We start from the raw sequence: 53994 nt of genomic DNA on the forward strand, positions 1-53994 counted from the left end.
ACCCAAAGAATCCAGTTCCAACCGCTTCGCAACGCCCATCCGCCGCCATATGCGATTCCCCTACCTGGAGGGGGAGGGTCGCTGCGCATGTAGCGAAGCGGAATGCGTAGCGGGGTGGCGTGATCTCTCCCCACGAGCACTGTTCAGCGCGGAGAGACCTTCACCCCACCCCGTCACGCAATCTCGCTTCGCTCGATCGGGTGCCGACCCTCCCCCTCCAGGTCCCCTCCAGGGGAGGGTAGGGAAAAGATCAATCCAGCTTCGCGTCCATGCCCCGCTTCACCGCGGGGCGCGCCATAAGCGCCTCATACCAGCGCTTGACGTTGGGAAAATCGGCCAGCTCAACCTTGTGGCGAGGGTGGCGCCAGGCCCAGCCCAGGATGGCAAAATCGGCAACCGAGAGGTCTCCGGCGACGAAGTCACGGCCATCGAGCCGGCGGTCCAGCACGCCGTAGAGCCTGCGGGTTTCCGCCATGTAGCGCTTCAGGCCATAGGCGCGATCCTGCTCGTTCTCGAGCGCGATGAAATGGTGCACCTGACCGGGCATCGGGCCGAAGCCGCCCATCTGCCACATCAGCCATTCATAGACGGGGACGCGCGCCGCGAGCGATTTCGGCAGGAATTTGCCGGTCTTTTCGCCGAGATAGAGCAGGATCGCGCCGGATTCGAAGATGCTGACCGGCTTGCCGTCTGGGCCATCGGGGTCGAGGATCGCGGGGATCTTGTTGTTGGGGCTGAGCTTCAGGAACCCCGGCGCCATCTGCTCGCCCTTGGTGATGTTCACCGGGACCACCTTGTAAGGCAGCCCCATTTCCTCCAGCGCGACCGAGATCTTGCGGCCGTTCGGCGTATTCCAGGTGTGCAGCTCGATGGTCATTCAGGCATTTCCTTCCCCGAGATATCTGGCATCCAACTACCCCAGAAAGTTGCGACCCCACAACCGGCGGTCCGGGATGGCCGATCCCTGTTGACTCGACCGGTCCCCTCTGGAATGTCGCGGCCGTCGCGGATAGATTCCGCCACTTCCAAAAACGCTCCCGAGGGACCGCCGTGTCGAAATCTGCCTCCCGCGCCCGCCTGTTCGAAATCATCCGCCGGCGCTCCTTCGGCCGCGGTGACGTCACGCTCGCGTCGGGCCGCAAGAGCGATTTCTACTTCAACCTCAAGCCGACCATGCTCGATCCGGAGGGCGCGACCCTGCTCGCCGAGCTGACCTATGAGGCGCTGAAGGACGACAAGCTCGATTTCATCGGTGGGCTCGAGATGGGCGCGGTGCCGCTGGCCGGCGCGCTGGCGCAGATCTCCTGGATCAAGGGCCATCCGATTGCGGCCTTCTTCGTGCGCAAGAAGCCGAAGGAGCACGGCGCGAAGCTCGCGATCGAGGGGCTTCCCAAAGGCGAGACGCTCGAAGGCAAGCGCGTCGTGATCGTCGAGGACGTCACCACCACCGGCGGCTCGGCGATGAAGGCGGTGGAATCCGTGCGCGAGACCGGTGCCGAGGTGGTGCTGGTGCTGACCATGGTCGACCGCGAGGAAGGCGCCACCGACACGTTCGGCGCGGCTGGCCTGCCGTTCCGCTCGCTGTACAAGGCGTCGGAATTCTTGAAGGCTTGAAGCGGCGGAACATTCCTGGCCGTCATGCCCGGGCGTGGCCCGGAAGCAACCATCCGTCGGAAGCTGTGCCCGGCCTTAAAGAGGTCACCGCATCGACTTGAAACCGCCTCCGCGCAACTGCTCATTTACCATCCAGCACTATGGTGAATCATGTGCTGAGATCTCGGAAGGTCTTGGCCGGTTCAGTAGCGTTGGGTGGAGTTGAGCATGCGTACAGCCTTGTTCCATGCGCGGCGGCGTCGAGCGATGCTCGTGGCCGCCACCCTGGCAGCCCCGCTGCTTGCGGCTCCAGCTCCGGTTTCGGCTGAAGGCCTGTTCGACTTCTTCTTCGGCGGAATGCAGCAGCACCGGCCGCAGCGCGAGGTGCCGCAGCAGGCGAACTCCTATACCGATCCCTTCACCGGCCAGCAAAATCCCGCAACCCCGCAATATGTACCGCCGACGCGTTCGGCCGCAGCCGGCGGCTCGGGCCCGGCCTTCTGCGTGCGCAGCTGCGACGGCAAATATTTTCCGCTGATGCGCGGCCTTACCTCGCCCGCCCAGATGTGTCAGGCGTTCTGTCCTGCCACCACGACAAAGGTCTATTTCGGCTCTTCGATCGACGGCGCCGCTTCGCAGACCGGCGAGCGTTACGCCGACAGCGAGAACGCGTTCGCCTATCGCAAGGCGCTGCGCGCGGACTGCACCTGCAACGGCCGCGAGCCGGTCGGCCTCGCCCCGGTCGATCTCGCGCTGGATTCGTCGCTGAAAGCCGGCGACGTGATCGCGACCAGCGACGGCCTCGTCGCCTATACCGGCATCCGCGTCGGCAATGACCAGGCTGCAGACTTCACCCCGGTTGCCTCCTACCCCGGCCTCACGGCGCAGGTTCGCGCGCGGCTCGGCGAGATGAAGGTGGCACCGGTGCGCGCAGAGACGGTCGCGGCAGATGCGCCGGCCTCAGCCGAGATCGTGCGCGAGGCGCTGCCTGACGTGACGGTGCCTAAGACCCCTGCACAGAAGCCAGCAAAGCGGGCGGGGCTGGATTAAGCTCCAACTGAATCGCAGTCGTCATTGCGGGCGCAGCGAAGCAATCCAGTCTGTCGCCGCGAACAGATAATGGATTGCTTTGCTACGCTCGCAGTGACGGAGAGTGCTGCATCACCTCCCGATGATCACCCCGATCACGTTCGGTGCCGCCAGATATTTCTCCTCGATCGCCGCGCGCGCGGCGGCGCGGTTTTCTTGAGTCAGCAGACCGCGCTTCTCGGCCAGGATCATCCAGCAGAAGCCCCACCAGTCGGTGAGCATGCCGGCCTCGCCTATGAGGTCGTACCCCTGCTCGGCTGCGAAGATGCGCGCATGCGCTTCGTCCAGCGTGTCGAGGAACAAATGATCCTCGGCCGAGAACAGATCGTCGCTGACGTCGTCGATGGTGTAGCCCCAGATCGACTGGCACACCGCGTTGAACTCGCGGTCGAACTGGTCGTCGTCGACCGCGTGGCGCCGGGCAGCCTGGTGCAGCCGCGACAGCGAGCGCGCAAAATCGGCGATCCGGGTGAGGGCGAATTGATCGAAGGCGATGGTGGACATGTAGTCCTCGCGAAGTCTGACAAACGCTAGATATTGTGTCGGCAAGGCGCCGAATCACAATGATATATCAAAGACTTGCTAAAGTGTTCTTAATTTGTTCCGATGCAGGGCGACATGTTGCCCATGTTTGACCCGAAATGCGAAGGGCGGAATCGAAAGGGGCCGCCTCGCAGCGACCCCTTGCCGGTTGCAATCTTGTTCGGGATGCGAAATGCCAGCCCCGGCAATCCTCAAATTAGAGGTGCCAATGAACTTAAGCGATTCCGGATAAGTACTGGACGTAATCCTGTCCTATTTTCCGCTGATGCGCCCGATGGATCCGGTTCGCACGAGGCCGGGATCTCAATAACAGCGCGAGGCCGCAATGGCGTGGACGCGGCGGTCACCGAGCAGATGGGCGACAAAGCCATTCTTCGGAAAGATCTTCGCGAACGCGGCGTCGCGGATGCTGAGGCCGCCGGCATAGGCGCCGAAGGCCGGCATCACGGCGCGCATCCCGTCACTGGCGAAGCAGCGGCGCTCCATCGAACGGCCGCGAGCGGAGACGCGCGCCTTCGGATGCAGATGGCCGGCGATCTCGCCGCGCGCACCGGTCGGCTCGTGGCGGAAGGTGATCGGGCCGATCGCGACTTCGTCGGCGATGGTCCCGCCCAGATCGCGCGGCAGCAGCGGATCGTGATTGCCCGAGATCCAGATCCAGTCGCGGCCGGTCTGGAGCGCAGCCACGGCATCGCGATCGTCGGACGACAACCGCTCATGCGCGGTGCGGTCGTGAAAACTGTCGCCGAGCGCGATGATCACACGAGGGTTGTGATGCGTGACGACGGCGGCGAGACGGCTGAGCGTCGCGAGCGTATCATAAGGCGGCAGCAACACGCCGCGTGTGGCGAAGCTGGAGCCTTTTTCCAGATGCAGGTCGGAAACGACGAGCAGACGCTGCTCTTCCCAGAACAGGGCGCCGGAAAGATCGGCTGCGAAGGTCACATCGCTGATGGTGACTCTCGAAACGCGCATGTCCTCCACATCCCCTGAAACCAGCGCGCCTGTCGTCACGTCCAAACCTGCTCTTATCCCATCGCCTCTTTGACGAGCTCATCGGCGGCTTCCGCCAACAGCTCGTCGCCAGCTTCGCCATAGACTGACTCGCGGCCGATTTCCAGCATCACGGGGACGGCGAGCGGGGAGACACGGTCGAGTTCCCGATGCGTGATGCGGCCGCGGATGCGGGCGAGCATGTCGCCGAGGCGGCGCAGATCGAGCAGGCCGGTGGCGGCGTCGGCCCGGGCCGCGCGCAAGAGCACGTGGTCGGCCTGATGCCTGCGCAGGACGTCGTAGACGAGATCGGTCGAGAACAGCACCTGACGACGGCTCTTGTCCTCGCTGGTGAAGCGCCGCTCGATCAGGCCGGAGATCAGCGCACAATTGCGGAAGGTGCGCTTCATCAGCGCGGATTCCGCGAGCCAGGCTTCAAGATCGTCCCCGAGCATGTCCGGGTTGAACAGCACGTCGAGATCGAGCTGGCCGTTGCGGATCATGAAGGAGGCATCGCCGAGCCCCCAGATCGCCACCGCATATTCATTGGCGACGAAGCCGAGCGGCCGGGCGCGCATCCGCTCCAGCCGCCGCGTCAGCAGCATGCCCAGCGTCTGGTGCGCGAGCCTGCCCTCGAAGGGATAGCAAATGAGATAATGCTTGTTGCCGCGTGGAAAGGTCTCGACCAGCAGTTCGCGCACGCCCGGCACACGTGAGACGTCTTTCTGCAACGACAGCCAGTCGCGCACCTGCTCAGGCAGACCGTTCCATGCACGGCGGTCGTCGAGCAGGCGCCGCACGCGCTCGGCAAGATAGGTCGAGAGCGGAAATTTGCCGCCCATATAGGATGGCACTTTCGGGTCTTTGTCGTTGGCGCGGGAGACATAGACCTGATCCTCGGCCAACGCCTCATAGCGCACGACTTCGCCGCCGAACACAAAGGTGTCGCCGGCAGTCAGGCCCTCGATGAAATATTCCTCGATTTCGCCGAGCACGCGGCCGCCGCGCGCGATGGCGCCGGTCGAGCCGCTGCCGCTGGAGCGCCCACGAACGAGCCGCACCTTCAGCATCGGCTCCTCGACGATGGTGCCGACATTGAGACGATAGCTCTGCCGCACCTTGGGATTGGCGACGCGCCAGCGTCCCTGCTTGTCCTGCTTGATGCGGGCGAAGCGCTCATAGGTCTTCAGCGCGTAGCCGCCGGAGGCGACGAAATCGACGACGTCGTCGAAATCCCGGCGCGCAAGATCAGCGTAGGGCGCCGCGGTGCGGACCTCATCATAGAGCTCGTCAGTCAGGAACGGCTCGCCGCAGGCGCAGCCGAGTACGTGCTGGGCCAGCACGTCGAGTGCTCCGGTGCGCAGCGGTGGCGTGTCCTGCGCATTCTCGGCGATGGCATCGATGGCGACGCGACACTCCAGCACCTCGAAGCGGTTCGCCGGCACCAGCACGGCGCGCGAGGCTTCGTCGAGACGGTGATTGGCGCGGCCGATCCGCTGCATCAGGCGCGAGGAGCCCTTGGGCGCGCCGATATTGACGACGAGATCGACATCGCCCCAGTCGACGCCGAGGTCGAGCGAGGAGGTGCAGACGACGCCGCGCAGTCTGCCCGTCGACATCGCGTCCTCGACCTTGCGGCGCTGGGCGACGTCGAGCGAGCCGTGATGCAGCGCGATCGCGAGGTTGTCGTCGTTCATGCTCCAGAGATTCTGGAACAGCATCTCGGCCTGGCTGCGGGTGTTGACGAAGACGAGCGTGGTCTTGTTCGCCTTGATCAGCTCGTAGATTTCGGGAAGCGCGTGGCGCGCGCTATGGCCGGCCCAGGGCAGGCGTTCGCGCGTATCCAGCATCTCGACCAGCGGCGGCGCGGCACCGCCGGCGACGACGATGTCGGCGGCCGCCTCCTTCCCGCCGGGCTGCGGCACCAGGAAGCGCGCAAGCTGGTCCGGCTCGGCCACGGTCGCCGACAGGCCAATCGCGCGCAGCTGCGGCGCCAGCCGCCAGAGCCGCGCCAGACCCAGCGAAAGCAGATCGCCGCGTTTGGACGTCACCAGCGCGTGGAGCTCGTCGAGCACGATGCGTCGCAGCGAGGAGAACAGGAACGGCGCGTCATCGGAGGAGAGCAGCAGCGCGACCTGCTCAGGCGTCGTCAGCAGGATATCGGGCGGATAGCGCCGCTGGCGCTGCCGCCGCGACACCGGCGTGTCGCCGGTGCGGGTCTCGACCTTGATCGGCAGCTCCATCTCGGCAATCGGCCGCTCGAGGTTGCGCGCGATATCGACAGCGAGGGCCTTTAGCGGAGAAATGTAGAGGGTGTGGAGGCCGCCAGTGCGCTGCACGCCGCGGCCGGTGGAGACGAGGCTTTGCTTCGCGCCTGCGTCCCGTTCGCCCGGCTGCGCCGAGAGCTCCACCAGCGTCGGCAGAAATCCCGCCAGCGTCTTGCCGGCGCCGGTGGGGGCGATCAGCAGTGCGGAACGATCCTCGCGCGCCTTCTCCAAGAGCGCCAATTGATGCGTGCGCGGCGCCCATCCGCGGCCCGCGAACCACGCCTGGAAGCGGTCGGGCAGCTGCGCAGGCGTCTTGGCCGGGGATTTGAGGATGCGGGGCGGCACGGCATCACAGGTAAGCCGTGGGGGTGGGTTCGTCGAGGGGTGGGCCCCTTCAAGAGATCCCGTAGGGTGGGCAAAGGCGCATCGCGCCGTGCCCACCATCTAACCAAAATCGAGAAAGAGGTGGGCACGCTTCGCTTTGCCCACCCTACGACATCTCGATTACCGCGAGAGGGCCTACTCCGACATCGGCTTGTCGGAGATGTCCCAGTCCTTGCCGCTGAAGGTGGAGATGAAGAGCGTCTTCATCGGCGTGTAGTCCTCGGGCGTGTAGCTGTAGGTGACGCCGTCGAGGAAATAGGGCGAGTGGAATCCTGCGAGAGTCGAGGCCTTCTTCAGCACGTTGGCGCGGGTGAGATCGTCGCCGCAACGGCGCAGGATCTCGCCCATGGTCACGGCCTGGCCGTAGCCGGCAAACGCGATCGTGTTGTCCTGATCAATCGCCGGCGTGTACTTCTTGCGCAGCTCCTCGAACGCCATCACGTCGGGGTCCTTCTCCCATTTGGGCAGGCCGACTTCCTTGTTGTAGCGGATGGCGACGATGCCGGTGGCGTTCTCGAGGCCAGCCGCATTGAGGATCGAGCGGCCGGTCGAGCCGGCCGACAACAGCTGCAGCGGCTTCCATCCGAGCTCGGCGACTTTGCGAATGGACTGCGACGTCGCCTTGCCGGTGGTGATGTTGTAGAAGACGTCGGCGCCCGACTTCGACAGATTGATGAGCTGGGAATCGACCGTCGGATCGGTGAGATCGTAGGTCTGCTCCATGATCACCTGCGCGGTGCCGCCGGCGTCGGCCAGCACCTTCTTGAAGGGACCGAGGAAGTCGCGGCCAAAGTCGTCGTTCTGGTAGAGAATGCCGATCTTCGCGTTCGGCTTCACGTTGACGACATGCCGCGCCAGGATGCGCGCCTCGGTCGGATAGAGCGGCAGGCCCGCCATCGTCCATTTGAACTCCTTCGGGTTGTTCCACTTCGACGCGCCGGTGTTGAGCAGCAGCTGCGGCACGCCCTTGGAGTTCAGGTATTTGTGCACGGAGGTCTGCGGCGCGGTGCCGAGCGAACCATAAAGCGCAAGCACCTCCTCCTGCTCGACGAGGCGCCGCGTTGCCTCGACGCATTTCGGCGCGCTGTAGGCGTCGTCCATGGTGAGGAACTTGACCTTGCGGCCGTTGATGCCGCCCTTCTCGTTCAGCATCTGGAAATAGGCCTCGCCGATGCGGCCGAGCACGCCGTAGAGCGAGCCGGGACCGGAATGCGGCACGGTCTGCCCGATCTTGATTTCGGTGTCGCTGGCGCCCGCATCGTATTTCTTCTCCGCGGCCCAGACATACGGCGCAGGCAGAGTGGATGCAGCGATGGTGGCGAGTGCGCCGGCGCTGAAATCGCGCCGCGATGGATTCTTGGTCATTGTTGTTTTCTCCCTAATGCGCGCATTGTGCTGGCATCGCAGCGGCTCGCAAGTAGGAAGTCGTCGCTTTGCGACGCAATGACGCTTAAATCGCCCGGTGTTTAGCGCCTAGACTCAAGTTTTCTCGGCGACGACGACGAGGCCGCGCACCGGCTCGTTGTTCTCGTTGCGCGGCGAGGCCGGCTCCAATGTCAGCAGCCTGAGGCCGGCTTTCGCGATCGCGCCACGCGCATATTCCGCCGAGTGGGCATAGCGCAGACCACCGCCGAGCACGATGCCGCTGCCGTCATGCGTCTCCAGCGTGAAAGCGAGCACGCCGCCGGATACGAGCACGCGCTTTGCTTCGATGAACACCGGTGCGAGATCGGAGAGATAGACGAACGCATCCGCGGCGACGACGAGGTTCGCGCTCGCATCGCCCTTCGTGCGCAGGCCTTCGATCATGTCAGCGACCTCGAGCTCGGCATAGAGGTCGGTGGCACGCGCCTCCTTGATCATGCCGGGCGACAGATCGATGCCGATGAGATGATCGACCTGTCTTGCGAAGGCGGCCGCCGCAAGCCCGGTGCCGCAGCCGAGATCGATGGTGCGCTTGAAGAAGGCCGGCTTCTTCGCGGCGACGCGCGCGGCCAGCACCGCCTTGAAGATCAGGCTGGGGGCGCGATAGCCGAGATCGTTGATCAGCGCGTGCTCGAATCGCGGCGCGTATTGGTCGAACAGGGCCTGCACATAGGCCTTAGGCATCTCGGAGAGCTGAGCGTCGCCGAGCCGCATCAGATGCAGGCCGGCGCCGTGCTGATCCCCCGGATCGGAATCGCGCGCCTTGCGAAAGGCCGCGATCGCCTTGTCGCGCTCGCCGAGCTGCTGGCGGATTTCGCCCAGCGTGAACCAGGCCGAGGTGAAATTCGGCGCAAGCTCGATCGCCTGCTCCAGCAGGTCCGCGGCGGCGGGCAGATCGCCCTTGAGCTGGAGGTCGCGCGCGAACTCGAAACGGCGGTCGGCCATGAGATCGCCGGAGGTCAGGAACAGGCGGAGGGGCATAGAGGAACCAACGTTCGTCATTGCCGGGCGTGCCCCGGCAATCCATCAAAAACGGAACTCTTTAAGAGGATGGATGCGCGGGTCAAGCCCGGCAATGACGGGTGAATATCGGGACACCGGTGCCTATATGAGCACCATGCGTCCGCAAGACATCCTGTTGCCAGCTGCTGCCGGCCTGTGCTGCAAGCCCGGCGGCTTCCATATCGATCCTGTGCGCCCGGTCGAGCGGGCGGTCATTACCCACGGCCATTCCGACCACGCCCGCGCCGGCCATGGCAGGGTGCTGGCGACGCAGGAAACGCTCGATATGATGCGGCTTCGCTATGGCGAGAACTTTGCCGGCTCGACGCAAGCAATCTGCTATGGCGAGGAGATCCGGCTCGGCGATGTCCGCGTGAAGTTTCACCCGGCCGGCCATGTGCTGGGCTCGGCGCAGATCGCGGTGACCTGCAAGGACACCTGCATCGTCGCCTCCGGCGATTACAAGGATGCGCCCGATCCGACCTGCACGCCGTTCGAGCTGGTGCCCTGCGACGTCTTCATCACCGAAGCCACCTTTGGACTTCCGGTGTTCCGGCATGGCGATGCCGCCGGCGAGGTGAGGAAGCTGCTGGCCTCCGTTGCATTGTTTCCCGAGCGCGCGCATCTGGTCGGCGCCTATTCGCTCGGCAAGGCGCAGCGCGTGATCGCGCTGCTGCGGCAGGCCGGCTATGACGCGCCGATCTATCTTCATGGGGCGATGGAGAAGATCACCAAATACTATCAGAGCCGGGGGATCGATCTCGGCGAGCTCCGGCCGGTGATGGGCGTGAAGAAGGCGGCGCTGGCCGGCACCATCACGCTGGCGCCGCCTTCGGCGACATCCGATCTCTGGACGCGGCGCTTTCCCGACCCCGTCACCGCCTTTGCCTCGGGGTGGATGCGCGTCCGCGCCCGCGCACGGCAGCGCGGCATCGAATTGCCGCTGGTGATCTCCGACCACGCCGATTGGGACGGCCTGACCGCGACCATCGCGGCAACCGGCGCCGGCGAGATCTGGGTCACGCATGGCCAGGAAGACGCGCTGGTGCATTGGTGCCAAAGCAAGGGACTTCGCGCGCAGCCGCTCGATCTCGTCGGTTATGGCGACGAGGAGGAAAGCGAGACGCCACTTCAAGACGAGGCGGAAGCATGAACCGCTTCGCCGAACTGCTGGACCGCCTCGCCTACGAGCCCGGCCGCAACAACAAGCTGCGGCTGATCACCGGCTATTTCCGCGAAGTCGGCGATCCCGACCGCGGCTACGCGCTGGCCGCGCTGACCGGGGCGCTGAGCTTCAAGCACGCCAAGCCCGCGCTGATCCGCGATCTCATCGCATCGCGCACCGATCCGGTGCTGTTCGGGTTGAGTTACGATTATGTCGGCGATCTCTCGGAGACGGTGGCGCTGATGTGGCCGAAGCGCGTACCTGGCAATGGGGAATCTTTTCCGGGCCACCCCTCTCCCCCACCCTCCCCCGCAAGGGGGGAGGGAGCGCAGCTGGGCGCGGGGCAACAGACGAGCTCGACCACTGATCGTGATTCAGCGAGTGATGGACGCACGACTCCCACCGTTCCCTCCCCCCTTGCGGGGGAGGGTCAGGGAGGGGGGTACCGCGGGCGAGATGCCCGCGATGCGCTCCACCCAAGCAACCACAACAACCCACCTCCCCCAACCCTCACCGAGGTCGTCACCACGCTGCGCACGCTTGGCAAGACCGAGTTGCCAAAGCAGCTCGAACGCTGGCTCGATGAGCTCGACGAGACCGGCCGCTGGGCACTGCTGAAGCTCGTCACCGGCGCGCTTCGCATCGGCATCTCCGCGCGCCTGGCCAAGACCGCGGCCGCGGCGCTCGGCGACAAGGACCCGCATGAGGTCGAGCTGATCTGGCCGGGGCTCGCACCACCCTATCTCGACCTGTTCGCCTGGCTGGAAGGCCGCGGCGACAAGCCGGTCAATCGCGATCCCGCGCCGTTCCGGCCCGTGATGCTCGCGCACGCGATCGAAGACACGGATTTCGCCGCGCTCGATCCCGCCGATTACGTCGCCGAATGGAAATGGGACGGCATCCGCGTGCAGGCGGTCGCCGGCCGCGATGAGCGCGGGCACGTCACCGCGCGGCTCTACTCGCGCACCGGCGAGGACATCACGGGAAGCTTTCCGGACCTGGTGCCGTCGTTGCGGCTCGCGGGCGCCATCGACGGCGAGCTTCTGATCCTGCGCGAAGGCCGCGTGCAGAGTTTCAACGTTCTGCAACAGCGCCTCAACCGCAAGGTCGTCTCGCCGAAGCTGATCAAGGAATTTCCGATCCATTTGCGCGCCTACGATCTGCTCGGCGACGACGCGAACGATCTGCGCGAGCTGCCCTTCGCGGAGCGGCGCGAACGGCTGGAGACGTTCATCGGCAAGCTCGACGACCCTCGCATCGACCTGTCGCCCACCGTGCCCTTCGCAAGCTGGCAGGCGCTGACCGCAGCGCGCGCCGATCCCGCGAGTGCCGGCGCGGGCGAAGATGCCGATGCCGTCGAAGGCGTCATGCTGAAGCGGCGCGATGCGCCTTACCTACCGGGGCGGCCAAAGGGCCAGTGGTGGAAGTGGAAGCGCGATCCGCACATCATCGACGCCGTGCTGATGTATGCCCAGCGCGGCCACGGCAAGCGCTCGTCCTATTACTCCGATTACACCTTCGGCGTCTGGACCGCAGGCGAAGCCGGCGACGAGCTGGTGCCGGTCGGAAAAGCTTATTTCGGCTTCACCGATGAGGAGCTCTTGCAGATCGACCGTTTCGTGCGCCGCAACACCACCGAGAAATTCGGCCCCGTGCGCCACGTCGTGCACGAGCCCGACACGGGGCTGGTGCTGGAGGTGGCGTTCGAGGGGCTCCAGCGTTCCCAGCGGCACAAATCCGGCGTCGCCATGCGCTTTCCCCGCATCAGCCGGCTGCGCTGGGACAAGCCGCCGCGCGAGGCCGACCGGCTGGAAACGCTGGAAAACATGCTGAAGGCTGACGAATCCCTACCAACAATTAAGGTTGCGGCTTCCGCCGACAGCCGTTGACGAGGGAATGCGGGTTCCCCATGTGCCCCGCCGTGACCTATAATGGGGTCGAATCCCCGCGAGGAGTTTGAGATGGTCCAAGACGTCAGAGATTTGCCGGCCGGCCGCAGCGATGGGCTGAACCGCTTTCTCGGCGGCTCGCCGCTGGCGGTGGCGTTTCGCCTGGTCCTGCTCTCGATCCTGGTCGGCGTCGTGCTGGCGGCGATCGGCTTCGATCCCTGGAACATCATCTACAGCATCCGCCTCTTGTTCCAGCGGCTCTGGGATCTCGGCTTCGACGCGGTGAACTGGTTGTGGCGCTACTTCCTGCTCGGCGCAGTCATCGTGATCCCGATCTGGCTGCTCTCGCGCGTGTTTGGCGCGCCGCGCAACAGGTAAGGATTTGGGAGTCCGCAGCCGATGCAATTACGCTTTGTCGGCTGCGGCGACGCCTTCGGCTCGGGCGGCAGGCTCAACACCTGCTTCCACGTCTCGGGGCGCGCGGCCAACTTCCTGATCGATTGCGGCGCGTCGGCCCTGCCGGCGTTGAAGCGGCTCGAGATCGACCGCGATGAGATCGACCTCATCCTCATCACGCATTTCCACGGCGACCATTTTGCCGGGCTGCCGTTCTTCCTGCTCGATGCGCAATTCTCGCGGCGGACCCGGCCGCTGACGATCGCAGGCCCCGAGGGCATCGAGACTCGGTTGAAGCAGGTGATGGAGTCGCTGTTCGAGCACTCCTCAAAGACCCAGCAGCGCTTCGAGCTGAAGGTCGTCGAACTCGCAGCCGGACAAAGCCAAAGCTTCGGCGCGGTGAATGTGACCCCCTACCCGGTCGTGCACGGCGAATCCGGAGGCCCCTTCCTCGCCTATCGCGTCGAGACTGAGGGCCGCACGCTCGCCTACAGCGGCGACACCGAATGGACGGAGGCGCTCATTCCGCTGGCGCATGGCGCGGACCTTTTCATTGCGGAAGCCTACATGTACGAGAAGGTGGTCAAGAACCATCTCAGCCTGAAGACCTTGGAACAGCATCTGCCAGCGATCGGCGCCAAACGCATCGTTCTCACCCATATGAGCGACGACGTGCTGTCGCGCCTGGATGACATCGCGCATCTCGCCGCCGAAGACGGCATGGTGCTCGTGTTCTGACATGCACGCGCCCGTTCCCCTCAAGATCGGCTCCCGCCAGGTGTTCGCCATCGCAGGCCCGGCGATGGTCGCGAACCTGACCACGCCGCTGATCGGCGTGGTCTCGACCACCGCGATCGGACGGCTGGACGATGCCGCCCTGCTCGGCGGCGTCGCGATGGCCTCCGTGATCTTCGACTGCCTGTTCTGGCTGTTCGGTTTCCTGCGCATGAGCACGCTCGCCTTCACCGCGCAGGCGATGGGCGCGGGCGAGACGCGCGAGCAGACCGTGATCCTGGTGCGCGGCTTCATCGTCGCGGGCCTGATCGGCGCGGCGCTGATCGTGCTGCAATTGCCGCTGGCCGCCGGACTGTTCGACCTGATGGGCGGCAGCGAAGGCGTCACGCGCGCCGCAAAGACCTATTTCATGATCAGGATCTGGTCGTCGCCGTGCGCCTTCGCCAACTATGTCATTCTCGGCTGGCTGGTGGGGCAGGCGCGCGCCAATCCGGCGCTGCTGCTGCAGGTCGTCATCAATCTCATCAACATGGCGGCGACGATCTTGCTGGTGCTGGTCTACGACACCGGCATCGCGGGCGCGGCGGTTGCCGCGCTGCTGTCGGAGACTATCGGCTTCGTGCTCGGCGTCATCGTGTGCCGGCGCTATGCCGATGGCGGCTTCGCCGTTCCCCGCGCGCGCCTGTTCGACCGGAACAAGCTGATGCGGCTGCTGGCGGTGAACTCCGACATCATGATCCGCACCGCGGCGCTGATCACCGTGTTCCTGTTCTTCACGGCCAAGGGGGCGCGGGCCGGCGACGTCACGCTGGCGGCGAACTCCGTGCTCAACAATTTCCTGCTGGTCAGCGCCTTCTTCCTCGACGGCCTCGCCAATGCGGCCCAGCAGCTCTGCGGCCGCACCTTTGGCGCGCGTGACGCCAGGGGATTTGCGGATTCGACCCGGCTGGTGCTGCTGTGGGGCCTGGGCTTCGCAATGGTCGTCGCCGTGCTGTTCGCGCTGTTCGGCCCCGCGCTGATCGCTTTCATGACCGCGAGCGACGACGTTCGCCGCGCCGCGCGCGAATTTTTGCCGTTCATCGTGCTTGCGCCGATCCCCGGCGTGTTCGCGTTCGGCTTCGACGGCATCTATGTCGGCGCGACCTGGGCCCGCGAGATGCGCAATCTGATGCTGGCCTCGCTCGCGATCTTCTTCGGTGTCTGGCTGGCTCTGCAATCGCTGGGCAATGCCGGGTTGTGGTGCGCGCTGATCGCGTTCTACATCGCCCGCGGCGGCTTGCAGGGCGCGCGCTATCCGGCGCTGTACAGGACGACGTTCTCGAAGCCGTAGCTCTCTGTCCCCGACGCGCTGCAACGTAAAACGCTGCTGCGCAGGGCCAGGGCGCGAGACCTACATCCCCGGCCAGTCTTCCGCCGTCAGCGTCGCGGCATCGGCGCCGACGATCTCTGACAACGAATCCCGGCCCGTCCGCAGCAGTGTCGAGGTGAGGTCGCGCTTGATCTCGTCGACGAGGCCGAGGCCCTTGTAGACCAGCGACGAATAGAGCTGGATCAGGCTCGCACCGGCGCGGATCTTCGTCAGCGCGGCTCCGCCGGAGTCCACGCCGCCGACGCCGATCAAAGGGAACGCGCCTTCGACGCGCACATAGGTCTCCGCGACCATGCGCGTCGACAGGCGGAACAGCGGCCGGCCGGACAGGCCGCCCTGCTCCTTGGCACGCATTTCCTCGCGCAGCGTGCTCGGCCGCGCGATCGTCGTGTTCGACACGATCATGCCGTCGACCCGGCGCGAGCGCGCGACCTGCACGACATCGTCGAGCTGGGCAAGGCTGAGGTCTGGCGCGATCTTGAGCAGCACCGGGGTGTCGCCGGCCTCCTGGCGCACCCGCTCGCGCGCGTCGATCACCCTGGCGAGGAGATCGTCCAGCAGCGCGCCTTCCTGCAAGTTGCGCAGGCCCGGCGTGTTCGGCGAGGAGACGTTGACCGTGAAATAGCTCGCGACCGGCGCAAAGGTCTCGATCAGCTTGACGTAATCGCCAACGCGATCCGGCGAATCCTTGTTGGCACCGACATTGACGCCGACGATGCCGCCGTGCTGCGCACGCGCAGCGAGCCTGCGCAGCGCGACTTCCGCGCCGTCATTGTTGAAGCCCATGCGGTTGATGACGGCCTCGTCGCGCTCCAGACGAAACAGCCGCGGCCGCGGATTGCCGCTCTGCGGCTTGGGTGTCACCGAACCGATCTCGACGAAGCCGAAGCCGAGCCGCAGCAACGCATCCGGCACCTCGGCGCTCTTGTCGAAGCCCGCGGCCATGCCGATCGGATTGGGGAAGTTGAGCCCGAAGGCGCGCACTGCGAGCTTGGGATCGTCAGGCCGCGGCTTGACCGGCGGCAGGAAGCGCAGGCCTTGGATCGCGAGGCGATGCGCATCCTCCGGATCGAGCCAGCGCAGCACCGGCAGCGAAAATGCGTCGAAAGCGCGGATCACGGGACAAGCTCCGGAACGTCGTGGCCGCCATCGGAGCGCATGTTGAGGTTCATCACCGACAGCACCGCGCCGAGATCGAGCTCGCCATAGAGGTGCGGGAACAGCTCGTCATTGCGCGAGCGCTCCCAGCGCAATTCGCTGCCGAGCGCGCCGCCGTCGACCTCGACCAGGAACAGCGCGCGCTGCCCGAAATAGTGCTTGCGCAAGGTCTCGGGAACCTGGGGCGCGGTCGAGAAATGGATGAAACCGTCGCGCGAATCATCCGCGCTGCCCCGGTAGACACCCTGCCGTTCCGCCTCGCGCCAGGCCGAGGCCGGACAGATTTTGTAGATCTTGACCACCGCTTACGCAGCCCTGTTTGCTCTTTGAGTCTTTTGGGTTTTTTCGTCTCGTGCGGGTCCTCAAAACCCGGGCGCGACCGTAATGGCCGCCCCCTCCGAACTCAAGGCTTAGAGCCATTTCCGTTCCGATGAAATCGGAACGGGGCTCCAAATTCCTGGTTTTGACGCGTTTTCCATACGCGAACCGGTATCCACTTCGCTCGAAAACGCTTCCCCCGCCACCCCTTGCGCGAAAAACGGAAAACCGGTTGATTTGAGGATAGTTTTCCTGAGTTGCGACGGGCTGGACCTTCCATGGTCAGACAGGCCAAAGCGCCGAGGATACTGACTCACGACCAGATCTGGGTCGCGCTGGATCGGCTGGCGGCGCGTGCCGGCTTGTCGCCGTCCGGCCTCGCCAAGCGCGCCGGGCTCGATCCCACCACCTTCAACAAGTCCAAGCGCGTCACCCCCGACGGGCGCGAGCGCTGGCCATCCACCGAATCGATCGCGAAAGCGCTGGCGGCAGCCGGCTCCTCGATGGACATTTTTGCCGGGTTGATCGGTGACGACACGAGCGACGGCCGCTCGGTGCCGCTGCTCGGCCTCGCGCTGGCCGGCGCGAGCGGCGCTTTCGACGAGGCCGGCTTTCCATCCGGCAAGGGCTGGACCGAACTTGCGCTTCCCACCGCCGACGACAGTCGCACTTTTGCGCTGGAGATTTCCGGCGATGCGCTTGCTCCTGCCTATCGCGACGGCGACATCATCCTGATCTCACCCGGCGCGCCGATCCGCAAAGGCGATCGCGTGGTGGTGAAGACCAAGGCGGGCGGGGTGACGGTCGCGACGCTGAAGCGCCGCACGGCAAAGGCACTGGAATTGCAGCCGCTCGATGCATCGCAGGCCGAGCACACCATGGCGCCGAGCGACGTCGGCTGGATCGCGCGAATCGTGTGGGCGAGCCAGTGAGCATTCCGCTGTCATTCCCTGCGAAAGCGGGAAATCCAGTACGCCGCAGCGTTTCGGTTCAATCACGAACGCGTCCGGAATACTGGATCATCCGCCCCGAGCGCGCAATTGCGCACAAGGCGGACGATGACAGTGAGAGTACGGCTACGCGCTTCGCGCCAGCGCGCCGTCGATCATGTTGACCGCGTTCTGCACGCCGTAGACCGCAACGAAGGAGCCGAAGCGCGGGCCCTTCTCCTGGCCTAGCAGTACCTGGTAGAGCATGTTGAACCAGTCGAGCGTCACGCCCGGACGGCCGTCCTTGCCCTTCTTGACCTGGTCGAGGAACGGCTCGCGGCGGCCGATCTCGTAGACGACGTTCTGGATGTCCTCGGCCGAGGATTCCTGCGGAAGCTGCGACAGCGCATCGCGCAGATCCTGCAACGCGGCGCGCTCAACCTCGGTCGGCTCGCGGAACTGCTTCGTCGGCGCCACGAAGTCACGGTAGTAGTTGATGGCGTAGCCGACCATCGCGTCGAGCTTCGGATGCGTCTGCGGGCTGACGCCGGGACGATAGCGGCCGATGAACCCCCACAGCGTCTCGGCATTCTCCGCGTTCGACGACGACACCAGCGTCAGCAGGAGCTGGAAGGTGACGGGCATGTCGCCCTTCGGCGGATGGCCGTTGTGGACGTGCCACACGGGATTGCCGAGCTTCTGCTTGCCATCCTGCTTCGCAAAGCCGTCGATGAACTGCTGGTAGTCGTCGACGTTGCGCGGGATAACGTCGAAGTATAGCCGCTTGGCCGCCTTCGGCTCGCGATACATGAACAGCGACAGCGATTCCGGCGACGCGTAACGCAGCCATTCGTCGATGGTGAGACCGTTGCCCTTCGACTTCGAGATCTTCTGGCCCTTCTCGTCGAGGAAAAGCTCGTAATTGAAGCCTTCGGGCGGCGTGCCGCCGAGCGCCTTCGCGATCGCGCCGGAGAGCTTCACGGAGTCGATCAGGTCCTTGCCGGCCATCTCGTAGTCGACGCCGAGCGCGACCCAGCGCATCGCCCAGTCGGCCTTCCACTGGCACTTGACGTTGCCGCCCGTGACCGGCGTCTCGACTTCCTGGTTGGTATCAGGATCGACATAGGTCACCGTGCCGGCCGCGACGTCGCGGCGGATCATCGGGACCTGGAGCACGACACCGGTGGTCTTGCTGATCGGCAGGAACGGCGAATAGGTCGCGCGGCGATCGGGGCCGAGCGTCGGCAGGATGATCGCCATCACCTTGTCGTAGGCGGCGAGCATCTTGAGCAGCGTCGCGTCGAAGCGGCCCGACGTATAGTAATCGGTCGAGCTCGCGAACTCGTAGTCGAAGCCGAAATGATCGAGGAAGGCACGTAAGCGCGCGTTGTTGTGGTGCCCGAACGACGGGTGCTCATTGGAGAACGGATCCGGCACCCGTGTCAGCGGCTTGCCGAGATGCGCGGCCAGCATCTCCTTGTTGGGGACGTTGTCGGGCACCTTCCGAAACCCGTCCATGTCGTCGGAGAAGGCGAGCAGGCGCGTCTTGATCTTGTCCTCGGTCAGCACGCGGAAGGCATGCCGCACCATCGAGGTGCGCGCCACCTCGCCGAATGTGCCGATATGCGGCAGGCCGGACGGACCATAGCCGGTCTCGAACAGCACCTCGTCCTTCGGGCTTTTCTTCAGCCGCGCGACAATGGCCTTCGCCTGCTCGAACGGCCAGGCGTTGGATTGTTCGGCGAGCGCACGCAGGTCGCTCGGGTTCGCGGCAAGATCGATAACGGACATCTAAGAGGCCTCCGGGCCGCGGAAAATAGCGATTTTCCGGCAGAATGCAATTTTATGGGGCGAAGCAGCCGCCTCCGCCGTCATTGCGAGCGAAGCGAAGCAATCCAGAATCTTTCCGCGGAAACAGTCTGGATTGCTTCGTCGCTGCACTCCTCGCAATGACGATGGAGGTGGCAGCGGAAGCAGCTAAAACGGGCTCACCGAAAAATACCGCAGCCACAAATCTGTGTAGCGGCCCTTTTCCCAGACGCGGAACAGGGCCCAGTTCAGCGCCTGGCGCAGCACGTCGTTGCCCTTGCGGACGGCGATGCCGATGCCCTCGCCGAAGAAGCGGCTCTCGACGAAGGGGCCGCCGGAGAAGGCGCAGCAATCGCCGGAATCCGTGCCGTTGATCCAGAACGCCAGCGAGATGGCGTCGCCGAAGATGAAATCGACCTCGCCCTTGCGCAAGGCTGCGCGCATCGCGTCGTCGTTGGGATAGGGGTGCAACTCGGCGTCGGTGAACATCGCCTTGAGGTACGCTTCATGCGCGGAGCCGGCGATGACGCCGACCTTCTTGCCCTCGAGATATTCGGGCCGGATCTCCGGCATCACCGCGTCCTTGCGCGAGGCGAAGCGCGCCGGCACGCGGTAATAGGGATCGGTGAAATCGACGCGGGCGCGGAGCTGCGGGCTCACCGCCATCGAGGCGATGATGGCATCGCCCCGGTTGGAGGAGAGCGCGTCGACCAGCGTCTCGAAGCGGCGCATCTGCACGGTGCAGGTGACCTTGATCTCCTCGCACAGCGCGCGGGCGAGATCGACGTTGAAGCCGGCCGGATTGCCGTCGGCGCCGGTGTAGTTGAACGGCGGATAGTCGGTCTCGGTCAGGAAGCGGATCACAGTCAGGCGCGACAGGTCCGGCCGCTCCGGCCGCCGCCGCGGGTCCCAGAAGCCGGGCACGGCCTGCGGGGCCGCCTGGGGGACCGGCGTGGCTTGAGGCGCCGCCGGCGGCTGCTTGGGCGGGGCCTGGGCCTTTGCTCCGGGCAGGACCGCGAGCAGGCAAACGGCCGCCGCCAGCCCCGTCAGCAAGCCACGGGCAGATTTGGACGATTTCGCCTGTTGCGATGGAGCCATCGGCCGGAAATGAACGAATTTCATTGAGATCGGAGGGCCTTATAGACCATCCGGCCGGGAACGCGAGCGCCGATTGTGGGCTGGGTGAAGGTCTCTCAGCCGTCATGCCCGGGCTTGTCCCGCCTGCGGGGCCGAAACCCCTCCGGCGAGGCGAGAGCCCGGGCATCCACGAACTTTCTAGCCTGGCCCAAGAAAATAGATGGCCGGGACAAGCCCGGCCATGACGTTGTGGAAGTGCTGCACCCAAATCGGCCTTCAGAGATACCGCTTCAGATCCGCCGCGGCCTCTTCCGGCGTCCGCTTCAGGTTGAACGGCGAGACAAAGCGGCCGTCGCGGTCCATCAGATAGATCAGCGCGGTGTGGTCCATGGTGTAGTCACCGTCCTTGGTCGGGACCTTCTTGGCGTAGACCCGGTAGGAGGTGATCACCTTGGCGGTCTCCGCGGGATCGCCGCTGAGACCCTCGAGATGCGGGTCGAAGCTCGAGAGATAGTCCTTCATCGTCGCCGGCGTGTCGCGCTCGGGATCGACCGAGATGAAGATCGCATTGACCTTGTCGGCGTCCTTGCCCATGGCCCGCAGCACTTCCGAGATCTCGAACAGCGAGGTCGGGCAGACGTCGGGACAATGGGTGTAGCCGAAGAAGATCAGGGTCGGCTTGCCCTTCAGGTTCTTGTCGGTGACCGCCTTGCCGTGCTGGTCGGTGAGCTGGAACGGGCCGCCGATCGCGGCGGGCTGCGCCACCTTGCTGACCCCGCCCATGGCCCAGAACACGATCAGGAGGCCGATAACGAGGCTTGCGGCAAAGGCCGTTGCAATCACCAGCGGGCGGGCGGCGGCGCTCATGGGCGGAAGACTTCCTGTCGCGGATCAGAAGCAGGCGGCAAAGCCGCTCCGGATCATTTCGAAGAACATTTGGCTACCGTAGTGGAACCACAGCGCGAGCGTGCCGATCACTGCCAGAGCGCCAAGACCCGCGCCGGCGAACAGCAGCACGGACGGCGTCCGGGCGGCAGTGGGCGAATTGTCCGATACTGGATGGGCCGGGTGCAGTGGTTGAGCCATGACAACGATCGGGGCGAAGGCCCCGGTTCCCTTGCCATTCAAATAGGCGCTGGCCCGGGCCCGGGCAAGCGCCGCGGGTGTTCCAGGGAATACTTCCCGGAATCAGATCGCGCCGATGAGGTCAGCGAAGCAGCTGGCCCCGAGCGGACTCCAGCTCTTCCACTTGCGGGAGGACCCGGCGCAGGGGTCGGTTGGTCGAGGCCTGCACGTCGAGGTAGCAGGGCTTGTACATGGCCTGGAGCTGCTTGCCCCTCAGGAAGAGCATGTGCGGGGTGAGGCCGCCGCGCTGGTTGATCCAGCGCTTCACCCGCGAGGGATACATCGCATAGAGCATCTGGGTCGCTTCGGGATTGGTGACGGCGCGGCCGTTGGTGCCGAAATCCCAGGCGGCGTGGAAGCCGAGGGTCGCGTGCGAGGTCACACAGATGCGGTCGTGCGGGATGGCGCCGAGGACGATGGTGCAAGCCGAGGCGCAGAGGCCATCGATGATGACCGTGTCACCGGACTGGCGCAGGTCCTGATATTTGTCGACGTAAGTTCCGATCCGACCGCCGCGGTCATCCGCGATCCGAACCACCGCGTGAGAAGCCCCCATGCCCGCGATCAGAAGAACCACCGCGAGCAACCCCGTCAGAAACTTCATTGTCCCCCGCCCCAGTCGAATCTGCGTGTCCGGTGGTGATGCGTTGCTAGCGTCCGTCGTAACCGTGGTTTTGTCTAGGCACGCCGGCTGGCTCAAAACAAATTCAAATCCAGTGTTGCGCCCGGGCTGCACCCGGCAGGCCTTGGTCCCAAAGTCTCGGTCCCAAACTGGAACAAGTTAACGATGTCTTTCGCGCCAAGCCCTTGATCTCAGTTGCAACGGCTGGCTTCAATCCGGACAACTACAGGGGGGAACTCATGGCCGGACACTTGGCAGAGCAGGCGGACGTAATCGTCGTCGGTGCGGGACTATCGGGACTGGTGGCCGCAACCGAGATTGCCGACGCGGGCAAGCGCGTGATCGTGGTCGACCAGGAGGGTGAGCAATCGCTGGGCGGCCAGGCGTTCTGGTCGTTCGGCGGATTGTTCCTGGTCGATTCGCCGGAGCAGCGCCGGCTCGGCATCAAGGACTCCTTCGACCTCGCAATGCAGGACTGGATCGGCACCGCCGGCTTCGACCGCGACGAGGATTTCTGGCCGCGCCAATGGGCCGAGGCCTATGTGGCGTTTGCGGCGGGCGAGAAACGCGACTGGCTGCGCGCGATGGGGCATCGCATCTTCCCGGTGGTCGGCTGGGCCGAGCGCGGCGGCTACGACGCGATGGGCCACGGCAATTCGGTGCCGCGCTTCCATGTCACCTGGGGAACCGGCCCCGGCATCGTCGAGCCGTTCGAACGACGCGCGCGCGAGGCCATGAAGAGCGGCCGGCTGACCTTCAGGTTCCGCCATCGCGTCGATGCGCTCTCCATCACCAACGGCACGGTGGACGGCATCAGCGGCGCGATTCTCGCGCCTGATAATGTCGAGCGTGGCAAGAGCTCGTCGCGCAGCGTCGTCGGCGAGTTCGCACTGAAGGCGCAGGCCGTGATCGTGGCGTCTGGCGGCATCGGCGGCAATCACGAACTGGTGCGGCAGAACTGGCCGAAGCGGCTCGGCGAGCCGCCGAAGTTCATGATCTCCGGCGTGCCCGAGCATGTCGACGGTCGCATGATCGGCATCACCGAGAAATCAGGCGCGCGGCTGATCAACCGCGACCGCATGTGGCACTATGTGGAAGGCATCCAGAACTGGTCACCGATCTGGCCGCGCCACGGCATCCGCATCCTGCCAGGCCCGTCCTCGATGTGGTTCGACGCAACAGGCACGCGGCTGCCGGCGCCGTTGTTTCCCGGCTCCGACACGCTCGGCCAACTCCAATACATCATGTCCACGGGCTATGATTATTCCTGGTTCATCCTGACCCAGAGCATCATCAAGAAGGAATTTGCGCTGTCGGGCTCGGAACAGAATCCTGATCTGACAGGCAAGAGCTGGCGAATGACCCTGCGCCGCGCGACCAACAAGGGCGCGCCGGCGCCGGTGGAGGCGTTCAAAAGCCATGGTGTCGACTTCATCGTACGCGACAAGATCGAGGAACTCGTCGCGGCCATGAACAAGCTCGCCGGTAGCGACCTCCTCAAGCTCGAGCACATCAGGATGCAGATCGAGGCGCGCGACCGCGAGATCGCCAATCCCTACGTCAAGGATGCGCAGGTGATGAACATCCACAATGCGCGCCGCTATATCGGCGACAAGCTGATCCGCACCGCCTCGCCGCACAGGATCCTCGATCCTGCGCAGGGGCCGCTGATCGCGGTCAAGCTCAACATCCTCACCCGCAAGACGCTCGGCGGCTTCGAGACCGATCTCGACTCGCGCGTGTTCGGCAGCGAAGGCAGCGTCATTCCCGGCCTCTACGCGGTCGGCGAAGCTGCCGGCTTCGGCGGCGGCGGCGTGCACGGCTATCGTTCGCTGGAAGGCACTTTTCTGGGCGGCTGCCTGTTCTCGGGCCGCAATGCCGGCCGTGCCGCGGCAAAAGCCGTGGGCTAGATCATGCGGAGGTGGACGCAGATCGGGGCGTTTGTTGTGGCATTGGCCGCCGCCTCGGTCGCATCTGCCGATACGATCGACGTCGACGGCGCAAAGCGCTCCTACACCGCGCAACTGCCAGCGAAAAGACCGGCACCGCTCGTGGTCGTGCTGCATGGCAAGACCCAGCGCGGCGCCGACATGGTGACGCGGACGGCGTGGCCACAGGTCGCAAAGCGCGAGGGTTTTGCCGTGGTTTTTCCTGATGGCCTCAACCATGCCTGGGCCGACGCGAGAACCAAGGCCGGCCCCGCGCTCCGTGGCCCGCCCGAGGGCACCGACGACATCGCCTTCCTCGCAAAGCTCGTCGAGAAGCTGGTGGCGAACGGCACGGCCGATCCAAAACGCGTCTATGTCACCGGCATCTCCAATGGCGGCGCCATGGCGATGACGCTCGTTTGCGCGCGCGCCGATCTGTTTGCGGCGGGCGCGAGCGTGATCATGAATCTCACGGATGAGGCCGCAGTCACCTGCCATCCATCGCGGCCGCTGCCGATGCTGCTCATCAACGGCACGGCCGACCCGCTGGTCCCCTACGAGGGCGGACGCGGATCGAGCTATTATGCCGCAGACGGGTTCTGGTCCACCGACGAGACGCTTGCCTTCTGGCGCAAGCTCAATGGCTGCGAGACCGATGATGCCGAGGTGACTGAAATGCCCGACGGGGCGCCCGCAGACCAGTCCACGGCCACGCGGATCTCCTCGCGCTGCCCCAGGGGGCACGACGTCGTGCTCTACCGCATCAATCATGGCGGGCACCGCATGCCCGGCTTCGCTCCGGATGCCCGCTTCCCGAAGGTAGCGACCAGCCTGCTCGGGCCGCAGAACCGCGACATCGACGGCGCCGAGACGATCTGGTCGTTTTTCAGTCAGTTTCCGTGAACGACGCATGCATCGGCGGGCTACGCATGCGTGCCCGGCAACGCATGCGTGCCCGGGGTGGCAGAGCACGGGGCACTGGGCTAGACAGGGCCGCCATTCCCACCAGGAGATCCCCCAATGAGCATTCAGCGTTTCGAAACCGGCCCGCGCATGAGCCAGGTCGTCGTGCACGGCAACACCGTCTATCTCGCCGGTGTCGTCGCCAACAAGGCCGCCGGTGAAAGCGTCACGAAGCAGACCCAGGACATCCTGGCGACCATCGACAGCCATCTTGCCAAGGCCGGCACCGACAAGTCGAAGCTGCTCTCGGCCACGATCTACATCACCGACATGAAGACCTTTGGCGAGATGAACGCGGTGTGGGACGCCTGGGTCTCGCCCGGCAACACCCCGGCCCGCGCCACCGTCGAAGCCAAGCTCGCGGCTGCTCAGTACACCGTCGAGATCATGGTCACGGCGGCGAAGTAATTTTCACGGAAGGCCTGTAGCGAGTAACTGAAGCGCGATGAGCCCATCATCGCGCTTCAGTTGTTTTCAGGCGCATGACGTCCGAGGTAATCGATCTGCGCATGCGAACCTTCGATAGTCGGGACAGCCGAACACGGCGCCATCGAAGGAGAGCACCATGACCGACCCCGTCACCATCGCCCGCCGCTACATCGAACTCTGGAACGAGCGCGCCGCCGGCCGCCGTCGCGAACTGCTGAGCGAGAGCTGGACGGCGGATGCGAGCTATGTCGATCCCCTGATGAAGGGCGATGGCTGGGACGGCATCGACGCGCTGATATCAGGCGTGCAGCAGCGCTTTCCCGACTTCAGGTTCACGCTGATCGGCGAGCCCAACGGCTACGGCGAGCATGTCCGCTTTTCGTGGGGCCTTGGTCCCGACGGTGTCGACAGCCCGATCAAGGGCACCGACTTCGCCGTGCTGAAGGACGGCCGCATCCGGAGCATCACGGGATTTCTGGACCAGGTACCCGCGGGGGCGTGACGACACTGCCCGTTGCTGTGCCCTCTCCCCTTGCGGGAGAGGGCATCTCCGCTCGTAGACGCAGGCTCACTGGGGTGAGGGGTATCTCTCAGCGCGAGAATCTTGAGAGTTGAGTTCGCGGAGGCATACCCCTCATCCGGCGCCATAGCCGAAGCTTCGCTTCGGCGTTCCTAAGAACGGCGGCCGAAGGCCGCCTATCCCACCTTCTCCCAGGAGAGAAGGAAGAAAGAAGCGCGCATCGACTGCAATCAAGCCAACCGATACGCAGCCTTCGTATTCACCCCGAATGCCTTGTCGCGCACCTGCGGCCCAAGCTTCGCAAGGCATGCTTCCAGCGCCCCCTTGATCTCGCCATAGCTCCCGGCCAGCAGACACACCGGCCAGTCCGAACCGAAGATCAGGCGATCCTCGCCAAAACATGCTGCGGCGTGTTCGACGAACGGAAACATCCGCTCGGCATCCCAATCATTCCACACCGCTTCCGTCGCAAGGCCCGATATCTTGCACCAGACATTGCCGCAGGCCGCAAGAGCCGCGATGAGATCGGACCATTCGGCGCTTCCGCCATCGGCGATCGGCGGCTTTGCTGCGTGGTCGAGCACGAAGCGCGCTTGCGGAAAGGCCTGCGCGGTTGCAATCGCGGCGGGCAATTCGCGGGTGCGGACGAGCAAATCGTAGGCGAGATCGCCGGCGAAGACGGCGGTGAGGCCGCGCTGGACGTCCTCGCGCAACAGCCAATCCGGGTCGACCTCATCGTGGACCTGGTGGCGGATGCCGACCAGCTTGTCGCCGCCGGGCGAAGCGCGCAGCCGGTCGAGCGTCTCGCCAAGCGCACCGTCCGTCAGATCGGCCCAGCCGACGACGCCAATCACCGAGGGCGTCGCATGCGCGATCCCCAAGAATTCCTCGGTCTCTTCCAACGCGGAGCGGCACTGCACCACGATGCTCGCGTCGATGCCGTTTGCCTTCAACAGCGGCGCGAGATCGGCGGGGCCGAAGGCGCGGCGGATCGAGGCCAATTCAGGCGCCTCCATCCAGGGATAGTCGGCGCGCGACGGGTCCCAAAAATGCTGATGGCCGTCGATGATCATGCCTCAGGCTCCGCCCGGCAACGGCGCGCGTGCGTCGACGAGGTTTCGTGCACGCAGCTCCCGCCAGAAGGCTTGTGGCACCGCCTTCTCCGTCATCGCGATATTGTCGGCAACCTCGGCGGCGTTACGCGCGCCCAGCACGGCAATTGTGACCACCGGATGGGCCATGCAGAACTGGAGCGCGGCGGCCTTCAGCTCGGTGCCGTGCTTGCGGCAGAGCTCGTCGAGCTCGAGCGCACGCGCGATCAGCGCCGCGTCGGCGTCCTGATAGTTGAACTTCGCGCCTGAATGCGGATTGGCCAAAATGCCGCTGTTGTAGATGCCGCCGAGCAGGATGCCGATGTTCTTGGCCTGGCAGACCGGGAACAACGCATCCAGCGCGCCCTGGTCGAGCAGCGTGTAGCGCCCGGCGAGCAGGAAGCAGTCGACCGGAACGGCTTCCGCAAAACGGACCAACATTTCCGACTGATTCATGCCGGCACCGATCGCCTTGACCGTGCCGTCGGCGCGCAGCCGCTGGAGCGCGCGGAAGGCGCCGGCCACGGCGTCGTCATAGTGATCGTCGGGATCATGCACGAGCAGGACATCGACGCGGTCGAGCCCAAGGCGCGTCAGGCTCTCCTCCACCGAACGCATCACGCCGTCATAGGAGAAGTCGAACACCGGCCGCTCGTGCGACGTGCCCTTGTAGTGCGCGTCCTCGGCGGCGGCGCCATCAGGCGCGCGCAGCAGACGACCGACCTTGGTCGAGATGACGTAGGAGTCGCGTGGCTGCTGCCGCAGGAAAGCGCCGATCCGCCGTTCGGCGAGGCCAAAGCCGTAGAGCGGCGCGGTGTCGTAAAAGCGGATACCGGCCGACCAGGCGCGCTCGATCGTGGCGAGCGCATCGGCATCGCTGACGGCGGTGAACAATCCGCCGAGCGGGGCGGAACCGAGACCGATTGAGGTGACGTCGAGGGAGCCGAGCCGCGATCGTTTCATTCCAAATCCTTCCAACAGTCCAAATCATCTCTCCCGCTTGCGGAAACCGCAAGCGGGAGAGCACGCAGGAGCGCGGGGCTGGCTGCGCTCCTACTTCAACATCTGCGCAACATTGTCCTTGGTCACGAGATCGAGGCCGGTATAGACGATCTCCGGCACCTTCTCGCCCTTCTTGATGGCGAGCAGCGTGTCCATCGCCTTCTCGCCCATCTCGAACGGACGCTGGCCAACCAGCGCATTGGCATAGCCGTCGCGCAGCAGTTCGAGCTGCATCTTCAGCGTATCGGCAACGACCAGCGTGAACTTGCCGGAATCGATGTCCTTCTTGTTCCTGGAGGCGAAGGCCTTGAAGCCTTCCGGGGCGAACATCGGCCAGCCGCCGATGGGAACAATGGCGGCGAGATCGGGCGTTGCGGTGCGCATATCCGTCATCTGCTGGACCGCCAGCGCCGGATCATCGTTGCAGAAGGTCGGCGAGCCCGCGACCTCGGTCCATTTCGAGCCCTTCAGCGCCTCGCGCACGCCATCGACGCGCTCGGCGAGATTCTTGGCGCCCGGACCGCCCGAGACCATGGCGTATTTGCCGCCGTCGGGCCGCAGCTTCAGCAATTCCTTGCCGAGCGCGACGCCGAACTCCTTGTTGTTGGTGCCGATATAGGCGATCCGCTTGGAGCCAGGTGCATCGGCATCGAAGGTGATGACGGGGATGCCGGCCGCGGTCGCCGCCTCGATCGACTTGGTCATGGCTGCGACGTCGGCGACCGAGATGGCGAGGCCGTCGACCTTCTGGGTGACGAAGTCCTGGATGATCTGCGCCTGCGTCGCCGGCTCATGCTCCACGGGCCCCTTGTAGATGCACTCGATGTTGCCAAGCTCCTTGGCACGCTTCAGGCAGCCGTCGCGCGCAAAGTCGAAGAACGGATTGTTCATCGCCTTGGGCACGATCACGAAGCGGTAGTTCGCGGCAAACGCCGGCGTCGCCATCATTGCGACAGCGATGCCGGCAAGAAGAAGTTTCCTCATTGTCTCCTCCACCCTTTTCTGGCGCCCATCCTCCTAAGTTCGTCCGGGGAGCGGACAGGCGGCATTTTCGTTGCCCTCCCGGAACGTCGTCATTTCAGATCATCCGCGAGCGGATACGATCGACCAGCACCGCCAGGATGATGATCACACCAACCAGCGTCTGCTGCCAGTAGGAGCTGACCTGTGCCAGCACGAGGCCGTTGCGGATCACTTCCAGCAGCACGCAGCCGACAATGGCCCCCAACGGACCGCCGATGCCGCCGGCGAGGTTGGCACCGCCGATGACGGCCGCCGCGATCACGTTGAGCTCGTAGGACGTCGCCATGTTGGCGGGCGCCGAGCCGAGCCAGCCGGAGATGATGATGCCCTGGAGCCCCGCGGCAAGCGCGCAGATCACATAGACCTCGATCTTCACCCGCACGACCGGTATGCCCGTGAGCTCGGCCGCCTTCTCGTTGCCCCCGAGCGCGAACACGTGGCGGCCGAACGAGCTGTGGTGCAGGACCACGGCCATCGCCAGCGCGAGGATCACGAGATAGATGAAGGGCACGGGCACGCCGAGCACGTCGCCCGACGTGAGCGCGTAGAAATAATCGGCATCCGGCCCGCCCGGAAAACTGCCGCGGCCGTTGGAGACGACGTAGCCGAGCCCACGCACGATCGAGAGCATGCCGAGCGTCGTGACGAAAGGTGACAGGCCGAGCACGGCGATACAGAAGCCGTTGACGAGCCCTGCGATCAGCGCGACGCCGAGTCCCGCGAGAATCGAGACCAGCAGGATCAGCCCCGGCACATTGGCCAGCACGGTCTTGCCGTCAGCGGCCATATGCACGAACAGCGAGCCTGCGGGCGAGCCGGGCGCCGACAGCTCGGTCATCACCATCGAGGTGATCATGGCGGAGAAGCACATCATCGAGCCGACCGACAGATCGATGCCGCCGGTGATGATCACGAAGGTGACGCCGAGGGTGGCGATGGCGATGAAGGAGAAATTCTTCGCCACGTTCTGCATGTTGCCTTCGGTGAAGAAATAGGGGCTGGCGAAATGCATGACCACCAGCAGCACCGCCAGCGCGAGCAGGACATAGCCGGTCTGCGAGGCGAAGATGCCGCGCTGCCACCATCTGATCTTGCCGACGTTCGAGAAGGTGATCGGGGATTCCATGGGCATGGCCATCACGCCGCCTCCTTCGCGCCGGTGATCAGGGCGGTGACTTCCTCGGGCGACGTCTGGTGGATCGGCTTGTCGGCCCGCTTCTCGCCTCGGCGCATGACGATCACGCGGTCGCACACCGCGAACACGTCGGGCATGCGGTGCGAGATCAGCATCACGGCGACGCCCTGCTCCTTCAGGCGATGGATCAGGCCGAGCACCTGCTCGACCTGACGCACCGAGATCGCGGCAGTCGGCTCGTCCATCATCACCAGCCGCGCGTTGGAGAGACGCGTCCGCGCGATCGCAACCGCCTGGCGCTGGCCGCCGGACATCTGCTTGACGAGATCGTCGGGGCGCGTCTCCGAGCGCAATTCGCCGAACAGCTCCAGTGCGCGCGCCGCCATCGCCTTGTGGTCGAGCAATGCGAGCGGCCCGAATTTGCGCTTCAGCTCGCGGCCGAGGAAGACGTTGGCGGCCGCCGTCAGATTGTCGGCGAGCGCGAGGTCCTGGTAGACCACCTCGATGCCGACAGCGCGGGCATCGACGGGCCGGTTGAAATGGACCGCGTTGCCGGCAAAGCGGATCTCGCCATGGCTGGGACGGAAATTGCCGGCGATGATCTTGACCAGCGTCGACTTGCCCGCGCCGTTGTCGCCCATCAGGCCGACGACCTCGCCGGGCTGGACCTGCAGGTCGACGCCGTGCAGCGCGCGGATAGCGCCGAACTCCTTGCCGATGCCGGTCAGCTCAAGGACCGGTGTCGCTTCAGCATTTGTCATCAGCGGCCTTCCTCAAACGTGGCGGTTGACCAGGGATTCCAGATATTCCTGCCGTCCCGAGCGCGGCTGCGGGTCGAAGCCGGGGCTGAGCGCACGGTCGGCAAGTTCGGCGAGCGAGCGCTGGCCGCCGAGAATGGCCCGGCCCTCGGGCCCTGCCCATCCCTCGTAGCGGTGCGCAAGCGGTGCGGTGAGAACGCCGGCATCGAGCATGTCGGCGGCGGCGAGGAACGCGCGCGCGCAGGCATCCATCGAGCCGACATGGGCATGGATCAGATCGTCGGGGTCGATCGACTGCCGCCTGATCTTGGCGTCGAAATTGAGCCCGCCCGAGGTAAAGCCGCCGCGGTTCAGGATCTCGTGGAACACCAGCGCCAGTTCGCCCACGTTCATCGCGAACTGGTCGGTGTCCCAGCCGAGCAGATCGTCACCGCGATTGACGTCGAGCGAGCCGAAGATTCCGAGCGCCTCGGCGAGCGCGACCTCGTGATGGAAGGAGTGGCCGGCAAGGATGGCGTGGTTCTGCTCGATGTTGAGCTTGACGTCGTTCAGGAGATCGTAGCGTTCCAGGAAGCCGTAGCAGGTGGCGACGTCGAAATCATATTGATGCTTGGTCGGCTCCTTCGGCTTCGGCTCGATCAGGATCGGACCCTTGAAGCCGATCTTGTGCTTGTGCTCGACGACGAGCGAGATGAAGCGGCCGAGCTGGTCGAGCTCGCGCTTGAGATCGGTGTTGAGCAGCGTCTCGTAGCCCTCGCGGCCGCCCCACAGCACGTAGTTCTGGCCGCCAAGCCGGTGCGTGACTTCCAGCGCGGCGCGAACCTGGCCGGCCGCATAGGTGAAGATCTCCGGGTCCGGATTGGTCGCGGCACCCGCCATGTAGCGGCGATGCGTGAACAAATTGGCCGTGCCCCAGAGCAGGCGCACCTTGCTTGACGCCATCTTCGCTTCGAACAGATCGGCGATCGCGTTGAGATTGGCGACGGACTCGCTGAGCGAAGTGCCTTCCGGCGCCGCGTCGACGTCGTGGAAGGAGAAGAAGGGCACGTCCAGCAGACGGAACAGCTCGAAGGCGACATCGGCCTTGGCGCGCGCCTGCGCCATCGCATCAGCACCTTGATGCCAGGGGCGCAGAAAAGTCTCGCCGCCGAAGGGATCGCCGCCCGGCCAGCAGAACGAATGCCAGTAGCAGACCGCAAAGCGCAGATGATCCTCGAGTCGGCGGCCATGGACGAGGCGATCCTTGTCGTACCAGCGGAATGCGGGCGTGTTTCCGGCATCCTTGCCGCCGAAGGCGACCGGGGCGCTTGCGTCGAAGAATTTGGCTGATGCGTTCACTTAAGACTCTCCTTCAACGCAGGATAAAGCTCGCGCCACCGCCGATAGGCCTCGTCATAGGCCGCAGTGACGGATGCGCGGGGCGCAAAGCTCGCGAGCCGCCGCGGGCGCTTGCACACCTCCGCGGGGCCTTCGCCGGTGGCGGCGAGCCGGCCGAGCCGTGCGGCGCCGAGCGCCGCACCGACCTCGCCCTCCTCGACGCGGTGGACGGGAATGCCGAGCACGTCGGCGCAGATCTGTGCCCACAGCGGCGAGCGCGAGCCGCCGCCGACAAGATCGACCTCCGCGATTGGCCCGCTGGCCGCGCTCAGCGCCGCGAGGTTGTCGCGCGCGGCGAAGGCGACGCCTTCCAGCACGGCCTGCACGATCTGGCTGCGCCCGGTCGCAGCGCGCAAGCCGACGAAGGCGCCGCTGGCGGCGGCATCGTTGTGCGGCGTGCGCTCGCCGTCGAGATAAGGCAGGAATTTTATCGAGCTCGGTCCGTCGACGCGCTCGCCGAGCGGCGCCAGGAGCTCGGCGGCCGGCGTCTCCATGACGCCTGCGACCCAGGCCAGCGAAGCCGCGGCCGACAGCATCACGCCCATCTGATGCCACAGGCCAGGCAGCGCATGGCAGAATGCATGCACGGCCGAATCCGGCGCCGGTGCAAACCGATCGGTGACGCGGAACACCACGCCGGATGTGCCGAGCGACAGGAACGCATCGCCCGGTGCGATCGCGCCGAGCCCGATAGCGCTCGCGGCATTATCGCCGGCGCCGCCGGCGATCACGACATCTTTCGCCATGCCCCAGCGCCGCGCGAATTCCGGCGCGAGCACTGCGCTGACCTCGCTGCCCTCGACGAGGCGGGGCATGTGGTGGAGATCGAGCCCGGCGGCGTGCAGCAGCAGCGCCGACCAGCGGCGCAGACCGACGTCGAGCCACAGCGTGCCCGCGGCGTCGGACATATCCTCGACCATCTCGCCAGTGAGGCGATAACGCACATAGGCCTTCGGCAGCAGCACCTTTACCACGCGCTCGAAGATTTGCGGCTCGTGTCGCGCGACCCAGAGCAGCTTTGGCGCGGTGAAGCCGGGCATTGCCAGATTGCCGGCGATCGTGTGCAGCGACGGGCAGCGCCGCTCGAGCGCGACGCATTCGGCGTGCGCGCGGCCGTCGTTCCACAGAATGGCGGGGCGCAGCGGCCGTCCATCCTCATCCAGCAGCGTCGCGCCATGCATCTGGCTGGACAGCCCGATGCCGCGCACCTGCGGGACCTCGCGCGGATGACGGGCGGCGAGATCGTCGACGGCGCCAACCGCCGCATCGACCCAGGCGTCGGGATCCTGCTCGGACCACAGCGGCGCGGGATGCGACAGCACAAGCTCGCGCGCGGCGGTCGCGACAATCGCGCCGGTTTCGCTCACGAGCACCGCTTTCACACCGGACGTGCCGATGTCGATACCGAGATACACGCCGTCCTCCCTTTCGCCTGTTGCGGTGCGCGATCTCAGAGTCGCCCTTTCCGCAACGGACCGCTTTGAAATCCACCCGCCGCTAAGGCAAATTGTCCCGCATCACGATGTCGATTCTGATCTTCTCCTGTTCGCGCAAGATCGGCTCGCCGCGCGCAAGCGCGAGCAGCACACGCACGGCGGCGCGCGCTTCATGTCCGGGGTTCTGCGAGATCGCGGCATCCATCACACCCTGCAACAGCAGCCGGCGCGTCAGTGCAGTGACGTCGTGTCCGACGAACACCACCTGCTTGCCGCGGCCCGCATCGCTCAACGCTTCGGCGACGCCTTGCGTGCCGGCGCCGACATTATAAAGGCCGACAATGTCAGCATGCCGGCCGAGCAGCCGCGCCAGAACCTGTTCCGAACGGCCGTCCTCGTCGCGCCCTTCCAGCACCGGCAACACGCTGAGATCGGGGAATTCCGACGCCATCACCTGGCTGAAGCCGAAGATGCGTTCGGAATGGTCGCGCAGGCCCTGCGATCCCGCGACGATTGCGACCTTGCCGGATCGTTGGCCGACCAGCCGGCCGACCAGCGCGCCGGCGGTGCGCCCCGCCGCAATGTTATCGATGCCGACATAGTGGTGGCGACGCGAGGACGGCACGTCCGAGACCAGCGTCACGACCCTGGTCCCGCCATCGACGAGATCGTTGATCGCAGCGCGGACCCCAGGATGGTCCAGCGCCACCACGGCGACGCCGTCGTAATCGCCGGACAGCGCCTCGAGCGAGGCCGCGAGCACGGACGGGTCGAACACATCCGTGGCGACTACTTCGACGCCGAGGCGACGGGCCGAGAGCCAGGCCGACATCTCGCCGAGATAGGCCTCGATCTGCTGCATGAAGGGGTTCGGCCCCGCCGGCATCACGAAGGCAAAGCGGCGGGCACGGCTGCGCGCGAGCTCGGCGGCCGCGACGTGCGGCTGGAAGGCGTTGCGCTCGATCGCCGCCTTGACGCGGCGGACCGTATCGGGCCGCACGCCCGGGCGATTGTGCAGGACGCGGTCGACCGTCGCGAGGCTGACGCCCGCCTCGCGGGCGATGTCCTTCAGCGTCAGCGCGGTCGCGGTGAGAGTATCAGCCATGGCTGAAGGCTATCAGAGGTTTTTTGAGGTGCGCAACTCATTTTGAGGCATGCGAGGGTGTTTTCGAACCCAGGGTGATACCGCGCGGCCTCAGCCGCCCGTCAGGTCGAGCGTCAGGAACAGGCTGTTGGGATCCTCGACGTAGCCCTCGAACGGGCCGCAGAGCACAAAACCGTGCGCCTGGTAGAGCGCATGCGCGGGCTTGAAATAATCCCAGGAGCCGGTCTCGAGGCTGAGCCGCTTCAAGCCACGCGCGCGGGCCTCAGCGATGATGTGGCGGAGCATCCGGGCACCGAAGCCGCGCCTCCGCGTGGCTTGCAGCGTGTGCATCGACTTCACTTCGCCACGGTCGATCGAGAGCATCTTCAGCGCGCCGGTGGCGACCAGCGTCTCGCCGTCCCAGCCGGTCCAGAACGCGACGTCGCTCGCGCGCAGCCCAGCGAGATCGAGCGCATGGGCGCTGCCCGGCGCGGTCTGCGCCCGCGCCGCCGTGACGTGATGATCGAGCAGCGCAATGACGCGCGGATCAAAGGTGTCGCCGGTGCGGACCTGCATCGTTAGGTCCAGGATTTCATGCCGCATCAGGACCATCAGATTTTCCCGTATGAGGAGCCGCGGCGCGTGATGATGACGTAGCGTGCGTCCTGCCTGGTTTCGTTCTCGAAGATCACCGCACGCATCACGTCGAAATCGAGACAGTCGCCCTCGCGCAGGCGCACCGCCTTGGCGTCGATATGCACGGCGATCGCGCCCTCCAGCATCAGAAGCTGCTGGGTGAAGGCGTTGCGACCCCAGGGACTGTACGGCACACGCGCGCCGGCCGGCAGGTCGACAACGATGATCTCGATGCCGCTCGCCGCGTCCGTCGGCGAGGCATGCCGCCGGCGATAGCCGCTCTCGGGATCGCGCCAGTGCGGCTGGTCGGCGAGCCGCACCAAGCGCTCCGGCGGCTTCTCGGCTAGCGCGACGACGTCGCTGAGGGAGACATCGAGCGCCGCGCAGAGCTTGTTGAGCAGCGCAGCGGTCGCACTGCTCTGCGCCCGCTCCACCCGCCCGATCATCGCCCGGCTGACACCGGATCGCGCCGCAAGTTCGTTCAACGTCATGCCGGCCTGCGTCCTCACCGTCTTCAAGCGGCGACCGATCGCGCGGTCGAGTTTTTGCTGGTCCATGGCTTTCATCCGAATATTGCCCGACAGGAGGACCGCACCCATCAGGGCGGGAGAAGCTTAAGCCGGGCGGGGCGCGCATGCCGGATGCGAAGAGCTAATATATTAGAATTTTTGCGCGGCAAATTCTCCGGCGTCTTGCCGCAGCCCGCCTGGACATGGCGGGCTAGACAGAGTGTCCTTGGAGAAATTCGCTAGACCAGAAAATCCGGCGCCGCACCGTGGGCTTGCGGGATCAAGGACCCAGGCGCGAGGTGAAGCGTCATCGTATGATGATCAGCATCGGTCAGCGTCAAAATATTGGTCTGAGTGTCGAAGGCCGCGTTCACCTTGGCGTCGAAGCCATCCAGCACCAGCGTCGTGCCCGGCGTATAGTTCGAGATGACACCGGACGTTTGCTTGGCATTGGGCCCGAACACAAATGTGTCCGTACCCGTCAGAACGACATTGCTGCTCAGATTACCGGTGACCACCAATGTCCCGTTGTTGACGTTGACAGTCCCGGTCCCGCTCAAATTGTCGACCTTGAGCACGCCATTATCCAGGACAGTGGCGTTGTTGACGAGGTTACCCGAGACATCCACCTCGCTGCCGGTGTGGACATTGACGATGCCGCCATTGGTCAGGCCACTCCCGAAGTCGATCGTGCCGCCCTGATCGGCGGTGATCGTTCCAAATGTGTTGAAAACGGCGTCGTCGAAATTGAGCGAGGCGTGCACGGCTTCGATCAGGCCGTTGCTGGTGACCGAATTGCCGGTGATCACGCTGAGCGGCTGGGACCCGTTCGCCTCGAGCGTGCCGGAGAAGCCGATATCCAAAGTGAGGCTGTGATCTCCGTTTCCGATCGTGCCGGCGCCGTCGATCGTGCCGCCTTTAAGGTCGAGCGTGTGATGCGCACCGCTGTTCAGGATTAGGGAGCCCGGATCGAGCTTGATCTCGCCATTGCCGATGACCGTGGCGTCGCCGGTCAGGATGGCTTTCGCGAAATTGAAGAGCTCGATCTTGCCGCCGTTGTTCAGCGTGCCGCTGACATTCAGAGCGCTTGCGGTACTGTCGTCAAACACGGCGCCAGCCTTGAGCGTCACGTTGTTGAAGCTGTTGGTGCTGCCTGCGACGGATTCGATGAGTCCGCCTGATGTCGCATCCAGCGACGTTCCGTCCAGATGCACGTTGTCGAAGGTGATGGTGCCGCCATTGGCGACGATCGCACCGAGGGAACCGCCGGTGATCGTATCGTTCACGAACGCGAGCATCGCCTGGGTTTCGCTCAGTGAACCGAGATTATTGATCGTGCTGTTGCTGATCACACCGGCGCTGGCGGTCTCGTGCAAATTGCCGGTCACGCTGATATTGATCGTGGCCCGGTCAATCGACGTGAAGCCGGTCGAGCCGGTGACAGTCAGAACGCCACCGCCGCCGCTGGTGTCATCCACGTCAGTGACCGTGATCGCGACGTTCTTTGTGGTGATTTCTGTCCCGTCGCTGACCGCGACGGTGACGTCATAGACGTTGTCGTGATTTGCGTCCTTCGGCGCCTCGAAGTCGGGCGCGGACTTGAACGTCACATCGCCCGTCGCCGACACGTCGCACAGAGCCGCGTCAGTGCCGGACAGCGAATAGGTCAGCGCGGGACTGTCCACATCGGTCGCCGCGATGTGGTAGGCGACGCCAGAGCCATTCTCCGCGAAGCTTGCCGTCGTGCCTGAGTTGATCACGGGCGCATCATCGATTCCCGTCAGCGTCACGGTGACACTCTGTGCCCCGTAGAAGCCGCCGAGGGCCAAGATGAAGATGTCGGTATGGGTCTGTCCGGCCGCGAGCGGAGCGATGTTGGCATGAGAGACATCATAGGTCCACGTCACCTTGCCATCGGCAGCGTCGGCGGTGGCCGTGAGTGTGCCGAGATTGCCGTCTTGCGGTGCCACCGCGATCCTGTCGGTACCGGCAAAGAAACCCGCTTGCGATGTCGAAACATGGACAGCGCCATTGTCCGTCAGCTTCGCTGCGGTGAAGGAAGACGTAGTAAGATCTCTCACAAAGATGTCGTAGGTTTGGTTGGTATCGCCCGGCACCAAAATGCTGGTTAGAGACTCGAATGCCACCTTGGTGCCATCAGGCGAGAATACGGGAAGCCGGCTGCCGCCTCCGATTTCCCACGGGAAGCCCCCATTGGTCGAGACGGCCGTGATGGCGCCGGTGGCCAGGTCCTTCACAAAGATGACCTGATCGCCATGGCCACCCGGCACGAGATTGGTGGCACTGGAATAGAACGCAATCTTGGTGCCATCAGGCGAGAATACGGGTTTCTGGGCTTCGCCGTTGTTCTGCGGGACTCCGTCGGCATCGGTCGATACCAGCGTGACCGCGCCTGTGGTCAGATCCTTAATGACGATGTTACCGATTCGGTTGTTGGAACTACCCGGCACAAGAGTTTCGGCAAAGGTATAGAACGCCACCTTGGTGCCGTCTGGCGAGAACACCGGGTCGAAGCTGCCGTGATCCCCGCGAGCGCCGCTGGCGCTGACCGACACCAGTGTCGTGGTCCCGGTGGAAAGGTCCTTGATGTAGATCTCGGTGGTGTCGCCAAATCCTGTATTCGACCCGAACACGATCTTGGTGCCATCGGGCGAGAACGAGGGGGGGAAGGTAAAGCCATTCTCATCGCCGCCGTTGCCGGGTCCTCCGTTGTATGGATTGGGCGCTATGAGCGTTATCGCGCCAGTGGTGAGGTCCTTGATAAAGATGTCGCGCAGGTGGTCGGTATCATCAGGCACGAGATTGTCGGCATCGGAAAGGAACGCAACCTTGGTGCCGTCAGGCGAGAATATCGGGTTGGTGGTCTGGACGCCGTCCGCCTGTTCCCCACTGGCACTCGTCGACACGCGCGTGAGGGCACCGGTGGCCAAGTCCTTGACGAAGATGTCAGCGCCGGATGCGAACGCCAACTTGGTGCCATCGGGCGAAAACATCGGCTGGTAGCCACCCACCTGAACCCCGCTGGCATCGGTCGACACGAGCGTGATCGCCCCGGTCGACAGGTCCTTCACGAAGACGTCCGCTCCGCCGTTGGTATCGCCGGGCACCAGATTGTCGGCAAAGGAATAGAACGCGACTTTCGTGCCGTCGGGCGAGAACACGGCCTGGACACTCGCGCCATCCGCCTGCGCCCCGGCTGCGCTGGTCGACACGCGCGTGAACGCATCGTCGCTGCCACCGCCAGCGGTGAAAACAGGTGCTGAATTCGTCATCAATGCCTCCGTTTGCCCGGCAACAGGCCGGGTCCGAATGTTTTGTTCGATGATCAGAAACAAAAACGCGGCGCCAATAAGTCGCTGCCGACCAGACTGCTGATCAAAGCAAGTCTAGTGCCCCTGGATGACGAACGCTTGATGCCGCGCGATGCGTCGTCGCTGCAAAGCTCTGAATGATGGTGCATGGATTCCGGCATAGCCCGAACGACAATGCGCATGCGCGAGCAATCAGCATCCGCGAGTCTTTTCCAACCAACATGTGAGGTCATCGATCGAATCGTCAAAAGGCGCTCGATCGGTTCGAAAGACGTCCGAGCCTTTGTCCACGCCTTGCGCACTCATCAGCACCGAATGGTCGGCGGGTGCGGATGTGATGAGATTGAGCGCCGTCGTGATCATGAGCTTCAGCGAGCGCACGCAAGCTCCCATGCATCAGCCGGCAGGATCAGATCGAGCGTCGTTGTCGTTGACTGCCTGGCGGCACCATCGCCCGAAATCTGCCGCTTGAACCCGAGGCTGCGGGCCGACTCCATTCAGCAGCGCGTCGGCCCCTTCATGCTTCCGGATGCGCTGAAGCGAATGTCGCCAGGGCCCGGAGAAGCGTCCGACAAATCGGACAAGGGACTCGTTGGCGCGAGGTTGTTAGTTCACGATAATTATTTGATTGCGCTCTCGAAATCCGTTGCCTCTCCCGGCAATCGGACGCTTTTGACTGGAGCGGGCGAAGGGAATCGAACCCTCGTATGCAGCTTGGGAAGCTGCCGTTCTACCATTGAACTACGCCCGCGAATGCGCGTCTCGCGCCCATTCTGATTAGCCGAGACGGCGCGTTCCGCCAAGCGGTTTGGCGCGCCCGGCAGAACGCTTCTTAATGTTTCGGTAAGATTCCAGGTGCGCCGAATTGTGGCGCTGTTATGATCGCCGATCTGGGGAGAGGCGTGCACTGAGTGGGGCGTGTGCATGGTGGGGCGTGGCTACGCGATATTCGACACGGCCATAGGGCGCTGTGGCATCGTCTGGAGCAGCACCGGCGTGGTGGCCGTGCAATTGCCGGAGGCGCGGGAGATCGACACCCGCCGCCGGATCTTTGCAGTCCATCCCGAGGCGCGCGAGCAGCGGCCATCCGAAAATGCCGAGCTCGCGATCGAGGGCATCGCAGGCTTGCTGCAAGGCGGCGACCCTGATTTTTCCGAGGTCAGCCTGGACGCCGGCGGCGTCCCCGGCTTCCACCGGCGCGTTTATGAGACCGCGTGCGCCATTCCGCGCGGGGAGACGCGCACCTATCACGAGATCGCCAAGGCGCTGGGCGCCTCCGGCGCGGCGCATTCGGTGGCGCAGGCGATCGCCAAAAATCCCTACATGCTGATCGTGCCCTGCCACCGGGTCCTGGAGGCCGGCAATTACGCCGACCGGCTCTCGCCTTACGGCGGGGTGATCTCCAAGCGGCGGCTGCTGGCGCTCGAGGGTGCTCAACCCATCGCCAGCAAGACCCTGTTCGAGGTGCTGCTGCCCGTTGCCCCGCCGAGACCGTCCAGCTAGGGCACGATTTCGATCGCACCTTGGCTCTGTTTTTTGGGCATGATCTTGTCGGACAACCGCTACACACTTGTCCGGATCATGCCTAGATAGGCGGCATGGATGCGACCACGCTGCTGACGACACGATCGATCACGGTCTCCGAGTTTCGCTGCGATGCGGGACCGGACGACAAGCCGTTCGCGGAGTGCCGCACCGGGCATTCCATCGCCTATGTCCGCTCCGGCAGCTTCGGCTGCCAGTGCCGCGCCGGCTTCTTCGAGCTGGTGGCGGGCTCGATGCTGGTCGGGGCTCCCCGCGAGGAATACACCTGCACGCACGAGCATGTCAGCGGCGACGTCTGCCTGGGCTTCTTCTTCAGCGAAGACCTGGTCGATGCCCTCGGGGGACGGCGCGAGATCTGGCAGGTTGGCGCGACCCCGCCGCTGCCCGAACTGATGGTGCTGGGCGAACTCGCGCAGACGGCGGCAGATGGCAACAGCGACCTCGGCCTCGACGAGGTCGGTCAGATTTTGGCCGGCCGCTTCGTCGATGTCGTCTCGGGCAAGGCGCGCAAGCAGGCGACACCCACCGCGCGCGACCGCCGCCGCGCGGTCGAGGCCGCGCTGTGGATCGACGACAACTCGCATGCCGAGGTCGATCTCGAGCAGGCGGCGCGGCAGGCGGGCCTCAGCCCCTTCCATTTCCTGCGGCTGTTCTCGAGCGTGCTCGGCGTCACCCCACATCAATATCTGGTGCGCTCGCGGCTGCGACACGCGGCGCGACGGCTCAGTGAGGACGACATCGCGGTCACCGACATCGCCTATGACGTCGGCTTCGGCGACCTCTCCAACTTCGTTCGCACCTTCCACCGCGCCGCCGGCGTGTCGCCGACGAAGTTTCGACAGGCCTCGCGCGGGGAGCGCAAGATTCTCCAAGAGCAGCTTGTCCTCAACTGAGTAGGTTCGTCTCCGGCGCGCACCATTCGCGGCGCGCTTTGCAATGGAGACGACCATGTATGACCACATCGGACTGCGCGTTGCCGACCTCGACGCCGCCACGCGCTTCTACACCGCGGTGCTGGCCCCGCTCGGCTACGCCCTGTGCTCAAGTGGCGACGGCTATGCGGGCTTCGGGCCGAAGGGCGAGCCGGCGCTGTGGCTGCACCTGAACAAGGGACGCAAGGCCGACGGCGCGCATATCGCCTTCCGCGCCAAGGACCATGACGCGGTCAAGTCGTTCCATAGCGAGGGCCTGAAGAGCGGCGGCCGCGACAACGGCGGCGCCGGCCCGCGCAAGGACTACAGCCCGACCTACTACGCGGCGTTCTTGATCGATCCCGATGGCAACAACGTAGAGGCGGTTTGCACGTGAGCGCCCGAGGACGCTCACCACGCATGCGCTGTCATGCCCTGGCTTGACCGGGGCATCCAGTAAGCCACGGACTCTTCGATTCAATCACAGCGCTCTCTGGAATACCGGATCGCCAGATCACGACGGGCGATGACGGCTCGATCGCTCGCCGCTCCACATCGTAAGGATCAACCATGGCCTCCATCCAAAACGACATCTCCCTCCCCGTTCCCGCCCACGACGTCTGGGACGCGGTGCGCGACTTCGGCGCACTGCATCTGCGGCTGGTACCGGGCTTCGTCACCGCCTGCACGCTCGATGGTGATGCGCGTATCGTCACCTTCGCAAATGGCTCCGTCGCGCGCGAGGTGCTGGTCGATCGCGACGATGCGCGGCAACGGCTCGTCTATGCCATCAACAACGAGCGGCTGAAGCATTACAGCGCCTCGGTGCAGGTGATCGCCGAGGGCGATGCAAGGTGCCGCCTCGTCTGGATCATCGACATGCTGCCGAACGAGCTTGCTCCTTACGTCCAGGGGCAAACCAGGGAAGCCGTGGCTGCCATACACAGGGCTTTTCCGCCTGCTGCGGCCTAATCGGTCTCTGTGATTTTTCTCACAGAGCCCTCGCCTCCTGCGCCGTAACGATGGCCACGTGCGTCCGGTTGGCTTCGCTCTCCCGGCGAGGCCACGCACGCGAGGAGCTTGCCATGAGAGGTGCGGACAAGGTGATCTGCCAGGCAGCCGCCGTGCTGCTGCTGTTTTCGATCTCGAGCGCGCCGGCGAACGCGCAATTCCTCGGCGGCGGCGGAGGTGCCGGCGGCGAGGACATGATGACCCAGATGGCGCCGATGCTGGAGATGATGAAGGCCAAGATGGGCAAGCGGCGCTTTGCCAAGCTGATGCAGACCATGGGCCCGATGATGAGCCGCATGATGGAGAACGGCGGCGGCGGATTCGGCGGCATGATGGGCGGCGGCAGCCTTGGCGGCCTCGGTGGCGGCAATCTCGGCGGCGGCTTTGGTGCGCCGAACTATGGCGGCTACACGCCGATGGGCGCAGGCGGCACCATGCCGATGGGGCTCGGCGGCATGGGCGGCGGCGATATCATGGGCATGCTCGGCGGCGCCGGCGGCGGCGACGTGATGGCGATGATCCCGCAACTGATGCGGCTCGCCAATGTCGGCGGCGGTGGCGGCCATCGCCGCCACAAGCATCGCTAGATCGCGTCGGCGTAGCGCCGTTGCGGGCAATAGCAGCAGCGAAGCAACCACCCTTCGGGGCGCGGAGGATGGTTGCGCCGAGGCAAGCCCATGATGCGTCGCCGATATCAGATCCGATCGTCGATAAGGACGCCGGAAATCGACGGGTCGCTTGCCTTCGTCTGATCGCTCGATTGCTTCGCGCTGTAGGTCGGATCCGCGAGCGAGTTCTTCAGCGACTGAAGGAATTGTTCAAGCAGTTCCGTCGCCGAGCTGCCGTTTGACGAACTGTCCGTAGCGCCGGTCGAGGCGGATCCACTTGCACTCGTCGTGTCGCTCGATCCCGTCGTGCTGGACGAGGTCGAATCCGTGAGCAGGCTTTTCAGCGAATCCAGGAATTGCTGAAGCAGGTCCACCACCGAATTGCCGCTTGACGAACCGTCCGTGCCGTTGGCGGGAGGAGGCCCGTCGGGCGGCGGTCCGCCTGCTCCGTCGGGACCACCTGCGCCACCCGGTCCATGCGAGACCGCCGCCTTGAAGATGCCTTGCAGTTCGGTCGCCTGCTCGTCGGTCAGCTTGCCGGCCGAAACTTCCTGCTGGATGAGATCGTCGATCTTCGACTTGAAAGCGTCAGGCGATGATCTGCTGCCGCTCGAAAGATCGCTCGCACCGCTTGATTGCAAGGCGGAGTCGATGTCGCTGAGCGCGGACGACAGCGCCGACTGATCGGACGCATTGATCGCGCCGGAACTGACTTCCGCCTGCAGTTCATCTTGCAGTCGCTTCAAGGGCGATGCGTGGTGGTGGGAGGAGAGCGCCGAAATCGAGGTCATGGTGGCCTTCCGTGCTTCTGGTGAACTCGCGGCGAAATTGTCCGCGAGAGCTGGCGCGAAGCCTTCGGCAAGGAGCCGCTCCGGTTGCCGGGCATTGCCATGGAGCAACTGGAAACATTCAGAAACAAAAATCCGGCAGACCGGTCCTAATCCGCCGCGGCCGAAAGGGCCGGCCTGATCGCGGGCTTGCTCTCGCGCGGCCCCCAGCGGGTCAGCACGACGCTGGAGCAGGAGAGCAGGCCGAGCACGACCATCGAGCTGGCGGCCAGCCAGAAGAAGTTTTGCGCGGTGGCGTCATGGGTCGACAGCCACCAGCCGACGCCTGCGATGTAGATCAGCCGCGCGGTCTGCGCCAGCACCGGCCCGATCACCTTGGCCGCGCCTTGCGACGAGAAATACATCGTCGAGGCGAGCCCGATGAAGGCGTAGAACGGCGCCACCGTCGACAGGTATTGATGGCTGGTCGCGCGCACCGTCGCGCTGTCGGTGAAGATGTTGACCCAGAGATCGGGGAAGGTCGCGACCAGGCACGCCGGCGCGCCGACGGCGATGAATGCGCTGGCACCTGCAATCCAGGCAATGCGGCGGGCGCGCGCGATGCGGCCGGCGCCGACGGCCATGCCGATCATCGGCACCGACGCGATGCCGAACGAGAACGCAATCGAGGTCAGCAAAAATTCCAGCCGCGCGCCGATGCCGTAACCGGCGAGGATCGCGGTGCCGAACTTCGCCAGCATGTGGGTGAAGATCGAGATCGTCAGCACCGATTGCAGCGGCGAGAAGCAGGCGATGGCGCCGACCTTCAGGATGTCGAAAAACATCGCCCATTGGACGCGCAAGCCGCGCAATCTTGGCACGACACGGGCGCGGCCGGAGAACAGGTACCAGCCCATCACGCAGATGTTCATCGAATAGGCGATCAGCGCGCCGGCGGCGACGCCGCGCATGCCGAGCTGCGGCACGGGGCCGAGCCCGAGTCCCAGCGTGCCGCCGAGCACGACCTGCCAGACCGCAGAGTTGAGGATCAATAGCGACGGCAGCTTCATGTTGCCGGTGCCGCGCAACACGCCGGCCATGGTGTTGAGCAGCCAGGGCAGCACGGCCCCGCCGAAAAATACCTGCGTGTAGGCGACCGCATGCGTCAGCACATCCCCGCGTCCGCCGAGCAGCTCGAGCACGTGCGGCCCGAAGATCAGCATGCCCAGCATGAAGACGAGGCCGAAGGTGATGCCGATCAAGAGCGCATGCGCGGCGAGCGTGCCGGCGCGCTCGCGGTCACCCGCGCCGAGCGCCCGCGCGATGGCCGACGCGACAGCGCCGCCCATGGCCCCGCCGGACATCGTCATGGTCAGGATCACTGTCGGAAACACCAGCGCCATTGCGGCCAGCGCCTCGACGCCGAGCCGGCCGATATAGGAGGTCTCCGCGATCACCACGCAGGTGCCGGCGGACAGCGCGACGACGTTCGGCCAGGCGAGGCCGAGCAGCGTGCGCAGGATCGGCCCGTCCGTCAGCGCGCTTCGCACCGGCCGTGGAGGCGGCGGCAGCGGACGCTCTTGTTCATCGACCGGGATTTCGGCGATGTCGGACATTTCCTCTCCCGGGCACGGGCGCCATTCGCGGCGCGGCAATGAGTAGGTGTGCCAATAAATTTCTTCGCGCGGAAGGCGCGCCGACAGGCTTAGCACGGCAATTGCCGATTCCTCCTGCGCCGGATGCAGGCGTGCCCTGCGGCAGCGCATTTCAAGTGGTGGAATTACTCAATAGTCCAGACCAGCGGCGGCCGACCGCCCGCTGTCGGGCGCAGGTGCACGCCGATGTGCCGCCCGCATCCGGCAGCGAGCCCCTCGAACAGCCCCTCCAGCACCTTGGCGCAGGCGCGGTGATAGTCGGCGACGTCGTCCATCAGCTTCCAGGTCTGTTGGCGGATTTGGAAGCTGCCGTCGGATTGCGTCGTCTCGGCCGCGTCGTCCTGCGCCGCGAACAGGGCGTTGAGGAACGCAGCAAACTCCGTGGCGCCGCCGCGGCTCATTGCCAGCGCCGCTGCAACCTCGTCGAAATACTGCATGCCGATCAGCTTGCCGGTGAGATGCAGGAGATAGCCGGCGTCTTCCGGACCGAACAGCTGCGCCATCACGGGCGCGGCGGTGCGCACATATTCCATCGCGTAGTTGCGATAGGCTTTTTCGAGCCGCGGTTTTGGCCAGCTTGCGACCGGAAGAGCAGGCGCGGTCTTGGCATCGAACGATGGCGCTTCCAGATGCCGCGCGAAGACGAGGCGCTGATCCAGTTCGAGCGGATGGTCGTATTGATGGTAATAGCCTTCGAGCCCGTCCTGGCCATCGACGCTCTGCTTGGTGCAGACGAAGCCCAGGCGGAGATCACCAAGCGCGACGCCGTTGTTGGCGTGCCAGCCGCGCAGCATCGCGCGGCTCACCTCGCCCGGCACGCCGCAGATCGCGGTGCCCTTCCAGATCCAGCGCGGCGGCGGATAACGGATCCAGGCCTTGGTGTCGCTCTCATACATGTATTCGACGTGCACGCCGCCGATCCAGTTGGAGAGGTAGTGATATTGCGCGGCCGCGACCGCCGGCGGCAAATGGTCGATCCCGAGCTTCTTGAGCCCCGGCAGGAAGCGCTCCTGCTGCTGGCGACGAAACACGCGGAAGACGAATTCGGCAGCATCGGCCGTGCCGCGCCGCGTGACAACGGTGAGGATGAGGCCGGTGAAATAGGCGTGATAGAGGTCGGCGACCGCACGCCAGCGTTTCCATTGCGCTTCGTGCGCGAGGTCTGATGCAGCGGTCATGTTCGCTCCCGATCGTTGTTTTGATCGAGTGTGTCACTGCGACCGGTGCGAGGCAACCTGACGCTCAAGCGGAGCGCCCTGCACGCCAGCCCGTCAATTCCGCATCACGAATTTTGCGCAAGCCTGGCGGCGCGCTCACGCTCGACGCGCTCAGTGACGTCGCGCGCCATCGCGACCGATCCGACCACGGCACCGCCGGCGTCGCGCACCAGCGCGAAGGTCATCTCGATGTAGAGCTTGCGTCCGCTCTTGTGCAGCGCGCGCGTCAGCGTCGGCTTGCCCGCAAGCTTCATCGCGCCGGTGGCAAGCGCAGCTTCAAAGCCCTTCCAGTGCGCGGCACGCAGATGTTCGGGAATGATCAGATCGAGATTTTGGCCGAGCGCTTCGTCGGCGGAGAAGCCGAACAAGACGGTCGATGCACGATTCCAGCGCACGATGGCGCCGGAGCGATCCGAATAGATCAGCGCGTCCGCCACATCATTGAGGATTCTCGCGTCGAGCTCGGATGGATTGGTCATCGGGAAAGCCTCGCACCTAGCCGGAACTTGTTTCGCATCCTGCCACACATTCGGTGTCGTCGCCCGACTTGCCGCCTTCGCTAAGCCTTCGGCGGCCGAGTGAGTTCTTGGCCCGGCGAAGGCCTTGGCGGAGACGGGATCGGCGATCCAGTATTCCGAGGCGGCGGTGATTGAATCGAGAGGCTGCGGCGTACTGGATGCCCCGGTCAAGCCCGGGCATGACGGCGGAGAGGCTGGCACTACACCCGAAAATGCTTCGATAGTTTGAGGCCCTGCGCCTGGTAGTTCGAGCCGATGCGCTGGCCATACATCGCGTCGGGGCGCGCCAGCATCTTCTCGTAGACGAGGCGGCCGACGATCTGGCCGTGCTCGAGAATGAACGGCACTTCGCGCGAGCGCACCTCCAGCACGGCACGCGCGCCCTGCCCGCCGGCACCGGCATAGCCGAAGCCGGGATCGAAGAAGCCGGCATAGTGCACGCGGAATTCGCCGACGAGCGGATCGAACGGCACCATCTCCGCGGCGTAGTCGGGCGGCACCTGCACGGCTTCCTTGGAGGCGAGGATGTAGAACTCGCCGGGGTCGAGGATCAGGCTGCCGTCGGGACGCGCCGAGATCGGTTCCCAGAAATCCTCCACCGCATAGCCGGAGCGGCGGTCGACGTCGACGACGCCGGTGTGGCGCTTGGCGCGATAGCCGACGAAGCCGTTGGCCTTCTCGCCGGAGAGGTCGACGGAGACGGCGACGCCGCCGGTGAGATCGGCATCGTCGAGATCGACGAGACGCTCGGTCGCGTGCAGCGCCTCGAGCTCGTCGACGTTGAGGATCGCATCGCCGGTGCGGAAGCGCACCTGGCTCAGGCGCGATCCCTCGCTGACCAGGACCGGAAACGTCTTCGGGCTGATCTCGGCGTAGAGCGGGCCGTGATAGCCGGCGCCGATCATGTCGAAGCGGCGGGTGCCGTCGGCGATGACGCGGGTGAAGACATCGAGCCGGCCGGTCGAGCTTTTCGGGTTCGCGGCCGCGACGATCTCCGGCGGCAGCGCCAGGCTTTCGAGCAACGGCACGATGTAGACGCAATTGGTCTCCAGCACCGCGCCATCGGTGAGGCTGAACTCGTGCAACTTCAACTCGTCGATGCGCTCGGCGACGGTCGCGCCGGGACCGGGCAGGAAGCTGGCGCGAACGCGATAGGCGATGTCGCCGAGGCGAAGGTCGAGGCTCGCCGGCTGGATCTGGCTCTCGACGAAATCGTAGGCAGGCAGGATCAGCCCCGCTTCCGCCATCGCCGCGATCATGCGGTCGGGCAGGATACCATTGGCGTCGGCGGCGACCGTGAACGTCAACCGGGGGTCCTCATCAGGGGTCAAAAGCATCCCGACATGCGGGAAATACTAGCGTTTTACGGCTATCCGATGGACGCCTTGACGAAAAGGGCATTGCGGAATATGAGCATGACTTATCCCGTGGTGATTTGAGCCGGCCGGCTTGCAGCCACGTTAAATAAGTCGCTAAACAGGCCGGGGACCTCTGTGATCCCGGCCCGTGGAGTTATCCAGGCCGGTTTTTTTGTGACCATTTTCGGTGGTCACGCAGGAGGTCCTATGTCGAAGTCCCCGGCGCCCGCCGCGCAATATCGTCCCGAAACCCGCCTGGTCCATTCCGGCACCCTGCGCTCGCAATATGGCGAGACGTCGGAGGCGCTGTTCCTGACCCAGGGCTACGTCTACAACAGCGCCGAGGAGTGCGAGGCGCGGTTCAAGGGCGAAGATCCCGGCTTCATCTATTCGCGCTACTCCAACCCGACCATCGCGATGTTCGAGCGCCGCATGATCGAGCTCGAAGGCGCCGAGGCCGCCCGCTCGGCGGCGACCGGCATGGCCGCAGTGACGACCGCGATCCTGGCGCCGCTCAAGGCCGGCGATCACGTGGTCGCTTCCCGCGCCCTGTTCGGCTCGTGTCTCTACGTCATTCAGGACCTCTTGCCGCGCTACGGCATCGAGACCACGCTGGTCGACGGCCTCGATCTCGACCAGTGGCAGCGGGCCTTGAGGCCGAACACCAAGACGTTCTTCCTGGAGAGCCCGACCAATCCGACGCTCGACGTGCTCGACATTCCCGGCATCGCCGAGATCGCGCACAAGGGCGGCGCGCGACTCGTCGTCGACAACGTGTTCGCGACGCCGATCTGGCAGAGCCCGCTCGCGCTCGGCGCCGACGTGGTGGTCTATTCCGCGACCAAGCACATCGACGGCCAGGGCCGCTGCCTCGGCGGCATCATCCTGTCCTCGGAAGCCTTCATCGCCGAGCACATCCACAATTTCATGCGCCAGACCGGCCCGTCGATCTCGCCGTTCAACGCGTGGGTCCTGCTCAAGGGCCTGGAGACGCTCGGCGTGCGCGTGCGCGCGCAGACCGAGACGGCGGCGCGCATCGCGGACGTGCTGGCGAGCCATCCGAAGATTTCGCGCCTGGTCTTTCCCGGTCGCGCCGATCATCCGCAGGCAGCTCTCGTGAAGAAGCAGATGCGTGGCGGCTCGACGCTGGTTGGATTCGAGGTCAAGGGCGGCAAGCCGGCGGCATTCCGCGTGCTCAACGAGCTCAAGCTTGCGAAGATCTCGAACAATCTCGGCGACGCCAAGAGCCTCGTCACCCATCCGGCGACCACGACGCATCAGCGCCTCAAGCCGGAAGATCGCGCCGCGCTCGGCATCAGCGAGGGCTTCATCCGCTTCTCGGCGGGGCTCGAACATGCGGATGATCTGATCGAGGATCTGACCGCGGCGCTGGAGAAGGCGTGAGGGCTCCACGAGTTCGGTATCGTAGGGTGGGCAAAGCGGAGCGTGCCCACGATTCACGATCATATCGCCGATACATGGTGGGCACGGCGCGCGAAGGGCGCGCCTTTGCCCACCCTACGGAAGCTCACATCGGCCGATAGGTCCGCACGTCCGCGGGCACATTGACGCCGAGCTTGATCTGGCCGACGGAGCGGATGATGTCGTCGCCGAGGAGCTGGGCGAAGCAGGCATAGCCCCAATCGTTCATGTGCAGGCCGTCGGCGATCACAAAACTCTCGACCGGGATCGCCTGTTTCTCGTGCCAGTCGCGCATCACCTCGAAGCGCGGGAAGATGCCGACGTGACGGAGCTCGGCGACCTTGCCGAGCAGCTTCACCATCTTGCCGGCGCTCTCCGCGCGTTGGTTGACGGCCGGCGAATATTGCGGATCGACCAGCACGATGTCGGCGCCGCCTGCGGCCTGGATGCTGGCGATGCCCTCCTCGACCAGTTTTGCGGTGTCGCCGGGATCGAGATTGCGCAGCACGGCGTTGGTGCCGACCTGCCAGATCACGAGATCCGGATGCACGTCGATCACCTCCTTCTGGAGGCGCTTCATCATCTCGGGCGCGTCCTCGCCGCCGACGCCGGCGTTGATGACGGTGATGTCGGCGGTCGGATATTGCCGCCGGAGCTGCGCGGCGAGGCGGCTCGGATAATTGAAATCGGGCGAGCTCGCGCCATAGCCTGCCGTCGACGACGAGCCGAACGCGACGATCGCGACGGGTTTGCCGGCGGCGAGCTTGCCCGCGACATGCGGCAGCGAGCCCATCGTCTTCGAGCCACCCTTTGGCGCCAGGCAAGGCACGCGGCTGAAAATGTCGCCGGCGGATTTCGCGACCTGCTTCACCTTGTCGATCGCGCGCGCGGTCACGCCGCGCTGTTCGGGGGACGTCACGGCGACGGTGGTCTGGGAGGGCGAAGCGGGAGCCGGACTAGCGGCCTGCTGCGGCGCGGGGGGTGCCTGCGTGGCCTGCGCCTGCACCGGGGCCAGCGACACCGGCGTCAGCAACAGCAGGGCTGCTGCGGGCGCAGCCAGCGATGCCGTCAACCAAAAAGGGCGGAGAGAACTCATTAACGCTAGACCTCAATTTTGCTGCCCGGCCGGCCCCAGATGGGCTGCGTCGATCACGAACTGTGCCAACGCCCGGCCAAGGCAATCATGGACCTGCTTCGCCAGCTCTGGCCCGCGGGACGGGCTGAACAGGTCGAACTGACCCTGATCATTCCACTGCCGCATGATCGCGAAACGGTCGAACAGCGGGACGTCATGCTCCTGCGCCACCACCCGCATATTGTCGAGATAGGGCGGCACCGAGATCATGGTTTCGGTACGCGGGCTGTACTGCAAATTCATCAACACGACGTCAGCCCCTGCATTTTGCAATGCGGAAACCCCTTCGGTCACCGCGCCGCGAAAATCGTCGGGATCAATTGCTCGGATAGCATCCACCGTCCCGGTCTGCCAGATGACCAAAGTAGGCTTTTTTGCTTCCATCAGCTTAACGAAGGTGGCGGCCGCCTCCTCGGCCGTCTTCTTGCTCTGTATTTCTACGGAGACGTGCACGGCCTCCGACGGCAGCAGCCTGTCCCTCAAGATCGCCTGCATCCGCGCCGGATACGAACTGTCCTCCGAGGCGGGAATCGTGGTCGAACGGCTGCCGATGACCAGGATTTCGAGCGGTTTGCCGGCCTTGATGGCATCGGCGACCTTGGGAAGCTGGCTTTCAGTGGTGAGCAGATACGATGGCAATTCGCAGGCCGGGGGCGCGGCCGGAGCAGTCGGCGCAGCATCGCCCGCGCGCGCCAGGGGCGCGGCGAGATTACCGCACAGCAGGACCAGGCTCAGGAGAACCTTCGCCTTCATCAGCCCCCTCCCGCCAGATCGGCGTTGCCGACGGCGTTTTTGGTTTTCGCACCGCTCTTGTCAGCCACACGCTTGTACCACGAAATCACCCACGCCACGCCCCACATGATCAGGATTCCGGAGAGACTAATCAGCGCATGCATGGCTGCGCCACCGGAGACTTCGGCAAGGATGAAATGGCCGGCAAAAGCCAGGAAGACGCCGAGGCAAAAAATTTCCAGCGAATGCTGACCGCAGAGAATAAGCGGCCGCAGCCAGGCCGATTTCAGGCCCGGCCAGTCGCGCGGCAGGAAGCGCACGATGAGCGCGGCCAACGCCAGGAAATGCGTGAAGCGCAGCACGTCGAGATCGGTCTTGTCGATCGGATACATCCACTGCTCAAGGCGCTTCGGCATGAGATGGGACAGCTGCGGCACATACCAGGTCAGCGTCACGTAGAACGCCGCCACGACATAGGCGATCGCGATCCACATCGTCACCGGTGAAGCCAGAATACGCGACATGCGCCGCGCACCTCCGAGCGCACACCATGCACCGAAGACGAATAGCAATTGCCAGGCCAGCGGATTGAACGCCCAGAAACCGTTCGGATAGGCGGAAAAATAGAGGTCGAACTCCCAGGTCACCGCGTAGAGCACGACCGAGAGCGCGAGCGTCACGTCGGGCCGCCACTTCATCGACCACAGGATCAAAGGCAGCGCCAGCATCAGCACGATGTAGAGCGGCAGCACGTCCATGTTGACGGGACGGAAGCGCAGCAGCAGCGCCTGCACGATGGTGACGTCGGGCTGCTTGAGGAAATCCATGATGCCCATCTCTTCGGTGTAGAGCGGGTTCTCGAAGCTGGTCGCGACGTAGGAGATTTCGGCGAGGAAGATCGTGAACAGGAAGACATGGGCGACATAGATCTGCCAGACGCGGCGCAGGATGCGCGCGGTGGCGATGACGAAGCCCGACTCCAGCATCGCGCGACCGTAGACGAAGGCGGCGGTGTAGCCGGAGATGAAGATGAATATCTCGGTGGCGTCGCTGAATCCGTAGTTGCGGATCGTGAACCAGGTCAAGAGGCTCGGCGGCAGATGGTCGACGAAGATCAGCCACAGCGCGAGCCCGCGGAACAGGTCGAGCCGGAGCTCGCGCTCGCCGATGGCAGGCAGCGTGACGGCCGGCGCGGCGGAGCGCGGCTCAGGTCTGGCCTCCACAGGCTTGGCGGTTCCCGCGATCGTCGATCCCGTCACTTGGTCGGCAATGGTCATCGGGGGTTCGAAACCCTTCCGCAAATCGCGACGTATCAAGGAGTGTACAGGTCCGGTCGTCGTCTCGCAAAGCGGCCGGATCACATTGGGCCTACTTCCTCGGTAAATCTGGCGGCACGATGTCGCCAAAACCGCCTGCGGGCGTTTGGTTCCCAGCCGGGTTTTCGTTATGATGGCAGCCATGTACCGCGCCGTGACCCGCCAGATCGAAGTGACCGTCGAGCCGAACTTTGTTCCGGAGCAGTCGTCGGCCGACCGCTCCCGCTATTTCTGGTCCTACACCATCGTCATCACCAATTCCGGCGACGAAACCGTGCAGCTCAAGACGCGGCACTGGATCATCACCGACGCCACCGGCCGCCAGCAGGAGGTGAAAGGCGAAGGCGTCGTCGGCGAGCAGCCGACTCTCGCCCCCGGCGAGCGCTTCGAATACACCTCCGGCGTGCCGCTCTCGACCGCCTCCGGTTTCATGACCGGCCGCTACCAGATGGTCAGCGAAAGCGGCGAACGCTTCGAGATCGAGGTGCCGACGTTTTCGCTGGACAGCCCGGACAACAAGCGGGTGTTGAATTAGGGACTCGCTGGCGGGTGCCGTTACTCCACGGCTCGACCTGCCCCAATTGCGTACAATGCGCGCCCCGCTAATCCCGTCATCCTTGTAAGTCATGTTGCGCCGGATCGGCTAGAGTGTCCGGTGCGGTAACGGACGGGAGACCGCTTCATCCAA

At 64.9% G+C, this 53994-nt stretch carries 52 protein-coding genes, 1 tRNA gene and 1 riboswitch; of the genes, 19 read left to right on the plus strand and 34 right to left on the minus strand.

Features of this window, described 5'->3' with window-relative positions; all coding sequences use genetic code 11:
• Positions 1-250: 250 nt before the first annotated feature.
• Positions 251-877 (minus strand): glutathione S-transferase family protein, encoded by a 627-nt coding sequence (locus JQ627_RS37025; protein WP_212489269.1) that lies wholly within the window; start codon positions 875-877, stop codon positions 251-253.
• 173 nt (positions 878-1050) lie between these two features.
• Between JQ627_RS37025 and pyrE the strand changes: the two genes are divergently transcribed.
• Positions 1051-1614, plus strand: coding sequence for an orotate phosphoribosyltransferase (gene pyrE, locus JQ627_RS37030; RefSeq protein ID WP_212489270.1), 564 nt, complete (start codon positions 1051-1053; stop codon positions 1612-1614).
• 207 nt (positions 1615-1821) lie between these two features.
• The gene (locus JQ627_RS37035) at positions 1822-2643 is read left to right on the plus strand and encodes a DUF2865 domain-containing protein (protein ID WP_249143711.1); all 822 of its coding nucleotides are present in this window, start codon (positions 1822-1824) and stop codon (positions 2641-2643) included.
• Positions 2644-2754: 111 nt separating this feature from the next.
• Here JQ627_RS37035 and JQ627_RS37040 read toward each other — a convergent pair whose 3' ends face one another.
• The 5 genes from JQ627_RS37040 to JQ627_RS37060 form a co-directional block, all read right to left on the minus strand.
• Positions 2755-3186, minus strand: a complete 432-nt coding sequence (locus tag JQ627_RS37040; RefSeq protein WP_212489271.1) for a hypothetical protein — start codon at positions 3184-3186, stop codon at positions 2755-2757.
• A 342-nt stretch (positions 3187-3528) separates the two neighbouring features.
• Positions 3529-4200 (minus strand): ligase-associated DNA damage response endonuclease PdeM, encoded by a 672-nt coding sequence (gene pdeM, locus JQ627_RS37045; protein WP_212489272.1) that lies wholly within the window; start codon positions 4198-4200, stop codon positions 3529-3531.
• Positions 4201-4253: 53 nt separating this feature from the next.
• A complete protein-coding gene (locus tag JQ627_RS37050) occupies positions 4254-6830 on the minus strand; it encodes a ligase-associated DNA damage response DEXH box helicase (RefSeq protein ID WP_212489273.1) in 2577 nt (858 codons plus the stop codon).
• Between the two features lie 174 nt (positions 6831-7004).
• The gene (locus JQ627_RS37055) at positions 7005-8234 is read right to left on the minus strand and encodes an ABC transporter substrate-binding protein (protein WP_212489274.1); all 1230 of its coding nucleotides are present in this window, start codon (positions 8232-8234) and stop codon (positions 7005-7007) included.
• A 114-nt stretch (positions 8235-8348) separates the two neighbouring features.
• Positions 8349-9275: a class I SAM-dependent methyltransferase gene (locus tag JQ627_RS37060; RefSeq protein ID WP_212489275.1), complete on the minus strand. Its 927-nt coding sequence runs from the start codon at positions 9273-9275 to the stop codon at positions 8349-8351.
• Between the two features lie 136 nt (positions 9276-9411).
• Between JQ627_RS37060 and JQ627_RS37065 the strand changes: the two genes are divergently transcribed.
• The 5 genes from JQ627_RS37065 to JQ627_RS37085 all read left to right on the plus strand — a co-directional run bounded on the left by JQ627_RS37065 (position 9412) and on the right by JQ627_RS37085 (position 14811).
• Positions 9412-10449 (plus strand): ligase-associated DNA damage response exonuclease, encoded by a 1038-nt coding sequence (locus JQ627_RS37065; RefSeq protein ID WP_212489315.1) that lies wholly within the window; start codon positions 9412-9414, stop codon positions 10447-10449.
• Positions 10446-12350: an ATP-dependent DNA ligase gene (locus JQ627_RS37070; protein WP_212489276.1), complete on the plus strand. Its 1905-nt coding sequence runs from the start codon at positions 10446-10448 to the stop codon at positions 12348-12350. The genes JQ627_RS37065 and JQ627_RS37070 overlap by 4 nt, the downstream gene beginning before the upstream one ends.
• A 72-nt stretch (positions 12351-12422) precedes the next feature.
• Positions 12423-12728 (plus strand): DUF6460 domain-containing protein, encoded by a 306-nt coding sequence (locus JQ627_RS37075; protein WP_014491345.1) that lies wholly within the window; start codon positions 12423-12425, stop codon positions 12726-12728.
• Between the two features lie 21 nt (positions 12729-12749).
• On the plus strand, positions 12750-13484 hold the full coding sequence (locus JQ627_RS37080; RefSeq protein WP_212489277.1) for an MBL fold metallo-hydrolase: 735 nt from the start codon (positions 12750-12752) through the stop codon (positions 13482-13484).
• A gap of 1 nt (position 13485) precedes the next feature.
• Positions 13486-14811 carry an MATE family efflux transporter gene (locus tag JQ627_RS37085; protein ID WP_212489278.1) on the plus strand — a complete coding sequence of 442 codons (1326 nt, stop codon included), beginning with the start codon at positions 13486-13488 and terminating at the stop codon, positions 14809-14811.
• Between the two features lie 60 nt (positions 14812-14871).
• On the opposite strand, the gene JQ627_RS37090 is transcribed toward JQ627_RS37085, so the two are convergent.
• Together JQ627_RS37090 and JQ627_RS37095 are read right to left on the minus strand one after the other, a co-directional pair.
• Complete coding sequence (locus JQ627_RS37090) at positions 14872-15969, minus strand: quinone-dependent dihydroorotate dehydrogenase (RefSeq protein WP_212489279.1); 1098 nt, start codon at positions 15967-15969, stop codon at positions 14872-14874.
• A complete protein-coding gene (locus JQ627_RS37095) occupies positions 15966-16310 on the minus strand; it encodes a DUF952 domain-containing protein (protein WP_212489280.1) in 345 nt (114 codons plus the stop codon). The genes JQ627_RS37090 and JQ627_RS37095 overlap by 4 nt, the downstream gene beginning before the upstream one ends.
• Positions 16311-16604: 294 nt before the next feature.
• Here JQ627_RS37095 and JQ627_RS37100 point away from each other — a divergent pair, with 294 nt between their 5' ends.
• On the plus strand, positions 16605-17258 hold the full coding sequence (locus tag JQ627_RS37100; RefSeq protein WP_212489281.1) for a helix-turn-helix transcriptional regulator: 654 nt from the start codon (positions 16605-16607) through the stop codon (positions 17256-17258).
• Between the two features lie 144 nt (positions 17259-17402).
• On the opposite strand, the gene JQ627_RS37105 is transcribed toward JQ627_RS37100, so the two are convergent.
• The 5 genes from JQ627_RS37105 to JQ627_RS37125 all read right to left on the minus strand — a co-directional run bounded on the left by JQ627_RS37105 (position 17403) and on the right by JQ627_RS37125 (position 21870).
• Positions 17403-19046, minus strand: coding sequence for a lysine--tRNA ligase (locus JQ627_RS37105; protein WP_212489282.1), 1644 nt, complete (start codon positions 19044-19046; stop codon positions 17403-17405).
• A 186-nt stretch (positions 19047-19232) separates the two neighbouring features.
• On the minus strand, positions 19233-20162 hold the full coding sequence (locus JQ627_RS37110; RefSeq protein ID WP_212489316.1) for a transporter substrate-binding domain-containing protein: 930 nt from the start codon (positions 20160-20162) through the stop codon (positions 19233-19235).
• A gap of 255 nt (positions 20163-20417) precedes the next feature.
• Positions 20418-21008, minus strand: coding sequence for an SCO family protein (locus JQ627_RS37115; RefSeq protein ID WP_212489283.1), 591 nt, complete (start codon positions 21006-21008; stop codon positions 20418-20420).
• 24 nt (positions 21009-21032) lie between these two features.
• Positions 21033-21227, minus strand: coding sequence for a hypothetical protein (locus JQ627_RS37120; RefSeq protein WP_212489284.1), 195 nt, complete (start codon positions 21225-21227; stop codon positions 21033-21035).
• A gap of 121 nt (positions 21228-21348) precedes the next feature.
• Positions 21349-21870, minus strand: a complete 522-nt coding sequence (locus tag JQ627_RS37125) for a hypothetical protein (protein WP_212489285.1) — start codon at positions 21868-21870, stop codon at positions 21349-21351.
• 269 nt (positions 21871-22139) lie between these two features.
• Between JQ627_RS37125 and JQ627_RS37130 the strand changes: the two genes are divergently transcribed.
• The 4 genes from JQ627_RS37130 to JQ627_RS37145 all read left to right on the plus strand — a co-directional run bounded on the left by JQ627_RS37130 (position 22140) and on the right by JQ627_RS37145 (position 25710).
• Entirely contained in the window at positions 22140-23798 is a 1659-nt protein-coding gene (locus JQ627_RS37130) for an FAD-binding dehydrogenase (RefSeq protein ID WP_409363842.1), read from the plus strand.
• Positions 23799-23801: 3 nt separating this feature from the next.
• The gene (locus JQ627_RS37135) at positions 23802-24719 is read left to right on the plus strand and encodes a PHB depolymerase family esterase (protein WP_212489287.1); all 918 of its coding nucleotides are present in this window, start codon (positions 23802-23804) and stop codon (positions 24717-24719) included.
• Positions 24720-24836: 117 nt separating this feature from the next.
• Entirely contained in the window at positions 24837-25187 is a 351-nt protein-coding gene (locus JQ627_RS37140) for a RidA family protein (RefSeq protein ID WP_212489288.1), read from the plus strand.
• Positions 25188-25344: 157 nt separating this feature from the next.
• Positions 25345-25710, plus strand: coding sequence for a nuclear transport factor 2 family protein (locus JQ627_RS37145; protein WP_212489289.1), 366 nt, complete (start codon positions 25345-25347; stop codon positions 25708-25710).
• 248 nt (positions 25711-25958) lie between these two features.
• Here JQ627_RS37145 and JQ627_RS37150 read toward each other — a convergent pair whose 3' ends face one another.
• The 13 genes from JQ627_RS37150 to JQ627_RS37210 all read right to left on the minus strand — a co-directional run bounded on the left by JQ627_RS37150 (position 25959) and on the right by JQ627_RS37210 (position 39862).
• A complete protein-coding gene (locus tag JQ627_RS37150; protein WP_212489290.1) occupies positions 25959-26801 on the minus strand; it encodes an amidohydrolase in 843 nt (280 codons plus the stop codon).
• A gap of 3 nt (positions 26802-26804) precedes the next feature.
• Positions 26805-27782, minus strand: a complete 978-nt coding sequence (locus tag JQ627_RS37155) for an aldo/keto reductase (RefSeq protein ID WP_212489291.1) — start codon at positions 27780-27782, stop codon at positions 26805-26807.
• Between the two features lie 90 nt (positions 27783-27872).
• Positions 27873-28805, minus strand: coding sequence for a sugar-binding protein (locus JQ627_RS37160; RefSeq protein ID WP_026312292.1), 933 nt, complete (start codon positions 28803-28805; stop codon positions 27873-27875).
• Between the two features lie 94 nt (positions 28806-28899).
• Positions 28900-29982, minus strand: a complete 1083-nt coding sequence (locus tag JQ627_RS37165; RefSeq protein ID WP_212489292.1) for an ABC transporter permease — start codon at positions 29980-29982, stop codon at positions 28900-28902.
• Complete coding sequence (locus tag JQ627_RS37170) at positions 29982-30740, minus strand: ATP-binding cassette domain-containing protein (protein WP_212489293.1); 759 nt, start codon at positions 30738-30740, stop codon at positions 29982-29984. The genes JQ627_RS37165 and JQ627_RS37170 overlap by 1 nt, the downstream gene beginning before the upstream one ends.
• A gap of 12 nt (positions 30741-30752) precedes the next feature.
• The gene (xylA, locus tag JQ627_RS37175; protein WP_212489294.1) at positions 30753-32075 is read right to left on the minus strand and encodes a xylose isomerase; all 1323 of its coding nucleotides are present in this window, start codon (positions 32073-32075) and stop codon (positions 30753-30755) included.
• A complete protein-coding gene (xylB, locus tag JQ627_RS37180; RefSeq protein WP_212489295.1) occupies positions 32072-33529 on the minus strand; it encodes a xylulokinase in 1458 nt (485 codons plus the stop codon). Before xylB ends, xylA begins: the two co-directional genes overlap by 4 nt.
• Before the next feature lie 82 nt (positions 33530-33611).
• Entirely contained in the window at positions 33612-34655 is a 1044-nt protein-coding gene (locus tag JQ627_RS37185) for a LacI family DNA-binding transcriptional regulator (RefSeq protein WP_212489296.1), read from the minus strand.
• A gap of 90 nt (positions 34656-34745) precedes the next feature.
• On the minus strand, positions 34746-35210 hold the full coding sequence (locus tag JQ627_RS37190; protein WP_212489317.1) for a GNAT family N-acetyltransferase: 465 nt from the start codon (positions 35208-35210) through the stop codon (positions 34746-34748).
• Between the two features lie 35 nt (positions 35211-35245).
• Positions 35246-35827, minus strand: coding sequence for a helix-turn-helix domain-containing protein (locus tag JQ627_RS37195; RefSeq protein WP_212489297.1), 582 nt, complete (start codon positions 35825-35827; stop codon positions 35246-35248).
• 191 nt (positions 35828-36018) lie between these two features.
• The gene (locus JQ627_RS37200; protein ID WP_212489298.1) at positions 36019-39072 is read right to left on the minus strand and encodes a DPP IV N-terminal domain-containing protein; all 3054 of its coding nucleotides are present in this window, start codon (positions 39070-39072) and stop codon (positions 36019-36021) included.
• Positions 39073-39303: 231 nt separating this feature from the next.
• On the minus strand, positions 39304-39492 hold the full coding sequence (locus JQ627_RS37205; RefSeq protein ID WP_212489299.1) for a hypothetical protein: 189 nt from the start codon (positions 39490-39492) through the stop codon (positions 39304-39306).
• Between the two features lie 296 nt (positions 39493-39788).
• A tRNA-Gly gene (locus JQ627_RS37210) sits at positions 39789-39862 on the minus strand.
• 173 nt (positions 39863-40035) lie between these two features.
• Here JQ627_RS37210 and JQ627_RS37215 point away from each other — a divergent pair.
• From JQ627_RS37215 to JQ627_RS37235, 5 genes are all read left to right on the plus strand, one after another.
• Positions 40036-40614, plus strand: a complete 579-nt coding sequence (locus JQ627_RS37215; protein ID WP_212489300.1) for a methylated-DNA--[protein]-cysteine S-methyltransferase — start codon at positions 40036-40038, stop codon at positions 40612-40614.
• A gap of 95 nt (positions 40615-40709) precedes the next feature.
• On the plus strand, positions 40710-41549 hold the full coding sequence (locus JQ627_RS37220) for a helix-turn-helix transcriptional regulator (protein ID WP_212489301.1): 840 nt from the start codon (positions 40710-40712) through the stop codon (positions 41547-41549).
• Positions 41550-41604: 55 nt separating this feature from the next.
• Positions 41605-41964: a VOC family protein gene (locus tag JQ627_RS37225; protein WP_212489302.1), complete on the plus strand. Its 360-nt coding sequence runs from the start codon at positions 41605-41607 to the stop codon at positions 41962-41964.
• Between the two features lie 173 nt (positions 41965-42137).
• Positions 42138-42539, plus strand: a complete 402-nt coding sequence (locus JQ627_RS37230) for an SRPBCC family protein (protein WP_212489303.1) — start codon at positions 42138-42140, stop codon at positions 42537-42539.
• A gap of 113 nt (positions 42540-42652) precedes the next feature.
• Positions 42653-43165, plus strand: a complete 513-nt coding sequence (locus JQ627_RS37235) for a hypothetical protein (protein WP_212489304.1) — start codon at positions 42653-42655, stop codon at positions 43163-43165.
• A gap of 107 nt (positions 43166-43272) precedes the next feature.
• Here JQ627_RS37235 and JQ627_RS37240 read toward each other — a convergent pair whose 3' ends face one another.
• From JQ627_RS37240 to JQ627_RS37260, 5 genes are all read right to left on the minus strand, one after another.
• Positions 43273-43977 carry a hypothetical protein gene (locus JQ627_RS37240; RefSeq protein WP_212489305.1) on the minus strand — a complete coding sequence of 235 codons (705 nt, stop codon included), beginning with the start codon at positions 43975-43977 and terminating at the stop codon, positions 43273-43275.
• 146 nt (positions 43978-44123) lie between these two features.
• Positions 44124-45569, minus strand: coding sequence for an MATE family efflux transporter (locus tag JQ627_RS37245; RefSeq protein ID WP_212489306.1), 1446 nt, complete (start codon positions 45567-45569; stop codon positions 44124-44126).
• Positions 45570-45733: 164 nt separating this feature from the next.
• Positions 45734-46786 carry a hypothetical protein gene (locus JQ627_RS37250; RefSeq protein WP_212489307.1) on the minus strand — a complete coding sequence of 351 codons (1053 nt, stop codon included), beginning with the start codon at positions 46784-46786 and terminating at the stop codon, positions 45734-45736.
• Between the two features lie 104 nt (positions 46787-46890).
• On the minus strand, positions 46891-47304 hold the full coding sequence (locus JQ627_RS37255) for a PAS domain S-box protein (RefSeq protein WP_212489308.1): 414 nt from the start codon (positions 47302-47304) through the stop codon (positions 46891-46893).
• Between the two features lie 239 nt (positions 47305-47543).
• On the minus strand, positions 47544-48680 hold the full coding sequence (locus JQ627_RS37260) for a 2'-deoxycytidine 5'-triphosphate deaminase (RefSeq protein WP_409363841.1): 1137 nt from the start codon (positions 48678-48680) through the stop codon (positions 47544-47546).
• Positions 48681-48760: 80 nt separating this feature from the next.
• Positions 48761-48840: riboswitch (SAM riboswitch) on the plus strand.
• Positions 48841-48908: 68 nt separating this feature from the next.
• Here JQ627_RS37260 and JQ627_RS37265 point away from each other — a divergent pair.
• Positions 48909-50105: an O-succinylhomoserine sulfhydrylase gene (locus JQ627_RS37265; protein ID WP_212489310.1), complete on the plus strand. Its 1197-nt coding sequence runs from the start codon at positions 48909-48911 to the stop codon at positions 50103-50105.
• A 124-nt stretch (positions 50106-50229) separates the two neighbouring features.
• On the opposite strand, the gene JQ627_RS37270 is transcribed toward JQ627_RS37265, so the two are convergent.
• From JQ627_RS37270 to JQ627_RS37280, 3 genes are read right to left on the minus strand one after another with little or no spacing between them, the layout of a single operon-like run.
• On the minus strand, positions 50230-51219 hold the full coding sequence (locus tag JQ627_RS37270) for an SGNH/GDSL hydrolase family protein (protein ID WP_212489311.1): 990 nt from the start codon (positions 51217-51219) through the stop codon (positions 50230-50232).
• Between the two features lie 12 nt (positions 51220-51231).
• On the minus strand, positions 51232-52011 hold the full coding sequence (locus JQ627_RS37275) for an SGNH/GDSL hydrolase family protein (RefSeq protein WP_212489312.1): 780 nt from the start codon (positions 52009-52011) through the stop codon (positions 51232-51234).
• Complete coding sequence (locus JQ627_RS37280) at positions 52011-53267, minus strand: OpgC domain-containing protein (RefSeq protein WP_212489313.1); 1257 nt, start codon at positions 53265-53267, stop codon at positions 52011-52013. The genes JQ627_RS37275 and JQ627_RS37280 overlap by 1 nt, the downstream gene beginning before the upstream one ends.
• Positions 53268-53448: 181 nt before the next feature.
• Here JQ627_RS37280 and apaG point away from each other — a divergent pair, with 181 nt between their 5' ends.
• Positions 53449-53841 carry a Co2+/Mg2+ efflux protein ApaG gene (apaG, locus tag JQ627_RS37285; RefSeq protein ID WP_212489318.1) on the plus strand — a complete coding sequence of 131 codons (393 nt, stop codon included), beginning with the start codon at positions 53449-53451 and terminating at the stop codon, positions 53839-53841.
• The last annotated feature ends 153 nt before the right edge of the window (positions 53842-53994 follow it).

Source organism: Bradyrhizobium liaoningense, from assembly GCF_018130785.1.
GTDB lineage: Bacteria > Pseudomonadota > Alphaproteobacteria > Rhizobiales > Xanthobacteraceae > Bradyrhizobium > Bradyrhizobium liaoningense_A.

Excerpts from the sequence above, each read along its gene's own strand:
- JQ627_RS37025 (WP_212489269.1), bottom strand. The coding sequence starts at position 877 with ATGACCATCGAGCTGCACACCTGGAATACGCCGAACGGCCGCAAGATC.
- JQ627_RS37035 (WP_249143711.1), top strand. The coding sequence starts at position 1,822 with ATGCGTACAGCCTTGTTCCATGCGCGGCGGCGTCGAGCGATGCTCGTG.
- JQ627_RS37040 (WP_212489271.1), bottom strand. The coding sequence starts at position 3,186 with ATGTCCACCATCGCCTTCGATCAATTCGCCCTCACCCGGATCGCCGAT.
- pdeM (WP_212489272.1), bottom strand. The coding sequence starts at position 4,200 with ATGCGCGTTTCGAGAGTCACCATCAGCGATGTGACCTTCGCAGCCGAT.
- JQ627_RS37055 (WP_212489274.1), bottom strand. The coding sequence starts at position 8,234 with ATGACCAAGAATCCATCGCGGCGCGATTTCAGCGCCGGCGCACTCGCC.
- JQ627_RS37060 (WP_212489275.1), bottom strand. The coding sequence starts at position 9,275 with ATGCCCCTCCGCCTGTTCCTGACCTCCGGCGATCTCATGGCCGACCGC.
- JQ627_RS37065 (WP_212489315.1), top strand. The coding sequence starts at position 9,412 with ATGCGTCCGCAAGACATCCTGTTGCCAGCTGCTGCCGGCCTGTGCTGC.
- JQ627_RS37070 (WP_212489276.1), top strand. The coding sequence starts at position 10,446 with ATGAACCGCTTCGCCGAACTGCTGGACCGCCTCGCCTACGAGCCCGGC.
- JQ627_RS37075 (WP_014491345.1), top strand. The coding sequence starts at position 12,423 with ATGGTCCAAGACGTCAGAGATTTGCCGGCCGGCCGCAGCGATGGGCTG.
- JQ627_RS37080 (WP_212489277.1), top strand. The coding sequence starts at position 12,750 with ATGCAATTACGCTTTGTCGGCTGCGGCGACGCCTTCGGCTCGGGCGGC.
- JQ627_RS37085 (WP_212489278.1), top strand. The coding sequence starts at position 13,486 with ATGCACGCGCCCGTTCCCCTCAAGATCGGCTCCCGCCAGGTGTTCGCC.
- JQ627_RS37100 (WP_212489281.1), top strand. The coding sequence starts at position 16,605 with ATGGTCAGACAGGCCAAAGCGCCGAGGATACTGACTCACGACCAGATC.
- JQ627_RS37105 (WP_212489282.1), bottom strand. The coding sequence starts at position 19,046 with ATGTCCGTTATCGATCTTGCCGCGAACCCGAGCGACCTGCGTGCGCTC.
- JQ627_RS37110 (WP_212489316.1), bottom strand. The coding sequence starts at position 20,162 with ATGGCTCCATCGCAACAGGCGAAATCGTCCAAATCTGCCCGTGGCTTG.
- JQ627_RS37115 (WP_212489283.1), bottom strand. The coding sequence starts at position 21,008 with ATGAGCGCCGCCGCCCGCCCGCTGGTGATTGCAACGGCCTTTGCCGCA.
- JQ627_RS37120 (WP_212489284.1), bottom strand. The coding sequence starts at position 21,227 with ATGGCTCAACCACTGCACCCGGCCCATCCAGTATCGGACAATTCGCCC.
- JQ627_RS37125 (WP_212489285.1), bottom strand. The coding sequence starts at position 21,870 with ATGAAGTTTCTGACGGGGTTGCTCGCGGTGGTTCTTCTGATCGCGGGC.
- JQ627_RS37135 (WP_212489287.1), top strand. The coding sequence starts at position 23,802 with ATGCGGAGGTGGACGCAGATCGGGGCGTTTGTTGTGGCATTGGCCGCC.
- JQ627_RS37140 (WP_212489288.1), top strand. The coding sequence starts at position 24,837 with ATGAGCATTCAGCGTTTCGAAACCGGCCCGCGCATGAGCCAGGTCGTC.
- JQ627_RS37145 (WP_212489289.1), top strand. The coding sequence starts at position 25,345 with ATGACCGACCCCGTCACCATCGCCCGCCGCTACATCGAACTCTGGAAC.
- JQ627_RS37150 (WP_212489290.1), bottom strand. The coding sequence starts at position 26,801 with ATGATCATCGACGGCCATCAGCATTTTTGGGACCCGTCGCGCGCCGAC.
- JQ627_RS37155 (WP_212489291.1), bottom strand. The coding sequence starts at position 27,782 with ATGAAACGATCGCGGCTCGGCTCCCTCGACGTCACCTCAATCGGTCTC.
- JQ627_RS37160 (WP_026312292.1), bottom strand. The coding sequence starts at position 28,805 with ATGAGGAAACTTCTTCTTGCCGGCATCGCTGTCGCAATGATGGCGACG.
- JQ627_RS37165 (WP_212489292.1), bottom strand. The coding sequence starts at position 29,982 with ATGGCCATGCCCATGGAATCCCCGATCACCTTCTCGAACGTCGGCAAG.
- JQ627_RS37170 (WP_212489293.1), bottom strand. The coding sequence starts at position 30,740 with ATGACAAATGCTGAAGCGACACCGGTCCTTGAGCTGACCGGCATCGGC.
- JQ627_RS37185 (WP_212489296.1), bottom strand. The coding sequence starts at position 34,655 with ATGGCTGATACTCTCACCGCGACCGCGCTGACGCTGAAGGACATCGCC.
- JQ627_RS37190 (WP_212489317.1), bottom strand. The coding sequence starts at position 35,210 with ATGCAGGTCCGCACCGGCGACACCTTTGATCCGCGCGTCATTGCGCTG.
- JQ627_RS37195 (WP_212489297.1), bottom strand. The coding sequence starts at position 35,827 with ATGGACCAGCAAAAACTCGACCGCGCGATCGGTCGCCGCTTGAAGACG.
- JQ627_RS37200 (WP_212489298.1), bottom strand. The coding sequence starts at position 39,072 with ATGACGAATTCAGCACCTGTTTTCACCGCTGGCGGTGGCAGCGACGAT.
- JQ627_RS37215 (WP_212489300.1), top strand. The coding sequence starts at position 40,036 with ATGGTGGGGCGTGGCTACGCGATATTCGACACGGCCATAGGGCGCTGT.
- JQ627_RS37220 (WP_212489301.1), top strand. The coding sequence starts at position 40,710 with ATGGATGCGACCACGCTGCTGACGACACGATCGATCACGGTCTCCGAG.
- JQ627_RS37225 (WP_212489302.1), top strand. The coding sequence starts at position 41,605 with ATGTATGACCACATCGGACTGCGCGTTGCCGACCTCGACGCCGCCACG.
- JQ627_RS37230 (WP_212489303.1), top strand. The coding sequence starts at position 42,138 with ATGGCCTCCATCCAAAACGACATCTCCCTCCCCGTTCCCGCCCACGAC.
- JQ627_RS37235 (WP_212489304.1), top strand. The coding sequence starts at position 42,653 with ATGAGAGGTGCGGACAAGGTGATCTGCCAGGCAGCCGCCGTGCTGCTG.
- JQ627_RS37240 (WP_212489305.1), bottom strand. The coding sequence starts at position 43,977 with ATGACCTCGATTTCGGCGCTCTCCTCCCACCACCACGCATCGCCCTTG.
- JQ627_RS37245 (WP_212489306.1), bottom strand. The coding sequence starts at position 45,569 with ATGTCCGACATCGCCGAAATCCCGGTCGATGAACAAGAGCGTCCGCTG.
- JQ627_RS37250 (WP_212489307.1), bottom strand. The coding sequence starts at position 46,786 with ATGACCGCTGCATCAGACCTCGCGCACGAAGCGCAATGGAAACGCTGG.
- JQ627_RS37255 (WP_212489308.1), bottom strand. The coding sequence starts at position 47,304 with ATGACCAATCCATCCGAGCTCGACGCGAGAATCCTCAATGATGTGGCG.
- JQ627_RS37260 (WP_409363841.1), bottom strand. The coding sequence starts at position 48,680 with ATGCTTTTGACCCCTGATGAGGACCCCCGGTTGACGTTCACGGTCGCC.
- JQ627_RS37265 (WP_212489310.1), top strand. The coding sequence starts at position 48,909 with ATGTCGAAGTCCCCGGCGCCCGCCGCGCAATATCGTCCCGAAACCCGC.
- JQ627_RS37270 (WP_212489311.1), bottom strand. The coding sequence starts at position 51,219 with ATGAGTTCTCTCCGCCCTTTTTGGTTGACGGCATCGCTGGCTGCGCCC.
- JQ627_RS37275 (WP_212489312.1), bottom strand. The coding sequence starts at position 52,011 with ATGAAGGCGAAGGTTCTCCTGAGCCTGGTCCTGCTGTGCGGTAATCTC.
- JQ627_RS37280 (WP_212489313.1), bottom strand. The coding sequence starts at position 53,267 with ATGACCATTGCCGACCAAGTGACGGGATCGACGATCGCGGGAACCGCC.
- apaG (WP_212489318.1), top strand. The coding sequence starts at position 53,449 with ATGTACCGCGCCGTGACCCGCCAGATCGAAGTGACCGTCGAGCCGAAC.